This is a genomic window from Streptomyces sp. NPDC019531, from assembly GCF_044903305.1.
GTDB lineage: Bacteria > Actinomycetota > Actinomycetes > Streptomycetales > Streptomycetaceae > Streptomyces.
The window spans coordinates 1-57671 of the sequence record NZ_JBJDQL010000039.1; the positions used below are offsets into that span (position 1 = coordinate 1).

Sequence of the window (57671 nt, forward strand, 5' to 3'; positions counted from 1 at the left end):
GACCGCGTTCCGGCGTCCGCCGTCGTGTCCGGAGCGGACCGCGTTCCGGCGTCCGTCGTCGTGTCCGGAGCGGACCGCGTTCCCGCGTCCGCCGTCGCGCGGTACCGCTCCGCCTCGCGCGCCGCCAGCTTGGCGATGTCCGACTCGGTCAGCTCGCCGACCCGGTGGATCTCGCCGGCCGGCACCCAGACGGTGACCGCCTCGGACACCTGTACCCAGGACGACCGTTCCTGGGCCGGGTCCCGGTGGAGGCGCTTCGCGAGGTCCTGCCAGGCCTGGTCCTTGGTGGTGCGCGCCTGGTAGGTCGCGTCGAAGCTCACCAGGTAGCCGCGCTCGACCCACTCGTCGGCGGACACGTCCTTCGCCGTACGCCCGGCGGACGTGCCCTGCGTCTCGGCATAGCTCAGTGAGCCGCCGACATCGCCGCCGACGCTGGTGTGCGCCTCGGGGATCGACGTCAGGGCGCCGCCGCCGAGCTTGCCCCTGACGGCCCACCCCTGCTGGACGTCCGTATCCCGTTCGACCTGCCCGTGTCGCGTGCCGCCGAAGCGGTGCTCCTCGTCGACCGCCACGATCCGCGGGTCACCCAGCCGGGCCGACAGGCCCACGCGTGCGAACAGTTCACGGTTGCCCGCGAGTCCCGCCCGGTTGTGGCTCTGCAGGGGGACGGTGTCCGCGAGTCCCACCACCCGCTCGAGACCGGCCATCCGGGCCGTCGGACCGGTGAAGCTCTCCAGGGCGTCCAGCGCGGCGTTGCGCTCGTTGATCTCGTCCGGCTTCCGCTCCAGCCAGTTCTTGCCCTGGTGCTGGTCGAACCCGGCCGGGGCACTGCCCGTGAGGGGCCGGCGGTAGAACTCCCGCCAGCTCGTCCCGGAAGGTGCGGCCAGCATCCCGGCCAGCGTGCTCTGCAGCCCCGGCACCGGCTTCAGCGAGTCCAGCCGGTAATCGGCCGGCAGGCGTCCCGCGCGCTGGTCGGACTCCGGCGCGATCCCCTCCTGCCACACCGGGGCGGGCGTGTGCTGCGACGGCTCCGCCAGCGGCACCGCGGCACGCTCGGGCACCGCCACCTCGACCCGGCCCTGAATCCTCGGGGACCCGTCGCCCGCGGTGTCCCGCCACCGTTCGACTTCGCCCGGCGCCGACCAGCGGCCACCCACCCGGACCTCGAAGTCGACCGGGAAGTCGAAGCGGTGGACGCCCGTACCGCCGCCCAGCGAACGCTCGGACCCCACCCGCTGCGTCACCTTGTGGGTGTCCACCTGGTTGGCCTTGTACGCGAGCCCGGTGCCCGCGTACTCGACCTCGTCGCCGTCGACGATGTACCCGGACGCCGCCACGCCGACGGAGCTGTCCCGGCGCCTGGTGAGCGAGGTGCTCTGGGCGTGGCTCGCGGAGGTGGAACCGGTCAGCGTCACGTCCGCCGTGCCGCCGGGCACATACCGGCCGTCCGCGGGGCGCAGCACACCGCGGACGAACACGTCCGGGGCACCGCTGGACCACGCGCTCAACGGGAACCGCACGCCGTCCCCGCCGTTCGCCAGCTCCCGCGCGTGCTCCCGCAGGAAGGCGCGCAGCCTCGTCGCTGTGTCGGACAGCTTGGCGGCCTTCAGCAGACCCTCCGCGTCGAGGCGGTGCAGCACCCGGCCGGCGATGTCCTCCACCGTCTGGTCCGCGAGCCGGTACACGGAGTCCAGCCGGTCCGCCACGGTGAACCGGCTCACGCCCGCCGGCTCCTCGACGGCAGCCCGCGGGGCGGCGGACTCCTCCGTCCCGGCGGTGACATCGGTGGACACCGCGTCCTGGGCGTCGTCCGCCGGGGCCGCCGCGTCGTGCTCCCGCGTCCACAGCGTCGCCACACCGCCGTCGACCCGCTCCGCCCGGCCGTCCGGGCCGCCCACACGGACGACGAGGGTGAACTCCGCGCGGCGCTTGCGGACCGGCCCGCTGTACTTCTCCGCCTCGGTGCGCTCGCGCTTGTCGGTGACATCGGTGGTGTTCTTGGTCAGTCCGTAGCGCAGGACGACCGGGCCGACCGTGCCGGTCGCGTGGGTCGTGTTGCCCACGCCCACCGTGACGCCGGCACCCCAGCGCTGGGTGACACCCTGCCCCGAGGTGTTCTCCTCGCTGATCTCGTGGGTGCGGGTGACGCTGCCCTGCGGGTCCGGGACATCCCGTACGACGACATCGTCGGCGATGGCCACCATGACCTGGGTGCGGCCCCAACGGCCCTTGAACGGGAAGGACTTGCGGACCGGCTGCCCGCCGAACAGTTCCGTCGCGTGCTCGGGCAGCCGGTCCAGCCAGGTGTGCAGGTCCCGCGCCACGGGGTCGTTCGCGCGGAACGAGCCGCCCAGCGCGTCCTCCACGGCCTGGAAGACGCCGGGTCCGACGCCGGTGAACTCGGCGTGCAGCACCTCCTCGGTGCGCAGCGGCTCGGTGCCCTCGCTCCGGGTGGCGGTGTTCTCGGCCGGCCTGGGCCAGGCGAGCTGCACCGGTACATGGACGACGTCCTCCTGGACCCGGGCCTTGCTCCACGGCCAGCGGCCGGGTTTGCGCACCGAGACGCGGTACGTCACGTCGTGCCCGGCCTTCGTGACCGGCACCCCGGTCTCGACGACCTTCGTCTTCCTACTGCGCTTGGTCTTCGCGGACAGCTTCGTGTCCCGTACGTTGATCAACCCCGCGATCTTCGCGGAGATCTGCACCCACGGCATGGGGACGCGGGCCGCCGCCGGTTCGAGGGACGGCGGCTGGCGCGTGGCCGACGAACTGCGGTCCTCCACCGCCAGGGTCCGGGCGAAGGTGAAGTCGTCGGTGCCGTACGTCACGCCGTGCGGTGTGCCGAGGCCCACGGCCTCCACGACCACCTGTGGCCCGTGGTTCGCCCGGCCACTGAAGTCGACGATGTGACCGCCGTCCAGGGCGCGGTGGAAGTTCGCCTTGAGCTGCTCGTCCGAGAAGGCGTTGTCGATCAGGGCGTACGTACCGTGCTCGGCGGCGGCGAGCCCGACCATGCGGACGACGGCGGTGCGCACGGCGGAGCCGTCGATGTCGCCGGTCACCTTCGGCTGCTCCGCCCGCGCCCGGTCTCTCAGCTCGGCGGGGCCAAGCGGGTGGTCGCTCCGGCCGAGCACGTCCTCCAGGTCGTCCTCGGCAAACAGGTCGGTCAGCTTCTTGCCACCCGGAGTCGGCTGCGGCAGTCCGGCACCGTCGGTCTCCGGCTCGGTGGGGCCGTCCGGCAGCGTGTCCCACAGGCCGTCATCCCCTCCCTGTCCGGAGCGCGACCGTGTGTCGTCCGTGGCCGACCACATGTCGTCGTCGGCCGACGAGGTGTCGGTCGGCGAGGCTTCGTCTCCGAGTGACGCGTCGAGGGCGGTCAGCCAGGATTCGGACCCGCTCACCTCCGCTTCGGAGCCGTTCTGCCAGGTCAGGGAGCCGATGCTGGAGAGGGAACTGACGGAGGCGGCCGATCTGCCCGGCTCCTGTTCCACCTGGTCCTGCGCGGCGGGGTCCAAGTCCTGCTCATGCGGCGCCTGTGAGGGCCCTTGCGGCGACGAGTCGTCGACCGAGGCCGGCGGGTCCGACACCTCGCCCGCACCACGCGAGGGCTCCACATCGCGCGGCGTCCGCCACGCCTCCGCGAGCTGCGTGTACGTCACCGGTCGGCCCGGTGTCTTGAGCGCGGCGACCAGGTCCATCAGCCGCAGCCGCGCGGCCGGGTCGACCACGTCGTACGGCGCCACGCGGTCCAGGCGACGCACCAGGGCGTTGAGATCGCCGACGGAGACCGGCCGGTCGGAACCGTGCTTCATGACCCGGCGTGCCAGGTCCACGGTGCGGCGCACGGTCGCGAGCCGCTCGACGGTCAGGTGCTCGGGGCCGCCGTACACGTCGCTCGCCACATCGGCCAACCGCCAGAGGTTGAGCCCGCCGTTCACGCCCACCCGCCTGGCGAGCGGCCGCAGGTCGGCGCGCTTCACCACGGGGCGGGAGCCGGACAGCCGCTGGAGAGCGCCTCGCAGCGCGGTGGCGCGGGTCCGTGCCTCGGCCGGGCTCAGGGTGTCCGCGGTGGGGAACTCCGGCGGTGCCTCCTTGGCGACGATCAGTTCGTAGGAGCCGTTCTCCCTCTTCTCGATCGTCCGGCGGGTGATCTTCATCCGGGCCCCGGGCAGCAGCAGGACCTCCCGCTCCTGCGGCTTCGCGGAGAAGGCCGTGATGTCCCGGCCGTAGGTTCCGCTGAGTTCGGCACCGACCAGTACGTGGTGCGTCATGGGCAGGCGGGCCTGGAAGTCCATGAACACCTCGGCCTGATCGCGACGCCGGGCGAAGCTGGAGAAGGCCGCGAAGGAGAGCTCCGATCCGGCGAAGGTCGGGGAGACGAAGCGTCCGATCCCCGAGGTGAGGTCGCCCACGGAACGGGTGCCGCGCCAGGCCGTGCCGAGTGCCGGCGGCAGCTGCGCGAGAGCGTCCACCAGCATCGCGTTGTGAACCGACAGCTCCTCCTCGATACCGGGCAGCAGCGGCTCGACGGCGGCGTAGAGCTGCTTCTTGAACCGCGCCAGCTCCTTGGTCGTCATGGACGTGTGGTCGGTGGCCAGCAGTCCGCTGACGTCCGGGTCGCCCGCCAGCACGCCCGGCACGACCACGCGGTCGTCCTCGAGGTGCTTGTCGAGCAGACGCCGGATCAGGACGCGCAGAGCCGGCCGGGTGCCCGCGGACTTGAACGTGAGCAGCACGTTCATCAGCCTGAAGGCCGGGCCGGTGTAGGTCATCAGGGCGGCGAAGTGGCCGAGGCTGAGCCTCTCCAGCACCTGTTGCGGCGTGGTGTCGTTGTCCCGCAGCCACATCTGCACGTACGGGTTGTGCCGGTCGTCCGGCAGCGGGTCGGCGAGGCGCCGGAAGTCGTTGCGCCGCCGTACGGCCTCCTGCAGCAGAGTCCGCTGCCTTTCGTCGTCCACGAACGACATGCCGGCCTCGCGGAAACCGCCGAGCTCGTGCGGGGTGTTGAGCTTGGACCAGTAGGCGGCCTCGTGCGGCAGCATGCCGTCCTCGCCGACCCGCTCCCGCACCTCGGCAAGCCGCAGCCCCGGAATCGACCGGTACATCCGGGTCGCGTCGTCCAGCGGATTCGCCGCCAGCGACGGCACCACGTCCGCGGTCCTCAGGCCCGCCAGGATCTCGTACAGCGAGTGGTCCTCGGCCGGCAGCAGCCACCCCATCAGCGACAGCGCGAGCCCGTCCGTGTTCCCGCCGGGCACGTTCAGCAGCTTGAAGGCGCTGCCCGTCTTCGCCGCCCGCGCCGACACACCGGTCACGAGCGGTATGCCACGCGCGCCGCGCAGCTCCCGCTTCGACGACGCCGAGTGCTCCAGGTCGTCGTCCGCAGTGAAGAAGCCCCTCTCGAAGGCCTTCACCTTCCCCGGCGTCACCGCGTCCAGCACGTGGTTGATCCGGGTGCGCAGCCCGCCGCGCAGAAACGCCGTCTGTTCCCGCAGCGCCTCCTCGTTCAGGCCCAGCCGCCTCGCTTCCGCCCAGTCCCGGCGCCCCGCGATGTCCAGCAGCGACGACCTGAGCGTCAACGGGGAGTCGTTGAGCCATGCCGCGTTGTGGAACGCGGTCATCAACTCCTGTACGTCGCCCCGCTCCAGCAGAGCCCGCAGACCGTTCGGCGTCACCTCGTCCTTGAAGAAGACCCGCTCGATCTCCTCCCGGCTCCGGTCCGGGTGCGCCTGGGACAGCACGTCGAACAGACGCGACACACTCTCCCGCGCCGACGCCACCGCCCGCGGATGACCGGCCGCGTACGAACCCAGACGCGCCTCGAACTCCTGCGCGCGCTCGGCATACTCCGGATACGCGTACAGGCCCCGCAGCGACCGGTCCGCGCTCTCGGCGACCGGCTCCACCAGATCCACCGCGTCACCGTCGACCACGGTGAAACCACCGGGTACGGCCTCGGTGGCGGCGTCCTGGACGGGTAGCGCCTCCGACTGCCCGGCCGGCGCTTCGGAGGGCTCGACCAGCTCTTGGGACGGCTCGGCCGTAGCCTCGGCAGGCGACTCGACGGGCGCCTGCGAAGGCCCGTGCGGCGACGAGTCGTCGAGTGAGGTCGGCTGGTCGTCGAGGGAGGTCAGCTGGTCGTCAAGTGAGGTCGGCTGGTCGTCGAGTGAGGTTGGTGCGTCCGACGCCTCGCCCGCGATGTGCGCCGTCTCGGCGGCGGCCGGAGTCGTCGTCTGCCACGCCGCCGCGAGACGGGTGTACGTAACCCGCTGTCCCGGCGTCTTCAGCCCCGCGACCAGGTCAAGGAGCCGCAGTCGTGCGACCTCCCCGACCTCGGTGTCCGCACCGTCCAGGCGGCGCACCAGGGCGTCCAGATCCTCGACGAACACCGGTTCGCCGGAGCGGATCCCGACGGCCCGGCGGGCCAGATCCGCGGCCCGGCGTACGGTCGCGAGACGCTCTACGGTCAGCTGCTCGGGGCCGCCGTACACCACACTCGCGAGGCCGGCGAGATGCCAGACGTCCAGCCCGTTCACGGCGCCGATCCGCGCGGCGAGCGGCTTGAGGTCGGCGCGCCTGAGCACGGGCCCGGTGCCGGACAGCCGCCGCAGGACGTCCCTCAGCGCCGCGCCCTCGGCCTGTGCCGGGAACTCCGGCAGCTCCTCGACGGCCTCGATGAGCTCGTACCCTCCGTCCTCGGCCCCGTCGATCAGCCGGGAGGCGATCTTCAGGCGGGCGCCGGGCAGCAGCAGCACCTCCCGCTCGTCCGGATCCTCCGCGAAGGCGGAGATGTCCCGACCCCAGTTCCCGTTGAGTTCGGTACGCAGCAGCACACGGTGGGTCATGGGGAAGACGGTCTGCATTCCCATGAACCACTGCGCCGTGAACTCATCCCGGCTGAAGCTGGAGAACGCCTTGAAGGACACCTCCGAACCGCCGAAGCCGGGCGAGACGAACCGCCCGATGCCCGAGCCGAGGTCGCCCACCGAACGCGTACCGCGCCACACCTCACCGAACGCGGGCGGCAGCAGCGACAGGGCGTCCAGCAGCATCGCGGTGTGGACCGCCATCTCCCGCTGGAGGTCGGGCAGCAGCCTGTCCACGGCCGCTTGAAGCGGTGCCCTCAGCCGCCGCTTGAGCCGACCTCGCTCGTCGTCGCTCATGGCCTCGTGCTCGGTCGAGGCGGGGAGCAGCGCGCGGAGGGACGGGTCGTCCCGCAGCACCGTGGGCAGGTTGTCGCTGGGGTCCTCGAGGTATCGGTCGAGCAACCGCGTGGTCTGGACGCCCAGTGCCAGGCGGGTGCCACCGGACCTGAACGTGAGCAGCACGTTCATCAGCGGGTGCGCATAACCCGTGTAGGCCATGATGGCGACGAAGTGGCTCGGGCCCAGCCGCTCCAGAACCTGACGCGCCGTCATACGGTTCTCGCGAAGCCAGCGCTCAGCCGGCCCCTCCGACTCGCTGTCGCTGTCCAACGGCTCGTCGACCAGGCGCTCGAAGGCCTCCCGGCGTCGCTCGGCGAGCCGCACGGCTCCTTCGCCGGGCTCGCGGAAGCCTCCGTTCTCGGCCGGGTTGACAGCCTTGGCCCAGTAGACGGCCTCGTGCGGCAGCATGCCGTCCTCGCCGACCCGCTCCCGCAGCTCGGCCGGGGACAGTCCAGGAACGGACCGGTACATGCGGACCGCGTCGTCCAGCGGGTTGGTGGCCAGCGACGGCACCACGTCCGCGGTCTTCAGGCCCGCGAGGATCTCGTACAGCGAGTGGTCCTCGGCCGGCAGCATCCACGCCACCAGCGCCAGCGCGAGTCCGTCCGCGTCCCCACCGGGCACGTCGAGCAGTTTGAAGGCGTTGCCCATCTTGGCCGCGTGCGCCGACACACCCGCCACGAGCGGCATACCGCGCTTGACGTGCATCTCCCGGTACAGCGAGGAGTCCTGCCGCACCGCCCAGTTCACCCGGCCGGAAACCACCGCCAGCGGCAGCTCCGGACCCTCCTCACCGTCACGCAGGTCACCGGCACGCGGATCCTCGACGGTCGCCGGCTCCTCCACGATCCGGGTGATTCCGGTGACCGTCCGGCCCTCGGTGCCCTCGGGAGCGCTGTAGTGCACCTCGACACCCAGCACGCCGGGAGCGGCGCGCAGCTCGTCCAGTACCGGCTCGCCCTGCGCGTCGAAGGTGACGTCCGGCAACGGCACCTGCTCGGTGCGGAAGCCCAGCACCTGCAGCGCGACCCGGCTCTCGGGCGCGGCCAGGAACGCCGCCTCCCGCTCGCTCAGCGGAACTCCCCCACGCACCAGGTCACGCGGGGTCCTGGCGACCCGCGGGGCCAGCCGCTCCCCTTCCGGGCGCCAACGCCGGGCCCTGCCCAGGTACTTGCGGGCTTCCCGCTTCCAGGACGCCGACTGCGCCACCACGTTGCCGACGGCGAAGAAGTCCTTCTCGAAGGCCTTGACCTTCCCCGGTGCCACCGCGTTCAGCACCCCGTTGATCCGGGTGCGCAGCCCGCCGCGCAGGAACGCGGCCTGCTCCCGCAACGCCTCCGCGTTCAGGCCCAGTTGCTCCGCCCGGGCCCAGTCCCGGTGCTCGGCGATGTCCAGCAGCAGCGCCCGGAGTGTCAGCGGAGAGTCGCTGTACCAGGCCGCGTTGTAGAACGCGGTCAGCAACTCGCGTACGTTCCCGTCCGCCAGCAGCGCGCGCAGACCGGCCGACCTGGCCCGCTCGCCGACCTGCCCCGCCGAGGCCACCTCGTCCTTGAAGAAGGCCTGCTCGATCTCCTCGCGCCCGCGGTCCGGATGTGCCTGGGACAGCACGTCGAACAGACGCGACACACTCTCCCGCGCCGCAGCCGCCGCACGCGGATGCTTGAACACGTACGACCCCAGGCGCGCCTCGAACTCCTGCGCCTTCCCCGCGTACTTCGGGTCCGCGTACAGCGCCCGCATCGACCGGTCCCCGACCAGGGCGACCGGCTCCACCAGATCCACCGCGTCACCGTGGACGACGGTCAGGACGTTCGGGGCGGACTCCTCCGGGAGCGGCACGGTCTGCTCGGGGAGCGGTGCGGTCTGCTCCGGCAGCGGTGCGGTCTGCTCCGGCAGCGGCGCGGGCTCCTCCGGCAGCGTCGCCGGTTCGGACGAGTCGACCGGCGCTTCGGAGGACTCGGCCCGGTCGGCGGCGGACGGCTCGATCGGCGCCGGCGAGGACCCGTGCCCGGACGAGTCGTCGAGGGAGGCCGGCGGGTCCGACACCTCGCCCGGAACCTGCGCGGGCTCGTGGGAGGCCGGGGCCGTCGACTGCCACACCTCGGCGAGCTGGGGGTACGTCACCCGCTGTCCCGGCGTCTTCAGCGCCGCGAGCAGGCCCAGCAGCCGTAGGGTCGCGGCCGACTCGACCGGAGTGTCGTCCGTGGCACCGTCCAGGCGGCGCACCAGGGACTCCAACTGCTCGACGGCCACCGGACGGTCCGAACCGGGGCTCAGCACCCGGCGGGCCATGTCCGCGGCCCGGCGTATGGTCGCGAGCCGCTGGACCGTGAGGTGTTCCGGGCCGCCGTGGACCTCGGCCGCCAGCCCGGCGAGGTGCCAGACCTGCAAGGTGTTCCGTGCGCCGATCCGGGTGACGAGCGGCTTGAGATCGGCGCGCTTCAGCACGGGCCCGGTGCCGGACAGCCGTTGGAGGGCGTCCCTCAGGGCCACGGCCTGGTCCTGCGTGGCCGGGTTCCCCAGGGTGAGGACGGGGAACTCCGGCAGCTTCTCGACGGCCTCGATCAGCTCGTACGCCTTGAACCCGCTGCCCTCGACCTGGCGGGAGGCGATCCTCATGCCGGCCCCCGGCAGCAGCAGCACCTCTCCCTCGCGCGCCGACTCCGCGAAGGCCGAGATGTCACGGCCCCAGTTCCCCGTGAGCTCGGCACGGATCAGCACGCGGTGGGTCATCGGCAGGCGAGCCGGCAGGTCCAGGAACGAATCCGCCACGCCCTTGAACCGGCTGAAGCTGGAGAACGCCTTGAAGGAGAGCTCCGAGCCGCCGAAGCCGGGCGAGACGAACCGGCCGATGCCCGAGCCGAGGTCGCCCACCGAACGCGTACCGCGCCAGACCACACCCCGCGCGGGCGGCAGCAGCGACAAGGCGTCCAGCACCATCGCCGAGTGGGCCGTCATCTCCCTCTCGATGGCGGGCAGTTGCTGCTCCACGGCGGCCTTGAGCCGCTCCCTGAACTGGGCCAGCTCCTTGCCCGTCATGTTCCCGTGCCGGGTTTCGAGCAGTTCCCGGATGCCCGGGAAGGAGCCCAGCACGGGTGGCAGGCTCCGCTGGCCCGGCCGGCCGAGGTACTTGGCCACCATGCGCCTGACCAGGATGCGCAACGCCAGGCGGCTGCCCGTGGACTTGAACGTGAGCAGCACGTTCATCAGTGGGTAGGCCATGCCCGTGTAGGCCATGAGGGCGGCGAAGTGGGCCGGGCTCAGCCGCTCCAGCAGCTGCCGCGCCGTCATGCCGTTGTCCATCAGCCACTGGCGGGCCTGCGCTTCGGCGGACGACTCGGCCGGCGATCGGTCGGCCACGGCCTGGAAGGCACTCCGGCGCCGCTCGGCAAGCCTCAGCCGGTCGGTGTCAGGCACGGCGAAGCCGCCGTTCTCGGCCCGGGTGACGACCTTCGACCAGTAGGCGGCCTCATGGGGCAGCATGCCGTCCTCGCCCGCCTGCTCCCGCAGTTCGGAGAGCCGCATCCCGGGGATCGAGCGGTACATCGCCGCCGCGTCGTCCAGCGAGTTCCCGGCCGGCGACGGCAGCACGTCCGCCGTCCGCAGACCGGCCAGCACCTCGTACAGCGAGTTGTCCCGCGTCGTCAGCAGCCAGCCGACCAGAGCCAGCGCCAGACCCTCCGCGTCCGTCCCCTCCACGTTGAGCAGTCTGAACGCGTTCCCGATCCGTGCCGCCGTCACCGAGACACCCGCGGCCAGCGGCATGCCCCGCTCATCGTGCAGCTCCCGGAACCGCGTGGAGCCGGGTTCGATCGCCCGTCCGTCCAGATCCGACAGCGCACTCTGCGGCAACTCCGGCCCCCGGTCGCGCAGCGCCCGCACGTCCAGGCCCAGGCGCTCCGCCCCGGGCCAGTCACCGGAGTCGGCGAGGCCGCGCATCAGCGGCTTCAGGGCCAGCGGCGCATCGTTGAACACCGCCGCGTGGGAGAACGCCGCCATCAACTCCGGCACGCTGCCCTGCTCCAGCAGTTCGCGGAGGTCGGGCACCTGCGTGTCGTCCGTGAAGAAGACCTTGGTGATCTCCTGCTGGCCACGGTCCGCGTGTGCCCGCGTCAGCACGTCGAGCAGGCGGCTCACGCTCTGCCGTGCCGCTGCCAGAGCCCGGGGGTGGCCGGCTGCGAGCGTCCCCAGCCTCGCTTCGAACTCCTGCGCCTTTTGGAAGTACTCCGGATCCGCGTACAGCGCCCGCAGGGAGCCGCCGACGGCCGCCGCACTCAGGACGGGCGCCAGCGTGTCCGTCCCGACCTCGTCGAACCCGGCGTCCACGTCCGGCTCAAAAACGGCGTCCGGCACGAGCTCGTCGTCCGGACCCGGACCGAATTCCTCCGACTCGCCCTGCGACACCACCTCGTCCTCGGTGTGCCAGGACCCGACGTCGGTCAGCCCGGCCTGGGATTCGTGGTCCAAGGACGGAGCCGCGTCCGACTCCACGTCGGACCGGGTGTCGTGGACCTCGGTGCCGTCGGTGAGTCGCCAACTGTCCTCACCCACCGATGCGATGTCGCCGTCGGCCGGTTCGTCCGTGTGCTGGTCGGCCCGGTTCTCCGCCTCGCTGCTCGACTGCCACGCTGCCGCGAGCTGGTCGTAGCTGATCCGCCGGCCCGGCGTCTTCAGAGCGGCCATCAGGTCGAGCAGCCGCAGCCCCGCACCCGGCGCGACCGGAGCATCCTCGGCGGCTCCGTCCAGGCGGCGCGTCAGAGCGTTCAGGTGCTCGACCGTGACCGGCTCGCCGGAGCCGAGCCTCAGCGCCCTGCGGGCGAGATCCGCCGTACGGCGCACGGTCGTCAGGCGCTCGATGGTCAGGTGCTCGACGCCCCCGTGCACCTCGTCCGCGAGACCGGCGAGGTACCAGGCCTGGAGGGCGTCGGCCGCGCCGATCCTCGTGGCCAGCGGCCTGAGATCACCGCGCTTGCGTACCGGTGCGCCGGACATCCTCCGCAGGCCGTTCTTCAGCGCCGCGACCCGCGCCTGCGCCGCGACCGGGTTCTCCACGCCGGGGAGCGGGAATTCCGGCAACTCCTCGACTGCCTCGATCAGTTCGTACGTGAGGACGTCCGAGTTGAGGTCGGAGTTCGCGTTCGGGTTGCGTTCCTCGACGATCCGACGAGAGGTGATCTTCATGCGGGACCCGGGGAGCAGCAGGATCTCCTGCTCGATCGGGTTCGCCGAGAAGACCGAGATGTCCCGGCCCCGGTTGCCGGTGAGCCGTACGTGGATGAGCACCGGGTGGGTCATCGGCAGGCGGAGCGGAATCCCGAGGAACATCCGCCCCACGCCGTCGTCCCGGCTGAAGCTGGCGAACGAGCCGAAGGAGAGTTCCGAGCCGCCGAAGCCGGGCGAGATGTACCGGCCGATCCCCGAGTGCAGGTCGCCCACGGAGCGCGTACCGCGCCACGCCTCACCGATGGCCGGCGGCAACTGGGCCAGGGCGTCCCGCACCATCGCGGTGTGGACCGCCATCTCCTTCTCGATGATGGGCAGCATCGGCTCGGCGGCGGCGTAGAGCCGCTTCTTGAGGTCGGCCTTCTGCTCGGGTGTCGTGGCCTGACCCGCGGTGAGGAGCAACTCACGGATGGCAGGCTCGTGCCGCAGCGAGGGCGGCACGACCGGGAGTTCGGCGCCGTCCAGTGGCTTGTCGAGAAGCCGCCTGACCTGGGTGCGCAGCGCTGTCCGGGTGCCCGCCGACTTGAACGTGAGCAGCACGTTGATCAGTGGGAAGGCCGGACCGGTGTAGGTGATGAGGGCGGCGAAATGGCCCGGGCTCAGCCGATCCAGCACCTGCTGGGCCGTCATGCCGTTGTCCTGCAGCCACTGCTCGATGTCCAGCTCGATCAGGCTCAGGCCGCGCTCCGTGTCGTCCAGACGCTCGAAGATTCTGCGGCGCCCCTCGGCGTCCCGCAGCGCGTGCTCGCCGGGTTCCCGCAGGCGTTCGCCCTGGTCCGGCGTGGTCAGCCTGGACCAGTAGACGGACTCGTGCGGCAGCATGCCGTCCGTGCTCACCCGGGCGCGCAGGTCCGCGAGACCCACGCCGGGGATCGACCGGTACATCGCCGCCGCGTCGTCCAACGGGTGCTCGGTCAGCGACGGCACCACGTCCGCCGTGCGCAGACCGGCGAGCACCTCGTGCAGCGAGTGCTCCTGGAGCGGGAGCAGCCAGCCCAGCAGCGGCAGCGCCAGGCCCTCCGCGTCCGCTTCCGCGACGTTCAGCAGTTTGAGGGCGTTCCCGACCTTCGCCGCCGTCGCCGAGACACCCGCGCCGTGCAGGATGCCCCGTGAGTCCGTCTCGCGTCGCGCCTGGTCGACGACCGCGTCCAGCGGTAGCTCCGGACCTTCCTCACCCGGGGCCAGGTCGCCGGCGCGCGGGTTCTCGATGACCGCGGGCTCCTCGACGATCCGGGTGATGGCGGTGACCGTCCGGCCCTGGGCGCCCTCGGGTGCGCTGTAGTGCACCTCGACGCCCAGCACGCCGGGAGCGGCGCGCAGGTCGTCCAGCGCCGGCGCGCCCTGGTCGTCGAAGGCGACGTCGTCGAGCGGAACCTGCTCGACGCGGAAGCCCAGCACGTGCAGAGCTGCCGGATCCGCCGCCAGGATCGCCTCGCGCACGCTCGGTTTGGCACCGGAGCGGGTGTACCGGGCCGCCTCCTGCCGCCACGACGACTGCGCCACCACGTTGCCGAGAGCGAAGAAGTCGTATCCGAACGCGGCCGCGCGCCCCGGTGCCACCCGGCTCAGCACCGCGTGCATCCGCGACCGCAGACCGCCCCGCAGGAACGCTGCCTGTTCCCGCAGCGCCTCGACGTCCAGGCCCAGCCGCCCTGCCTCCGCCTCGGCCTGCGCCCGGTCCCCGCGGTCCGCGAGCCCGAGCAACAGCGACCTGAACGTCAATGGCGACTCGCTGCCGAACGCCGCGTGGGCGAACGCCGTCATCAGCTCCCGCACATTGCCGCGCTCCAGCAGATCCCGCAGCGTGGACAGCCTCGAACCATCCGTGAGGAAGACCCGCTCGATCTCCTCCCGGCTGCGGGCCGGATGCGCCTGGGACAGCACGTCGTGGAGACGCTCGACGCTCTGCCGCGCCATCGCCGTCGCGCGCGGGTCGTTCAGCGCGAACGAACCCAGTCGTGTCTCGAACTCCCGCGCCCGCGCGGCGTACGACGCGTCCGCGTACAGCACCCGCAGGGCACGGTCCCCGGCGGGCGTCTCCCTGGCCGCGACGGCGTGCAGCAGGCCCGCCGCGCCGAGAGCCGCCCCTCCGGCGAGGGTCTGCAGCACACCGGTACCGGCACCTTCGCCGTCTGCTGCGGCGTGGCCCTCCGGGGCGGGCTCGTGCGCCTCCGGGGCGGGGGCCTGCGCCTCCGTGGTGGGGTCCGCCATCGGCTCGTCGGTCCACGCCGACTCCGTGTCGGTGTCCGAGTCGAGGCTCGGCAAGTCCTCGGGCAGGCTCTCGGGCAGGTCCTCGGGCAGGTTCTCGGCCAAGTCCTCGGGCAGGACCTGGGCCAGGTTCTCGGCCAAGTCCTCGGGCAGGACCTGGGCCAGGCTCTCGGGCAGGTTCTCGGCCAGGCTCCCCGGCAGGTCTTCCGCCAGGTCCTCGGCCATGGGTGCCTCTTCGGCTGCTGTGACGTCCGGGTCCGTGAGGTCCTGTCCGTCGGCCGTCCCCGCGTCGGACCCGAGGTCCCAGGCCTCCGGCCTCGGACCGGCCTCGGATCCCAGGACCGAGGGCACCGGGCTGCCCGGCTCCGAGGCAAGGTCCTCGGAGGGCGCATGGCTGCCGGGCGCCGCCTCCGTGTCGGGCACCGCCACAGGAGCCGGCGCCGCCTCCATGTCGGGCACCGCCACAGGAGCCGGCGCCGCCTCCATGTCAGGCTCCGCCACGGGAGCCTGCGTCAGCGTGCCGGAACCGGGCGCCTCCAGGACCTGCTCGTCCTCGCTGTGCCCCGGGTCCGCCTCGACCAACTGCGGCTGCTCGTCCCCGGATTCGGCGTCGGATACGGAGCCGGATTCGGACCGGGATTCGGAGTCGATGTCGTCCGGCGGGACCAGGGGCTGCTCGACCGTCTGCCGCTCGGCCGCGTTCTCCGTCGCCTCAGGCGTCCGCCACGCGGTCACGAGCCGGGCGTAGCTGACAGGTTGCCCCGGTGTCTTCAGTTGGGCGATCAGGTCGAGCAGCCGCATCCGTGAGGCCTGGCTGACCCGGGTGTGCTCCTCGGAGCCGTCCAGGCGGCGCACCAGGTCGTCCAGGTGCTCCACCGTGACCGGCCGGCCGGAGGCCGGCTTCAGGACCCGGCGGGCCAGGTCCGCCGCGCGGCGCACGGTCGCCAGGCGCTCGACGGTCAGGTGCTCGGCGCCGCCGTGGACCTCACGGGCCAGGAGGGCCGTGCGCCAGGTGTGCAGGCCGCCGTCCGCACCGATGCGCCTGGCGAGCGGTCGGAGATCGGCGCGCCGGGTGATCGGGCCGGATCCGGACAGTCGTCGCAGGGCGTTCCGCAGCTCCGCGGCCCGGGTCTGTGCGGCGTACGGATCTTCGAGGTCGTCGACCGGGAACTCCGGCAGGTGCTCGCGGGCCTCGACCAGCTCGTACTTGGTGATGCCGTCCTCGAGGCCGAACCTCGGGTGCTCCTCGCCCTCCTGCGGCTCCGGAACCTCGACGATCTGACGAGAGGTGATGGTCATCCGGGCCCCGGGGAGCAGCAGCACCTCGGTCTCGTCCGGGTTGTTCACGAAGGCCGAGATGTCCCGGCCGGAGTTCCCGGTGAGTTCGGTACGGATCAGCACGGGGCGGGTCATGGGCAGGCGGCGCTGCCGGCCGAGGAAGAAGTGCCCGATGTAGTCCGCGTGGGCGAAGCTGGTGAAGGCCGGGAAGGTGAGCTCGGAGCCGCCGAGTCCGGCGAGCAACCGGCCCGTCGGCGAGTCGAGGTCGCCCACGAAACGGGTCCCGCGCCAGGCCTCGCCGACCGTGGGCGGAATCTGCGCGAGGGCCTCCCGCAGCATCGCGGTGTGGATCGCGAGTTCCTTCTCGATGCGGGGCAGCAGCGGCTCCAGGGCGGCGTACAGCTGCTTCTTGAGCGCCGCCTTCTCCGCGGACGGCATGTCCTCGCGCACCCTCTCCAGGAGGCTGCTGACGGCCGGGTCGCCGGTCAGCACGCGCGGCAGCGGGTAGTCCTTGCCTTCGGAGTCGACGCGCGCGTCGATGCCACTGCGGGCCTGGACGCGCAGCGCCGTCCGGGTGGCACCGGAAGGGAAGGTGAGCAGCACGTTCATCAGCGGGTGCACGAACCCGCTGTAGATCATGAGGGCGGCGAAGTGGGCGGGGCTCAGCCGGTCCAGCACCTGACGCGCCGTCATGCCGTGCCGCAGCAGCCAGGATTCGGCGTACGACCGCCGCTCCGGGTCCACGTGGAACCCGCGGTCGAGGAGGCGCTCGAAGTCCGCTCGGCGCTGCTCGGCCTTCCTCAGCTTGCCCCGGCCGGGCTCGCGGAAGCCGCCCTGGTCGGCGGGCATGGCGAACTTGGAGACGTAGACGGCCTCGTGGGGCAGCATGCCGTCTTCAGCGGCGTGCTCCCGCAGCTCCGCGACCCGGACGCCCGGGACCGACCGGTACATCCGCGAGGCGTCGTCCAGCGGGTTCCCGGCCAGCGAGGGCACCACGTCCGCCGTCTGCAGGCCGGAGAGGATCTCGTACAGGGAGTGGTCCTGGACCGGCAGCATCCATCCCAGCAGGGACAGCGTGAGGCCGTCCGGGTCCCCTCCCGGCGCGTTCAGCAGCTTGAAGGCGTTGCCGATCTTCGCGGCCGTACCCGAGATGCCCGCGACCAGCGGCATGCCCTGCTTGTCGTGCCTGCCGCGGTACAGCGAGGAACCGGGAAGCATCGACCATTGGGCCCGGCCCGACACGACGGGCAGCGGCAGTTCCGGGCCCTTCTCGCCCGGTGCCAGGTCGCCGGCGCGCGGGTTCTCGATGACCGCGGGCTCCGCGATGATCCGGGTGATGCCGGTGACCGTCCGGCTCTCGGTGCTCTCGGGAGCGCTGTAGTGCACCTCGACGCCGAGCACGCCGGGAGCGGCGCGCAGCTCGTCCAGGACCGGCGCACCCTGCCCGTCGAAGACGACGTTCTCCAGCGGAACCCGCTCGGTGCGGAAACCCATCACCCCGAGCGCGAAGGGGTTCGCCGCCAGGAAGGCCGCCTCGCGCTCGCTCAGCGGAACGCCCAACCGCGCCCACTCGCGCGGCGTCCTGGCGATGTCCGCCGCCAGCCGCTCGTTCCACGGACGCAGTGCTCGTGACGCGCTCAGGTACTTGGGCAGCTCACGCTTCCACGACGCCGACTGCGCGGCCACGTTCCCGATCGCGAAGAAGTCCTTGTTGAACGCCGTCTCCCTGCCCGGCGCGACCCGGCTCAGCAGGCTGTGCATCCGGGAGCGCAGCGCGCCCCGCAGGAACGACGCCTGTTCCCGCACCGCCTGGACGTCCAGCCCGAGACGCTCCGCCTCCGCCCAGTCGCGGCGGTCGGCGATCCGCAGCAGCAGTGACTTCAACGTGTGCGGCGATTCCTTGAAGAACGCGGCGTTGAAGAACGCCGTCATCAGCTCCCGGACATTGCCCCGCTCCAGCAGTTCCTGAAGGGCGGACGACGGCGTACGGTCACCGAGCTGACCTGCCGAGGTCACGTCGTGGCTGAAGAAGACCGAGGCGATCTCGTCCCGCCCGAGGTCCGGCGCCGCCTTCGTCAGCACCTCGAAGAGGCGCCTGGTGCTCTTCCGCGCAGTCTCCAGCGCCTGCGGATGGTTGAACGCGTACGCACCGAGCCGCGTCTCGAACCCCTCCGCCCTCGCGAAGTACGACGGATCCGTGTACAGCGCCCGCAGGGCACGGTTCTGGCCGGGGGCGAGCGGTTCCAGCGGGTCCGGCTCGGCCCGGGACACCGATGCCGTACCGACCTCCCACAGCCCGGGATCGAGCGGATCCCCGTCAGGCGCCTGTTCCTGTACGACGTCCGGGGCCGGCTGGATCTCGATCGCGCCCGCGTTGTCCGCGCTGTCCGCATCGCCCGTTCCGTGCGCGTTGTTTGCGTTGTTTGCGGCCTCCTCCGGAACCTCCGGGGTGTCGACGTGGTCCTGGCCGGCCACCTCCGCGGTGCCCTGCCCGCCGCTCGGCTCGACGTCCTCGGAGACGACGCCGTCGGCCTGCTGCTCCGCCGCGTCGGGCGTCTGCCAGGCCTGTGCGAGCTGGGCGTACGTGACGGGCCGGCCCGGCGTCTTGAGCCCGGCGACCAGGTCGAGCAGCCGCTGCCGCTCCTCCAGTGTGACCGGGCCATCGGCGGCGGCGCCCCGCAGCCGGCGCACCACGGCGTCCACATGCTCGCCGGTCACCGGCTCGTCCGCGCCGAGCCTCAGGGCCCGGCGGGTCACGTCCGCCGCGCGGCGCACGGTCGTCAGTCCCTCGACGGTCAGGTGCGCCAGGCCTCCGAACGCCTGGGCGGCCAGACCGGCCAGGCGCCACACCTGCAGTCCGTTCGGCGCGCCGGTCAGCCTGGCCAGCGACCCCAGGCCGCTGTGGGTCGCGATCGCACCGGCGCCGCTCAGCGAAAGAAGGGCGTGGCGCAGCTCGGCGGCCTGGTCATCGGACACGGCCGGGTTGCCGAGGGTGGCCGGAGAGAGGTCCGGCTGCTTCTCGACGACGCCGATCTCCTCGTACAGCAGGCCGTCGTGGCCCCAGACCCGCCGGGAGGTGACCTTCAGCCGGGCCCCGGGCAGGAAGAGCAGCTCCTGCTCGTGCGGGGTCGCCGAGAAGGCGGAGATGTCCCGGGCCCAGTTGCCGCTGAGCTCGGCCCGGACCAGCACGGGGTGGGTCAGGGGCAGGCGAGCCGGCCTGCTCAGGAAGTCCAGTGCCAGCTTCTCCTGTCGGCTGAAGCTGGCGAACGCGCTGAAGGAGAGCTCCGAGCCGCCGAAACCGGGCGAGACGAACCGGCCGATCCCCGACTTCAGGTCGCCCACGGAACGTGTGCCGCGCCAAGCCTCGCCGGTCGCGGGCGGCAGCTGCGCGAGGGCTTCCAGCATCATCGCCGAGTGGGCCGCCATCTCCTTCTCGATGGCGGGGAGCGCCCGGTCGGCGGCGGCGTGGATCCGTGCCTTGAGGCGTGCCTTCTCCCAGGACGACATGTCCGGGCGATGAGCGCGGAACAGGTCGCCGACGTCCTGGTACGACTCCAGGGCGGGCGGCACGATCCAGGACGAGCCGGTGAACGCCTTGTCGAGGATCGCCCTGACCTGGACGCGCAATGCCACGCGCGTGCCGCCCGAGCCGTGCGTGAGCAGCACGTTCATCAGCGGGAACGCCGCGACGGTGTAGGCGACGAGGGCGGCGAAGTGCGCCGGGCTCAGCCGCTCCAGCACCTCCTGCGCCGACATGCCGTTGTCCCGGACCCAGCGTTCGGCCTCCGACGGCAGCATCGAGGCGCGGCCCTTCGGCCGCTCGGCGAGCTCCTGGAACTCCCTGCGGCGCGTCTGTGCCGCGCGCAGGTCTTCGCCGGGCGAGTTGAAGCCGCCGTTCTCGGGCGAAATGGAGACCCTGGCCATGTAGGCCGCCTCGTGCGGCAGCATGCCGTCCTCGCCCGCCTGCTCGCGCAGCTCCCCGAGCCGCACGCCCGGGACGGAACGGTACATCTGCGCCGCGTCGTCCAGCGGCCGGCCGGCCAGCGACGGCACGACGTCCGCCTTCTGAAGGCCCGCCATGACCTCGTACAGCGAGTGCTCCTGCCCCGGCAACATCCAGCCGACGAGCGCCAGCGCCAGGCCGTCGACGTCCGCACCGGGCGGGTCCAGCAGCCGGAAGGCGTTGCCCAGCCGCGCCGCGGTCCCGGACACGCCCCCGACCAGCGGCATACCCCGCTTGTCGTGCATCTCGCGGTAGAGCGGGGAACGCGGGTCGACCTCGGTCCTGGGCTCGCCGGTGACCAGGCTCGGCAGCAGCTCCGGGCCCTGCTCGCCGAGGAAGAAGTCCCTCGCGGAGGCCGTGGCCCTGGCCGGATCCACCCGGCCCATCAGCTCCCGCACACGGGAGCGCAGTCCGCCCGGCCGCTCCCGCAGGAACGACGTCTGCTCCCGCAGGGTCGCGGCGTCCAGGCGCAGATCCTCCGCCCGCGCCCAGTCGCCGGAGTCGGCGATGTCCCGCAGCAGCGAACGCAGCGTCAGGGGCGAGTCGGTGGCGAGGGCGGCACGGGTGAAGGCCGTCATCAACTCGTCGACGCCGCCCTGCTCCAGCAGGTCGCGCAGTCCGGTCGTGGCGGCGTCGCCCGTGAAGACCCGCGCGATCTCCTCCGCGGTGGCGACGTCCCGGTGCGCGTCGAGCAACACCTCGTACAGACGGCTCACGGCCTGCCGTGCCGCGGTCTGCGCCCGGGGGTGCTCGGCGGCGAACGCGCCCAGCCGCGACTCGAAGGCCTGGGCCTTCGGGAAGTACCGCGCGTCCTTGTAGAGCACCCGCATCCACCGGTGCCCACCGGCCACCGGGGCGGCCACCGGGGCGGCCGTCGTCGGCGCCGGAGACGTCACGGTGTCGCCGACCGGAGAGGCGACGGCTTCCGACGCCGGGGTGTGTGGCTCCGCCACGACCGGGGACGCCTTGAACGACGTCAGCTCCGTTGGAGCGTCCGACTCCTCGTCGGACGCGTCCTCCTCGTCCGTCGGCTCGGGATGTGCCGTCTCCTCGGAGGCCGAGAGGCCCGAGGGCGAGGCGAAGACCTTCGTCGACCCGAAGGGCGATGACTTGGGGAAGGACGCCAACTCCGAGACGGCATCGCCCTCTTCGTCGGACAGCCCCTCATCGTCCGAATCGGCCTCCTCCTCGTTCGCCGACTCGGCATGCGACATCGCCACAGGTGACAGCTTGGGGAAGGACGTCAACTCCGAGACGAGGTCCCCCTCTTCGTCGGACAGCCCCTCATCGTCGGAGAGCAACTCTTGGCCGGCCGGCAACTCCTCGTCGGCCGGTTGCGTCACCTGCGTGTCCGGGGCCGGTGCGTCCAGGGAGCGCGACATGCCGAGCGTGTCGAAGTGGTGGACGCGGTCGCTGCCCGCGTCCGTCACGGTGAACCCGTCGTCCAGCCGCTCCTGCGACGAGGGCGTGGGCTGCTCCAGCCAGATGTCGAAGAGGGCAGCGAGGGGGCCGTGCAGCTTGCGCCGCGCGACGACCCCGTCCGTGCCCGGCAGGAGGTCGGTGCGTACGCGGAGCCGGGACAGTCCGCCGATCCCGTCGCCCCGCAGCGGGACCTCCAGCGCGCGCACCTCGGCGTTGGCGTCGAGGTGCCACTCCAGCACCGCCCCGTCGGGCCCGTCGGCCGCGGGCATCCGCACCGTGAGGCCGCCGTCGGAACCGGAGACGGTCGCCACCCCGGGCACGTCCGCCAGCGGCATGCCGTCGGGATCGGCCAGGCGGGCCCCGCCGTCCACGCCGGCCTGTGAGGACAACCGCAGCAGCCGGTCCGTGCCCGGCAACCGCACCGTACGGAACTGGAACTGCCCGGCCGCCGAGAGGTGCAGCATGCCCGCCGGGAGCCCCGCGACCCTGAAACCGCTGTCCGCACGCGGCGTCACGACCACGCCGGGCAGGGGCACTCCCTCCCGGTCCACCAGGACGGGGCGCAGCGAATCCCTCAACTGGATGCCGGTACCGGCGAGTTCGGCGATCCTGTCGACGCCGGAGAGCCGGATCCCCTCGACGGTCGCGTCCTCGGAGATCTCGGGGACCGCGTCCAGCATCGGGCGGAACGCGGCAGGCCTGCTCGTGGCGGGCGGCGCGGCGACGACCGGTGCGTTCGCGGGCCGCTGCGCCATGAGTTCGACGTCCACCGCCGTCTCCGGCTGTCCGGCCGGCTCCCCGGTCCCCGTGACGAACGGCCACGCGTCACCGCTGCGCCCCGCTACGACCTCCCGGCCCGTCTCCGGATCGGTGTGGACGTCCTTGTAGCCGGAACGGATCCAGTTCCAGCGCCGCGTACCGGAGAGCAGCTCGGTGCCGTCGGCGTCGAAACGGGTCCAGGTCCAGGTGCCGTCGGCGCCCTGCTGGGCACGGACCACGCCGCCGTCGGCCGTCGGACGGTAGGTCCGTACGTCGAGGAGGTTCATCCGCGGCAGGCGGCTGGTGCGCGTGTCGTGGAAGGTCCGCGTCCTGGCGTTCTGGGTGCGCCTGCCGTGCGCGACCTGGTTCCCGGCCGGGTCGAACTCGGTCCAGCGAAGCTTGCCGGCGTCGTCCCGGTCGATGTGCAGGACGTGCCCACCGGGCAGCTGCTCCTGCTCGAAGAGGACGACACCGGGCTGGTCGGGGCCGGTCAGGCGCAGCGCGCCGGTGGGGGACGTACCGACCGTGGCGAAGCCGCGCGGGCCCGCCACCCGGGTACCGAAGGCGCCGAGGCGGGACGCCGTGCCGGTCGTGTGGTCGATCCGCCAGTGCTCGCCGGTCGGGACGCCCGCCCGCCCTCGAATGGCGACGGTCGTCTCCTGAAGCGCGCCGTGCTGCTGGTAGACCCGGTGCTCCAGCGGCCGGCGGTCCGACGCGTCCCGCCGTACGGCGATCCGCCCGGACCCGAGCGGGACGGCCCGCACGGTGTCGTCCCGTCGGCCCGCGGTGTCGAGGAAGCCGGGCTCGGTGGTCCCGGGCAGCCCCACCTCGAAGTGCAGGGATCCGGTCCCGTCGGAGAGCCGGACCGTGCGGCCGTTGTGGACACCCTCCGCGGTGAAGTACCACGTCGTCCCGTTCCCGTCGGCGATGCCGAAGGCGCCGTCCACGCCCTCGGGGATCTCCGTGGCCGGCGTGAAACGGTCCGCGACGCGGGCAGCGTCGGCGAAATCGACGCTCCCCCCGGTGAACGCGACCTTGACTCCCTCCAGTTCGGCGGGAATGTCGCGGGCGACACTGCCGAGGAACACCTCGTGGTACGTCTGCTCCCCGTTGTCGCCGAAGCCCCAACGCAGCCCCGTGGGGAGGTGCGTGACCTGGAGGACGGCCCCGCCGAGCGCCTCGCGCGGAGTGGGGACGACGGCGTACGCACCGATCGTCACCGTACGTACGGACGACCCCGGATCCCCGTCGGTGACCCGCTGGAGCCGCTCCGCCAAGGGCAGCTGACGGTACTTGTTCAGGGCGCGCTGAGCTTCGAGCTTGAGGCGCCTGCGGCCCCGGGCCATCGCGTCCACGACGTTCGGCTGGATCAGGTTCCGCGACCAGCCCGCACGCTCCAGCGCCTGGACGATCTCGGGTGCGACCTCCTCGATCCGCCCCACCGGGCGCACGTCGAAGTCGTCCTTCGGGAAGTGCCTCCCGAAGTCATCCTCGATCCGGTCCATGAGCTCCTGGACACCCGACAGATCGGCACCGTCACCCGGCCGGACCCCGTCGACCGCGGTCAGCGCCTCGGCGAGGACCGCCTCGAACACCTCACGCCGGTCCACCGGGTCGAACGTCGGCAGGGGGTGATCCCGTACGACGGGACCGGAGTCGATGACGCCCTCGATGATCTCCAGGTAGCGCCTGGGCACGTCCGTGCCCGGGACCGTACTGATGTCGGCCATGATGCCGGTGCCGGCGGTCTTCTCGGGGGCGTTGCGGAACACCGACTCCGGGTCGCCGTAGGTGTCCGGCAGGCCGACGAAGTGTGCCAGCTCGTGCAGGCCCATCAGATCGTTGTGGATCTGCCGCGTCCGCAGCTCCGCCGGTTCGAGCGCCGGGTCCTCCGACTGCAGGCGGAAGTTGAGCTGGTCCGACCGCTCGGGGACGTCCGCCATGCTCAGCTCGATGGCCTCCTGGCTGCCGGAGACGGAAGTCAGCTGCAGACCGATGTGCAACTGGTCGCCCGATCGCGGCAGTCGCAGGCCGGTGTTGAAGTAGCGGTCCAGCGCGGCGCGCCAGCGGCCCTCGAACTCCGGCAGCAGCTGCGCAGTGAAGCCCTCGCCGAAGCGCACCGGCAGGTGCAGCGTCACATCGCGCACCCAGCGGCCGTCCTCGGCCTGGATCCGCCGGACGATCGCGCGGATCCTGGTCTTGGTCCCGGGCAGCCAGCCACCCGCGAGCGGCGCTCCGCGCAACGGATCGAACCGCTCGGTCTCCAGCCGCGCGCCCGGCGCATCGGCCCGCCGGTGCTGCCACTGCTCCGGCAACACCGGATCCGCCACCGGCCGCACCATCTCCTGCGGCGCCCGCGAGACCCCACTCGGCACCGCCACCTCGTCGGTGGGCGTCTGCACGGGCAGGTGCGGCTCGTCTCCACCGGTCGTCGGCCGGTCGGGCGTCGGTTGTTCCCCAACGGTCGTCGGCCGGTCGGAGGTCGGTTCTTCCCCAACGGTCGTCGGCCGGTCGGAGGTCGGTTCCTCCCCACCGGTCGTCGGCCGGTCGGACGTCGGTTCTTCCCCACCGGTCGCCAGCCGGTCAGAGGTCGGTTCCTCCCCAACGGTCGTCGGCCGCTCGTACGTCGGCTCCTCCTCGACCGGGGCCAGTGCGGCGGGACCGGCCTGTTCGGCCTGGACAAGCGCGGGTGGCTCGGTTCGCTCCAGCCACTCGGCCAGGTCCGCGTCGGACGGGAGCATGAAGTACAGGCCGTCCGGGACGGTGACCCGGAGCTGTCCGTGGCGGCCGGTCAGGACGAGGCCGAGGGTGGCCTTGTAGTAGAGGTACGCCTGCTTCGGCCGCTCCCGGTTGGTCTCGTCGACGTCGTCGGCCTCGCCCGAGGTCTCCTGGCTGCGGTCCCACCCGTAGGTGTACGGGGCGCGGTTGATGAACCGGGGGCCCCGCTCCGGGTCCTGCCCGCTCTCCAGGCCGGCCCCGACGGCCCATCCGGAGGACTGCTTGACGGGGTCCTTCTCCGACTCGTGGGCCTGGGTGTAGTGGCGGGCCTTGAAGACGGCGGGGTCGGCCGGGCCGATACGCGTGACGCCCAGCACGTCGATGCCGACGGTGACGTCGCGCCCGCCGACCGGCACCACGTACTGGTGCTTCAGCAGCTTCTCGAAGCCGGCCCGCAGCAGGTTCTCGCCCGTGTGGTGGGCGTACGACACGCCTGCCGAGATATGCGGCCCGGGGATGTTCCAGGTCTCCGGGTCCACTGCCGCCAGGTTCTCGCGCTGCACCCGCGAGGGGGCCGCGGCCAGTGCCGCCCACTTGTGCACCGCCGCGTGCGCGGGCAGCGCCCACGGGTGGGCGTCCTGCGCCAGTCGCTCCAGCAAGGGCGCGGGCGTCGCACTGGCGGAGGGCTGCGGCCGGCCGGCGGCGGCCGGCTCCCACACCGGGTCGGTGCCGTACGCGCGAGCCGCAGCGGGCGGCAACTCGCCGGCGGTGACGAGGTGCCGCGGGACCAGGAGACGGACATCGCCGCGTACGGTGCCGGCGTCGGTGCTCTCAGGCCCCGGGAAGCTCTTGACGAACGTCTCGTGAGCCTGCCACCACGCAGAAGCGTCCTGGTGGTGCCCGGTCCAGCCGGCCACCGTCAGCGCGGTGCCGCGTACCGCGCCGAGCGGAGCGCGGAGCACGTCGGGCAGCTCGTGGGCGAGACCCATCCGGACGTGGAACGTCAGCTCATGGCCGAACTCGACGGAGCCCTCCCGGGTCTGCGCCCGGTAGATCTCCATCTCCTTCTCGGACTTCTCGTGGCCTGCCTCGGTCGCCCGGTGGTAGCCGGCCTCGATCTCCGGGCCGACATGGGTCACCTCGCCGAACAGGGCGCGCGCCACGAAGGCGGCCTGCCATCCGAAGGACGTCGCCCGGGACTCGCCGGTCGCCCGCACCGTCTGGTTGCGCAGCGTCAGCCGTACGTCGGGCCGGTCGAGCTGATCCTGCGGCCGTCCCGCCTCCGCGGTGACCCGCACCCACAGGTAGCGGGCGCCGAAGGCGGAGGGCACAGCGAGCCACCGCGACACGCCGCCGCCCGTCAGCACCGCGTACTGGCTGAGCAGCGCCTCGGAGGAGAAGGACCTCTCCAGTTCGCGCAGCAGCAGGTTCGGCCGGTACCCGTCGCCGCGGTCCTTCACCAGGCCCTGCTCGCCGAGCCACCCCTTCATCAGCTCCAGCACACCGTCGGCGTGCAGCACCTCGGCGTGGGCGACCCCCGGCAGCAGTGCGGGGTCGACGTAGCCCGTCGGCTCGTGCGGCGCCGCCACCACGTCCGACGGCACGGGGAGGCCAAGGTCCGGGATCCGCCGCTCGGGTACGAGGAAGTCCAGTCCGTCCACGACCTGGACGATCTGCGTCCTGCTGGTCATGCCGCGGCCGGCGCCGGTCAGCCGGTCGAGCACGCCGGGGCTCTTCCACCGGAAGACGGTGAGTTCGAACACCGGGTTCGCGCGGTAGGTGTGGGTGGTGCCGCCGTACGTGGCACGGGTGATGCCCACCGGGCCCGCGCTCGCGCTCTCCTCGTTGCTGCGGCCCCACTCCCAGCCCGCCTTGCCCTGGGTGGTGACCCTGGCGTGCCCGAACTTCACCTCCTCGTCACCGACTTCGAACCGCAGACCGGCCCCGCCGGTCAGACCGACCGAGCGCTCCTTCCCGCGCCCGCTCTCGTACTGCGCCTGTCCCTGCGAGTACTGCTCGATCTCCACCTCCTCGCCCTTCGCGGCATGGGCGGTGAGGTGCCTGGGCTCGGTGACCACCATCCGGACGCGCAGCATGTGGTGCCGGCCGCCGGTGGTGGGCAGGTCGACCAGCACGCCGCTCGGTCCGACCAGGTCCGCGAAGCGGGCCGCCAGGTCCGTGGACGAGAAGGTCCGGTGCAGCTCGGCGGGCCAGTTCCCCCAGTCCTCCAGCCAGCTCTCGGGCAGCCCGTCGGCCTCCTGGAGCAACCGTGCCGCGGCGAACGGCAGTTCGCGCGGGGTGAGGAAGGCCGGGAAGACGCCGGCGACGCCGCCATGGCGGAAGTCGGTCGTCGTCTCCGGCAACGCGGCCAGCGGGCTCACACGGCCGGCCGCGCGGGCGTCGTCGACGCCGAGCGGCTGCGCGGGGACGTGCTGGTGCGGTACGACGATCCGGGCCACCACGTCGTCGGGCCGGTCGATCCACCACCGCTGCGGCGAGTGGCCCGCGGAGCGCACCGACAGCTCGTAGACCAGGTTGTAGACATGCTCGTCGACCGAGCCGACCGTCTCCGTGCGCCGGTACGACTTGGCGGCGCCCGCGAACGTGCTGGTGCCGCTGCGCCCGCCGCCGACCGAGAAGCCGACGTTGCCCAGTTGCAGGCGCAGGATCTTCTTGAGCTGCACGCTCGCCCGGGCACCGAGCTGGAAGCCGACGCCCCAGGAGGTCGCCCGGTTGCCGGTCGCCGCGGCGCTCTCCAGCGCCCGCGCGTTGACGGTCATCGGGTAGGCGTCCACGTCGGTCCGGCCGCCGACCCGCTCCAGCAGACGCGCGCCCACCGACACGGTGTACGCCCGGCCGTTCAGGGTGATCCCGTGGGTCACACCCGCCAGCAGCCGCGGCAGGTCGCCTTCGAGAGCCGGGCGGTCGAACCACGCGATCAGGTCGTCCTCGGCCGTCGACCAGTCGGGCGTCCGGCCGCCCGTCAACTGTCGGTGCAGCGTGGCCAGTACGGTGCGGATCTGGGGGAGTACGAGCTCGGCGCCGGGCAGGGCGATGCCCATGCCGAAGCCCTGACCGAGCCGGGACGCCAGCGCCAGCGGCTCGCGCGGATGCGGTTGCGGCAGCGGGGCGTCCAGCCTCGCCGGCCGCTGGTAGGCGGACTCCGTGAGCTCCACCCCGTGGTCCGCGGCCAGCGTCAGCAACCGCGCCACGTTCGGCTGCGCGTCGACCGGGCCCTCCAGAGAGGGTGCCGCCTGCCGCAGCGGCGACGCGTCCTCGCCCAGCAGCCGCTTCTCGAAGTCGGCCGCCTCCCGGCCGGGGATGCCGATCTCCGCGTCGACGACGTGCTCCACGGGAGCGATGCGGTGGGTGTCCGACAGCACCTCCACCGTCACCCGCAGCCCCGCCCGGTACCGGGCCTGCTCGCTGGTGGCGTTGAGCACGGTGTGGCTCATCGCCACCTCGGCCAGGCCGTGCCCGGCGTTGCGGCTGCGGTCGTACGACAGCGCGGCGGAGGGCATGAACCGGACCGCGCCACTGGTTCCGCCCCCGCTGGCCACGCCGAGCGACAGCCGCGCCGTGTCCATCCGCGAACGGGCGGCGGTGATGCCCACACCGGAGTCCTCGCGCACGGCGACTCCCGGGGTGTCACCCAGGTACTGCAGGTCGTGGATCTGCGCCTTGATGGCGACGCGGCCGCGGAACTTGCCCCGGCCCGCGCGGACGTCGACCCGGTTCGTCAGCACGCCGTTGCCGAGCAGGTACCTGCTGCGGTTGCGGGCCGCTTTCTCGTTGAGCCGGGACAGCACCGTCTCCGTGACCTGCCGCACCGCCTCGGCGGGCAGTCCCGCGGAACGCAGGCGCTGTTGCAGCTGGGCCGCCACCGGCACCAGGTCGATGGCGTTGATCACCTCACGGGCGTGGTGCGGGCGCGCCACACCGGTGCCCTGCTGATCGGGCCCGTCCACGGCTGCAAGGCGAGGCCCGCCCGGCCGGGTGAAGTCCGAGGGCAGGTCCACCGTCACCTTGGCCGGTACGACCAGCTGCTCGCCCCCGGAGAGGTAGGGGCGCGGCTCGCCGTCCACGAAGACCCGCAGGTGCGCTCCACTCGCCAGGAACCGGAGCATCTGCCACACGAAGACCTTGCGGCCCGCGACCACGCTGCGTTCGAGTTCCGTGGCCTGCTGGCGGCCCCACTGGCCGCCGATCAGCGGGATCACCGGCAGCAGGGAGCCGGCGCCCTGGGCGAGGGACAGGGCTGTGAGCGGGATGACGTCAGCGCCGTGGGGCCGTTCGATCGCGGTCTTGGCGGTGGACGACAGCCCGGCGAAGGACACCTTGTACTCGCGCACCGCCGCGTCCGCCTGGGGATCCGCCGGGGCGGGCGCGAGTTCCTTCAGCACCGGCCGCACCCACACCACGTGGTCGCCGGCCGTCACCATCAGGCCCCGCTGCAGCGCCCGGTCCCAGACGGCGGCGGGCGTGGCGGCGTGTTCGTCCCCGCCGTGGACCTGCGTCGCCGACGACGACTCGGGCGCGCCGACCAGCAGCCCGCGGACCGCGTCGTAGATGCCCTCGATCAGCTCGGTGGCGTCCCCCGGCCGCGTCACCTCGAACGCGACTCGCTCCGCCCACTGCCGCGCCACGTCCTCGTCGAACGCCTTGGCGTCATGGACGGTCACCTCGCCCAGAGCGCCCCGCTCCACGTACCACGGCACCTCGGCGCCGGGCGCCTCCTCCGCTGAGTCCGGCCGGCCGGCCTGCCGTTCCGCCGACGTGGAGGCGACGGCCTGCGTGGGGGTGGGGGCCTGTTCGGGTACGTGGGTGTCGTCGGAGTTGGGTGCCTCTTCGGGTGCGGGGACTTCTTCGGTGGCGGGTGCCTGTTCGGCGGTGTCCGTTTGGCCGGCCTGCGGTTCCACCGGCGGGGTGGCGATCGCTTGCGTGGGGGAGTGGGCCTCGTCGGTGGGGGCCTGCTCGGGTACCTGGGTGTCGTCGGAGGTGGGCGCCTCCTCGGGCGCGGGGACCTCCTCGGCGGCGGGCGCCTGCTCCGGCGTACCGACCGTCTCGGCCTCCCCGGGCGCGCCGACCGGGACTTCTTCCGTCGTGCGGGCCCGCTTCGGCTCGCGGAGTTCGTCCGACGCGGCGGTCTCGTCTGAGCGGGCCCGCTTCGGCGCGAGGGTCCCGACCGGAGCGGAGGCCTCCGCCAACGCCGTCGTGTCGCTTGCGGCGCGCACGTCGTCTTCGGCCGCCCGCGCCTCGTCGAGGGCACGGGCACCCTCCGTGGCGGGCGCCTCTTCGACGGCGGGAGGCTGCTCCGAGTCGCGTACGTCCTCCGGTGTACGCGCCGACTCGGGAGCGCTCACCCCCTCCGCGGCCCGAACCTCCTCAGCGGTGGCGGAAGGCTGCTCCGAGGGACGCACCTCCTCGGCGGTACGCACCTCCTCGGCGGTACGCACCTCCTCGGCGGTACGCACCTCCTCGGTGGTACGCGACTCCTCCGCCGCACGCGACTCCTGAGGGACCGTCATGTCCCCGGCCGCAGGCCCCGGCTCCGGCGCCCCCGTGTCCTCGGGAACCATCACATCTACGGCCGGCCGCGCTGCCTCCCGCTCGGGTGAGGTCGCCAAGAGGTCGGCCAGGGTCCGGCTCGGGTGGCTGATGGTGATGACGGCTCGGCGGAGGGCGGCCGGGCCGTCGGCGGGGCTGGTGCCGGGCGGGTATTCGCGGCCGCGTGACGTGACGCCGCCGAGGAAGTCGGCGGCGTGCAGCTCGGGCGGAGCTCCCGCCGCCCTCAGGTGCTCACGCAGGCGCTCGGTGAAGACCTCGGCCACCGCCTCCGCCCGCTCCTCGCCCCGCCGGATGGCCCGGCCGTAGTGGGGCCGTCCGAGCACGGTGCCGTTGCCGTGACCGCTGATCGACACGACGGGCAGCGCACGTCCCCGCTCGAATGCCGCCACCCCCTCCTGGGCCGTGCTCGCGGCGAGTGCGTCGACGACTCGCCGGGCGTCGGCGGACAGTCGGTGCGAGCCGCCGTCGAAGCGGATGTGCCGGGTGACCGGCTGCGGAGTCCGTATCTGGCGGGCCGCGCGGTCGAAGTGGTACGCGACCCCGGTGTCCGGATCGGTCACCCGGAAGCCGCCGCGCACCACTTCGACGTCGCCGTGCGGTACGAGCCGGGCCGCGCGCAGGGCGCCGTCCGGTGCGAAGTGGAGCCGTACCCGCCGGCCGGCGAGCGGACTGCCCCGGTACACGGACAGCGGCCGTTCCATCGACTCCAGCACCCGGTCGGCGTCGTAGTGCCAGGTCACCGGGCCGTCCGCCAGGCCGTCGGCGTGCACCACCAGCCCGCCGTCCGCAGTCTGCTCGACCCGTACGTCGGACACCTCGGACAGCAGCCGTCCAGACTCCGCGTCGACCCGGATGACGTGATCGGTGCCGGGCAGCGCGATGTCCTCGTACTCGGCGATGGGCTCCAGCCGCGTCGGGCGGAGGCGCGTCCCCGCGGGCTGGGCGGGCGCCGCCTCCGGTACCGCACGGGACGACGAGGCCGACGTGTCCATGGCGCCGCCCCGCAGCCCCGGTCGCCGCGCGGCGTCCACGCCCCGCTCCTCGGCCAGGGCCCGGGCCACGGTGACGGCCCGACCGACCCGGTCCGACGCCCCCTTGGCCTCGTGCAGCTCCTGGGCCACACGCATCGTCGCCCAGTACTGCTCCGGGTCCCGCTCCCGCAGCGAACCGGCGCCCTCGGCCACCGTCAGGTCGAACGGGTTGTGCTCCGTCGTGATCCGCGCCGCCGCACGCCACAACTCCTCGGCGGCACGCTCGTCGAGCTTGCCGAATGTCACCGCGAACCGCTGGAGCTCCGCCGACGGAGGCGCCACCTCCCGGACCTCGATCCGCTCGTAATCGCCTTCCTCGTCGGCGACGAGCGATCGGGACCCGATCTTCAGCCGGGCTCCGGGAAGCAGCAGTACCTCGTCCTCGTGCCGGTTCGCCGAGAACGCCGTGATGTCCCGGCCCCAGTGCCCGGTGAGCTCCATGCGAACCAGCACGGGATTTTCCGCGGGCAGGAGGTTCTCCCGCATGAACTCCTTGGCTTCGTTCTCGGCACGGCTGAAGCTGGCGAACGCCGGGAAGGAGAACTCGGAGCGGCCGGAGTCGGCCGGGTCGCCATGGCCGGTCCCCTCGAAGAGTTCCCTCGCGGAGCGCTTGCCGCGCCAGACCTCACCGGTCGCGGGCGGCAACTGCTCCAGTGCGTCCAGCACCATCGCGGAGTGGGCCGTCATCTCGTGCTCGATGGCGGGCAGCAGCCGCTCGGCGATGGCGTAGAGCTCCTGCGTGTGCCGTGCTTTCTCCTCCTCCGTCAGAACCTCGTCCTCGTCGTCGTTGACGTCGACGGTGAAGAGCTCGTCGGCTTCCGGGTCGGAGGTCAGAGCGGGGGTGATGGCCGTGAACGCCTTGCCCCAACGCTCGTCGATGATCCGCCGGACCCGCTTGCGCAGCGCCGGCCGGACCTCGCCGGGCCCGAACTTGAGCACCGTGTTCATCAGCGCGGAGGCCGTGTTGGTGTACGCCGTCAGGGCGACGAAATGGGCGAGCGTCAGCCGATCCAGTACCTCCTGCGGCTCCATGTCGTTCGTGAGCAACCAGCGCTCGACGGACGGCTGGTCCTCCTCGCCCACGTCGAACATCGCCAGATCGCTCAGGGGCTCGTTGACGAACCAGGAGAAGTCCTTCCTGCGCTCCACGGCCTGCTGCATCATCTCCGTTCCGGGCTCGGCGAAACTGCCGTCCTGGATCTTGGCCCAGTAGACGGCCTCGTGCGGCAGCATGCCGTCGGCGGCGACCTGCTCGCGCACCTCGCCCAGCTTCAGTCCCGGAATGGACCGGTACATCCGCGCGGCGTCCTCCAGCGCGTCCTCGGCCGGCGACGCGACCACGTCCGCCGCCCGCAGGCCCGCCAAGACCTTGGAGAGCGAGTGCTCCTGCTGAGGAAGCAGCCAGGCGATCAGGGCGAGCGCGAACCCTTCGCCGTCCGCGTCGGCGACGTTCAGTACTCGGAGGATGCTCCCCAGCTCGGCCGCGGTCCGCGACGCATGCTCGGGCAGCGCCACACGCGTGGCGCGCTCGCGCAGCGCCTGTGCGTCCAGGCCCAGCTCCTGAGCCTTCGCCCAGTCTCCCGAGCCGATGATCTCGCGCAGCAAGGCCGAAAAGGCCGACGGGGCGTCACTGGCGAGCGCCGCCCGGTGGAAGGCCGCCATCAGCTCCGGTACGTCCCGCTCCAGCAGGTCGTCGACACCTGTCGGCCAGGCGCTCTCCTCTGCCTGGTCCACCGCCATCGGACCGTCCGGGCGGAAGACCTCAAGGATCTCCTCCTCGCTCAGGTCGGGACGCGCCTTGGAGAGCACTCCGAAGAGATGGCGCACGCTGATCCGTGCCGTCTCCCGCGCCCTCGGGTGACCGGCGGCGTGCTTGGCCAGCCTCTCCTCGAAGTCCTGTGCCAGCGGCGCATACGCCGGATCCGTGTACAGCACGCTCAGCAGCCCGGGGGTCTCGGCGAACGCCGCCGAGCCGCCGAGGACCGCCGCGGCCTCCCGCATGGGCGTGTCGGACTCCGGCGTCGCGTCGGCCCCGCTGGGCTCAGCGGCGGTGACGTCCGGGGAGCCGCCCAGGAGCCCGTCCCGTACCGTACGGACATCCCGCTGCCCGGCTAGCTCGCGTGCGACCTCGGGCGCCTGACCGACCCCGTCCGACGCCCCCTTGGACTCGTGCAGTTCCTGGGCCACGCGCATCGTCGCCCAGTACTGCTCCGAGTCACGCTCCAGCAGCGCCCCGTGGCCCTCGGCCACCGTCAGGTCGAACGGGTTGTGCTCCGCCGTGATCCGCGCCGCCTCGGCCCACAGTTCACCGGCCCTACGCTCGTCCAGCTTGCCGAACGTCACGGCGAACCGCCGGAGTTCAGCCGACGGCGGCGCCACGTCCCGGACCTGGATGTGCTCGTAGTCGCCTTCGTCGTCGCGGTGGAGCGATCGGGACTCGATCTTCAGCCGGGCTCCGGGAAGCAGCAGCACCTCCTCCTCGCCCGGGTGCGTCGAGAACGGCGTGATGTCCCGGCCCCAGTGCCCCGTCAGCTCCACGCGGACCAGCACGGGGGATTCCGTGAGCAGCTGGGCCTTGCGCATGAACTTCCTGGCCACGTCCTCGTCGCGGGTGAAGCTGGCGAATGCCGGGAAGGTGAACTCGGAGCGGCCGGAGGTGGCCGGGTCGCCGTGGCCGGTTCCCGCGAAGAGTTCCTCCGCGGAGCGCTTGCCGCGCCAGACCTCGCCGGTCGCGGGCGGCAACTGCTCCAGTGCGTCCAGCAGCATCGCGGAGTGGGCCGCCATCTCCTGCTCGATGGCGGGCAGCTGCCTCTCGGCGATGGCGTAGAGCTGCTCCGTGATCCGCGCGTCCTCCTGCGGCGTCGGATCCTCTGTGGCGGAGGTCCTGAAGAGCTCCATGGCGACCGGGTCGGAGGTCAGGACGGCCGGGATGTCCCAGAGCGACTTGCCGGCACGCTCGTCGATGATGCGCCTGACCCGCTTGCGCAGCGCCGGCCGGAGCTCGGCGGGCCCGTACTTGAGCGCGGTGTTCATCAGCGCGGAAACCGCGCCGGTGTACGCCATCAGGGCGGCGAAATGGGGGAGGGCAAGCTGATCCAGCAGCTTCTGCGGCGCCACGCCGTGCATGACCAGCCAGCGCTTGACCGAGGGCTCGTCGTCCTCCACGTCGGACGGCGACAGATCGTCCATCGGCTCGTCGGCCAGGGCGGCGAACTTCTCCCGCTGCTCGATGGCTTCGCTCAGCAGATCCTCTGCGGGGTCGGCGAAATCGCGGTTCTGGATCTTGGACCAGTAGACGGCCTCGTGCGGCAGCAGGCCGTCGGCGGCGATCTCCCCGCGCACCTCGGCGAGTTCCAGCGCCGGAATGGACCGGTACATCCGAGCGGCGTCGTCCAACGCGTTCCCGGCCGGCGACGGCACCACGTCCGCCGCCCGCAGACCCGCCAGAACCTCGTAGAGGGACTCCTCCCCCTGCGGAAGCAGCCACCCGATCAGGGCCAGCGAGAACCCTTCCGGGTCCGCCTCGGAGATGTCCAGCACCCGAAGGACGTTCCCGAGCTGCGCCGCCGTCCACGAGGCGCGCTCGGTCAACGGCACCGGCGTGACGCCCTCGCGCAGCGTCCGGACGTCCAGGCCCAGCCGCTCCGCCTTCGCCCAGTCACCCGAGCCGGCGATCTCGCGCAGCAACGCCGGCAGCGCCAGCGGGGAATCACTGGAGAGCGCCGCCTGGTGGAGAGCCGCCATCAACTCCGGTACGCCCAGCTCCAGGAGGTCGTCGACGTTGTCCGGCCAGGTGTCCTCCTCGTCCTGATCCATCGCCATCGGATCGTCGGGGCGGAAGACCTGGAGTATCTCCTCCGCGCCCAGGTCGGGGTGCGCCTCCGAGAGCACGTCGAAGAGGAGGTTCACCTCGACCTGCACTGCCTCCAGCGCCCTCGGGTGAGTGGCCGCGTACGTGGCCAGCCGCCCCTCGAAGTCCAGAGCCAGCGGTACGTACGCCGGGTCCGTGTACAGCACGCTCATCAGCTCGGAGGCCCTGGCGAACGGCGCCGAACCGTCCGCCACGGCCGCGGCCTCGCTCATGGGTACGTCGGACTCCGCGGTCGCGCCGGCCCCGCTGGACTCGGCGACCGTGACGTCCGGGGAGCCGCCCAGCAGCCCCTTCCGCAGCGCGGGCACACGCCGCCGCATGGCCAGCTCCTGTGCCACCGCGACCGCCCGGGCGAGCCGGTCCGGCGCGCCCGCGTTCTCGTGCAGCACCTGGGCGACGCGCATGGTCGCCCAGTACTGCTCCGGGTCACGCTCCAGCAGTGAACCGGCGCCCTCGGCGACCGTCAGGACAAAGGAGTTGTACACCTCCGTGATCCGCGACGCCGTACGCCACAGTTTCTCGGCGGCAGTCTCGTCCAGCTTGCCGAACGTCACGGCGAACCGCCGGAGTTCCGCCGACGGCGGCGCCACCTCCCGGGCGTCGATCCGTTCGTAGTCTTCGTGGTCGCCGCCGGACGGGTACCGCACCACCCTGCGGGAGACGATCTTCAAGCGGGCACCGGCCAGCAGCAGTACCTCTTGCTCATCCGGAATTCCGGCGAAGGCCGAGATGTCCCGGCCCGTGTCCCCGGCGAGCTCGGCACGGACCAGAACGGGACGGACCCCCTCCACGCTCTCCCGGGCCATGAAGCGACGCGTTACGCCCGGGTCCCGGGTGAAGCTGGCGAATGCCGGGAACGACAGCTCGGAGCCGCCGGGGTCGGCGGAGTGGGCGGAGTCGATCGGCTCGATCCCCGCGTGGAGGTCCGCGACGGAGCGCTTGCCCCGCCAGACCTCACCCGACGCCGGAGGTATCTGCCCCAGAGCGTCCAGCAGCATCGCGGCGTGGACCGCAATCTCCCGCTCGATCGCGGGCAGCAGCCTCTCGGCCGCGGCGTGGATCTCCTGTTTCAGCCACTCCCTTTCCTCGGATGCCTCGGGGTTGCTGTCCTTGTAGGCGGCGAGCAGCCTTGCGACATCCGGGTCGTGGGTCAGCGCGGGGCTGAGCTTGTAGCCGACGAAGTAGCTGTCGAAGAGCCGCTTGACCCGGTCGCGCAGCGCTGACCGTACCTCGGCGGGCCCGAACTTGAGCACAGTGTTGATGAGCGCGGATGCCGTGAGGCTGTACGTCATCAGGACGGCGAAGTGAGCCGGACTCACCTTCTCCAGCACCTGCGACGCCGTCACACGGTTCTCGCGCAACCAGCGCTGGGCAGGCGGTTCCAACGCCGCGAAGAGGGGCGGCAGGTCGCTCACCGGCACGTTGACGAGGTCCTTGAACGCCTGCCTCCGCGCCTGTGCGATGGCAAGAGTCTCCGCACCGGGCTCGGCGAGACCGCCTTCCCCGACGGGAGTGGTGATCTTGGACCAGTAAAGGGCCTCGTGCGGCAGCATGCCCTTCTCGCCGACCCGCCGACGCACCTCGGCGAGCGACACCCCCGGAATCGACCGGTAGATCAGCGCCGCGTCGTCCAACGGGTTGCCGGCCAGCGACGGCGCCACCTCCGTCGCCTGCAGACCGGCCAGCACCTCGTGGAGCGAGCGGTCTCCCAGCGCGAGCATGCGCCCGATCACCGCCAGCGCGAAGGCTTCCCCGTCCGCCTTGGGCACGTTCAGCAGCCTGAAGGCGTTCCCGAGCCTGGAGGCCGTCCCGGCCAGCACACCCGACGGCAGCTCCGCGCCCTCCAGCACGGCTCGCCGCTCACGCAGTGCCTGCGCGTCGAGGCCCAGCCGCTCGGCCTTCGCCCAGTCGCCGGACGCGGCGATGTCGCGCAGCAGCGCCTTCAGCGTCAGTGGGGAATCGTGGAACAGCACCCCGTTCGTGAAAGCCGTCATCAACTCCCGCGCACTGCCGTGCTTCAGCAGTCTGCTGAGACGGGACCGCGCGGTGCTCCTGCGGAACAGGCCCGCCGACAGCGGGCCACCGACGAGGAGGACGTTCGCGATCTCCTCCCGGTGCTGCGCGGGATGGGCCTCGGTGAGCACCTCGACCAGACGGTTCAGGCTCTGCCGAGCAGCCGTCCGCGCCGTCCGATGACCGGACGCGAAGTCGGCCAACCGCTGCTCGAACTCCCGCGCCTTCCGCAGGTACCCCGGGTCCGCGTACAGCGCTCCGAGGCCGGGTTCCCTGCCCGGCGCCGAGACGGTCTCCGACGGCGCGGACACCTCGGCGGCGGGCACCGTGGGTACCTGGGCCCCGTCGGGCTGCACGACCGCACGAGACGCCGTCACACTTGCGCGCGAACCACTGGACTCCGCGACCGCGACGTCCGGGGAGCCCCCCAGCAGTCCCTCGCGCACCGCACGGCCGCCGCGTTGCCCGGCCAGCTCGCGGGCCACCGAGACCGCCCGGTCCAGCCGGTCCGCCGCGTCCGCGTTCTCGTGCAGGACCTGCGCGACCCGCATGGTCGCCCAGAACTGCCGCGAGTCCCGCTCCAGCAGTGAACCGCTGCCCTCGTCGACCGTCAGCCGGAACGGGTTGTGCTCCGCCGTGATCCGGGCCGCCTCGCGCCACAGCTCGTCGGCCGAGCGCTCGTCGAGCTTGCCCAGGGCCGTCACGAAGCGCTTGAGGTCCGGCAGGTCCCCCAACCGGTCACCGGGCTCCAGGCGCTGGGCCTCCTGGGCCTCCTGGTCCTCCGCGGCCGCTGCCGCCCGCCACGCGGCCGCCAGCCGGGAGTACGTGATCCGCCGTCCCGGCCGGTGAATACGACCGGCGAGATCCACCAACCGCGACCGGGTGTCCTCGTCGACCGGTGTGATCGCCCCGGTGCCCTCCAGACGGCGTACCAGTGTGTCCAGGTGGGTTGCGGCGATCAGCGTGTCCGGGGCGAGGTTGAGAACGTCGCGGGTCACGTCCGCCGCACGGCGTGCGGTCATCAGACGCTCGACCGTCAGGTGCTCCGGCCCCCCGTACACCTCGGCGGCCAGCCCGCCCACCTGCCAGACGTGCAGCCCGTCGGCCGCGCCGATCTGGTGGGCCAGCGGCAACAGGTCGGCGCGTCCGACCACCGAGCCGGTCCCGGCGAGCTGCTGGAGCGCGTCCCGGAGCGGGGTGGGCGGGAACTCCGGCTGTTCCTCGACGGCGCCGACCACCTCGTAGGTGAGGCTGCCCTCCTCGCGGTTCTCCCGGGACGTGACGTTCAGGCGCGCCCCGGGCAGGAGCAGCACCTCCTGCTCGTCCTCCTTCACGGAGAAGGCCGAGATGTCCCGGCCCGCGTTCCCCGAGAGCTCGGCGTGGATGAGCACGCGGTGGGAGCCGGGCAGCGGAGCCTTCCGCAGGAACAGGAACCCTTGATTGGCCTCCTCGTCGCTCCGGCTGAAGCTGGCGAACTTGTCGAAGGTGATCTCCGAGCTGTCGTTGCCCACCAGGCGAGTGCCGCGCCAGACCTCACCCGTCGCGGGCGGCAACTGCCGCAGCGCGTCCGTCAGGATCGTGGCATGGGCCGCCATCTCCCGCTCGATGGCGGGGAGCAGCCGGTCGATCACCTCCCGGTACCGCTCACGATGCAGCCCCAGCTGCTCCGGCGTCAGTTCCAGGGGATACACGGCCGTGAGAGCGGCGAACTCCGGGTGGTCGTTCAGCGCGTGCGGCAGCCTGCTTCCATCACGCAGATGCTCCTCGACGAGCCATTCGATCTGCTTGCGCAGCGCCGAACGGGCGTCGTCGGTATCGGGCCTGAGCAGCGGATTGATCAGCTGGTACGTCGAGTTGGTGTACGTCGCGAGCGCGGCGAAGTGAGCCGGGGTCAGGCGCCGCAGCAGCTGTCGCGCCGTCAAGCCGTTCTGCCGCAGCCAGTTCTGCGCCCACGAGTCCTCCGCCGGGTCCGAGGGCAGCGGCTGGTCGACGAGGCCCTCGAACTCGACCCGGTGTTCCTGAACCTGCTGGATGCCGTACGTGCCGAGCCCGGTGAAACCGCCGTCCTCGGCCGGGGCGAAGAGCCTGGACCAGTAGGCGGCCTCGTGCGGCAGCATGCCGTCCTCGCCGGCCCGCTCCCGGATCTCGGCCGACGACAGCCCCGGCACCGACCGGTACATGCGCGCCGCGTCGTCCAGCGGGTTCGCCGCCAGCGTCGGCACCACGTCCGCCGTCTGCAGACCCGCCAGGATCTCGTACAGCGAATGGTCCTGGAGCGGAAGCATCCAGCCGATCAGGGCCAGCGCCAGGCCGTCCGCGTCCAGACCGGGGACGTTCAGCAGCTTGAAGGCGTTCCCCATGAACGCGGCGCTGCCCGACACGCCCGCCGTCAGCGGCATGCCCCGCCTGCCCTGTATCTCGCGGAACAGCTCGGACGACTCGTCCATGGCGAACCATGCTCTGCCCGAGACGGCGCTCATCGGCAGTTCCGGGCCCTGCTCGTCCGGACCCAGGTCGCCCGCGCGCGGCTTCTCGACGGTTGCGGGCTCCTCGACGATCCGGGTGACACCGGTCACCGTCCGGCCCTCGGCGCCCTCCGGAGCGCTGTGGTGCACCTCGATGCCCAGCACACCGGGAGCCGAACGCAGCTCGTCCAGCAGCGGGGCACCCTGCTCGTCGAAGGTCACCCGCTCCAGCGGCACCTGCTCGGTACGGAAGCCCAGTGTCCGAAGAGCGCCCTGGTTGGCGGCGAGGAACGCCACCTCGCGCTCGCTCAGCCCGACGCCCAGACGCGCCCACTCGCCCGGCGTGGCGGCGAGGTCCCCGCGCAGCCGGTCCGTCTCCGGGCGCTCGACGCGGTACCTGAAGTACTCGTCGCCCCAGTACTTCGCGGCCTCCCGCTTCCACGACGGCGCCTGCGCCGCCATGTTCCCGATACTGAAGAAGTCGTCGTCGAACATGTGCGCCCGGTCCGGCGCGACCCGCTCGACCGCGGCACGCAACCGGGCGCGCAACTCGCTCCGCAGGAAGGCCACCTGGTCGCGCAGCGCCTGCATGTCCAGACCCAGGTGTGCCGCCTTCGCCCAGTCGCCCGAGTCGGCGATCTCGCGCAGCAGCGACTTCAACGTCAGCGGCGAGTCGTTCCCGAGGGCCGCGTTGAAGAAGGCGGTCGCCAACTCCCGTACGCTGCCCCGCTCCAGCAGCTCTTCGAGACGGGCGAGCCCGTTGTCGGCGCCGATCTGCCCCGCCGACGTCAGGTTGTCGGCGAAGAAGACCTGCGCGACCTCCTGCCGGCTCCGCTCCGGGTGCGCCTCGGCGAGTACGTCGAACAGGCGGGCCACGCCCTGCCGGGCCGCCTCCAGCGCCCTCGGCTGACGGTACGCGTGCGCGCCCAGCCGCTTCTCGAACTCCCGGGCCATGGCGGCATACGCCGGATCCGCGTACAGCGCCCGCAGACCGCGCTCCGTGGCGGGGTCGGGCGTGCCGTCCGACACCAGATGGGCGACCGGCGCCACGGCCTGCTGCTCCGCGCCGGCCTGACTCGACGACGCCGCGGAGGACGTACCGGTGCCGTCGAGACGTGCCAGGAAGGCCCGCAGGGAGTCCGTCTGCGGCAGGTCGGCGTCCCGGGATTCCTCCGCCGGGCGCGCCTGAGCGGCATCGGCCATACGGGCGGCGACCCCACCGCGCAGGCCCTCGCGTGCGGAACGGGCATCGCGCTGGGCGGCCAGGGCCCCGGCCGCCGCGACGGCCCGCGCGTCCCGGTCCGGCGCGCTCGCGTTCTGGTGCAGTACCCGCGCCACGCGCATCGTCGCCCAGAACTGCTCGGGATCGCGCTCCAGCAGACCTCGGGCACCCTCGGCGACCGTGACAGGGAAGGGGGAGTGCTCCGCGGTGATCCGCGACGCGTCGGTCCAGAGCTGACGTGCCGTCGGCTCGGCCAGCTTGCCGAACTGCTGCTCGGCGAACCGCTTGAGCTCCGGCGGCACCCGCACCTCACCGCCGGGGCCGCGGCGGCCCTCCACGGGTCGGCTCTGCCGGTTCCGCGCGTCCGCCGCCGACCGCCACGCGGCGGCCAACCGGGGGTACGTCACCTGCTGTCCCGGCGTCTCCAACTGCGAGACGAACTCCACCAGCCGCGACCGGGCGGCCTCATCGACCGAGGTGAGCGCCCCGGCGCCGTCCAGGCGGCCGACCAGCGCGTCCAGGTGTGCCACGACGATCTGCGTGTTCGCGCCGATCGGCAGAACGCCGCGGGCCAGGTCCGCCGTACGCCGTACGTCCGTCAGGCGCTCGACCGTCAGGTGCTCCGGCCCCCCGTACACTTCACTGGCCAGCTCACCCAGACGCCAGACCTGAAGGCCGTCCGCCGCGCCGATCCGCCGGGCCAGCGGCAGCAGATCGGCGCGCTTGACCACCGAGCCGGCGCCGGCGAGGCGCTGCAGTGCGTTCCGCAGCGTGCCGAGCGGGAACTCCGGCAGCTCCTCGACAGCCTCGACCAGTTCATACGTCTTCTTTCGGAAGTCGCGCATCTCACGGGACGTGATGTTCAGACGCCCAGTGGGAAGCAGCAGTACCTCCTGTTCGTCCATGTCCAGGGAGAGGCCCGAGATGTCCCGTCCCGTGTTCCCGGTCAGCTCGGCGCGGATGAGCACCCGGTGGGAATCCGGCAGCGGAGCCTTCGAGGCGAACAGGAACTGGCCTTCTGCCTCCTCCTTGTTCCGGGTGAAGCTGGCGAACTTGTCGAAGGTGATTTCCGAGCTGTCGTGGCCCACCAGGCGCGTGCCGCGCCAGACCTCGCCGGTCGCGGGCGGCAACTGATCCAGCGCGTCCACCAGCATCGCGGCATGGGACGCCATCTGCTGCTCGATGACCGGGAGCAGCCCCTCGACCGCCGCACGGAGCCGCTCGCGATACCGCGCCCGTTCCCCGGGCACCTTTCCCGGAGGGTTCGCGGTCACCCGACGGATCTCAGGGAGATAGTTCAGTACGGCGGGCAGGGGGCTCCCGAAGCGGATGTGCTCGTCGACGAGCCAGTCGATCTGGCGGCTCAGCGCCGCACGAGCCTGGTCGGCATCGGACTTGAGCAGGGGATTGATCAGCTGGTAGTTCGAGGCGGTGTAGGCCGCGACGGCGGCGAAGTGCGCCGGGGTCAGGCGCTCCAGCACCTGCCGCGCGGTCAGCCCGTTCTGCCGCAGCCAACGCTCCGTCCACGACTCGTCCTCGGTTTCCGGGGGCAGCGGCTGGTCGACGAGGCGCTCGAAGTCAGCCCTGCGTTCCTCGATCAGGTCGAGCCCCAGCTCGCCGAGTCCGGTGAAGCCGCCGTCCTCGGGCCGGGTGTTGAACTTGGACCAGTAGACGGCCTCGTGCGGCAGCATGCCCTGCTCGCCGCCCTGCTGACGCACCTCCGCGAGCGACAACCCAGGCACCGACCGGTACATGCGTGCCGCGTCGTCCAGCGGGTTCCCCGCCAGTGACGGCACCACGTCCGCCGTCTGGAGACCCGCCAGGATCTCGTGCAGCGAATGGTCCCGCAGCGGAAGCATCCAGCCGATCAGGGCCAGTGCCAGGCTCTCCCCGTCCAGACCGGGGCCCTGGAGCAGCCTGAAGGCGTTCCCGACCCGCGCGGCGGTGCCCGAGACAGAGCTCTTCGGCAGCTGGGGGCTCTGCTCGCCCAGGCCCAGGCCCAGGCCCAGGCTTGGATCGCCCGCAGCCTGCTCCCGCAGCGCCCGCACGTCCAGGCCCAGGCGTTCCGCCTTCGCCCAGTCGCCGGAGTCGGCGATCTCGCGCAGCAGCGACTGCAACGTCAGCGGAGACTCGTTCTCGATGGCCGCCTTGTGGAAGGCCGCCATCAACTCCCGCACACGGCCCTGCCGCAACAGGTCGTCAAGTCCGGACGGACCGGTGCCCCCACCGATCCGCCCTGCCGACGTCACGTCGTCGGCGAAGAAGACGGCCGCGATCTCCTCCGCGCTCCGGCCGGGATGCGCCTGAGCGAGCACGTCGAACAGACGGGACACGCCCTCCTGAGCCACGGCCCGCGCGCTCGGCTGCTGCGAGGCGTACGTGCCGAGCCGCTTCTCGAACTCCCGGGCCGTCGGGGCGTACGCCGCGTCCGCGTACAGCGTCCGGAACCCGGGGCTCGCGACGAGCGCCGGGGAACCGTCCGCGACCGGACCGGTGATCGGTGCCACCGCGGCGGCATCTGCCTGGTCCGCCTGGTCCGCCGCTGACTGTACGTCGGGAATCCGCTCGGTGGATGACGCACTGGTGCCGTCGAGATCTGCCGGGGAGATCCGAGGGGAGTCCGTCGGCGGCACGGTGACATCCATGGCGTCCGGGGCGGCGGGAGCCTCAACGGCTTCGACCATGCGGGCCATGACCCCGCCCCCACCCAGCAGACCCGCAGGCGCGGACCCGACAGCGCGCTCGTCGGCCAGGTCCCTGGCCGCCGCGACGGCTCGGGCGATGCGGTCCGGCGCGCCCTCGTTGTCGTGCAGTACCTGGGCCACCCGCATCGTCGCCCAGTACTGCTCGGGGTCGCGCTCCAGCATGCCCCCAGCGCCCTCGGCGACCGTCAGCCCGAACGGGTTGCGCTCTGCGGTGATCCGCGACGCGTCCGCCCAGAGCCGGCGTGCCGTCGGCTCGGCCAGTTTGCCGAACTGCTGCTCCGCGAACCGGCGCAGCGAGGGGTCGGGGGCGGTGTCGCGGACGCGCTGACCTGTTGTGCCGACCTGCTTCGCCTCCGTCGTGGGGCGCGCCCCGTCGACCTGCTGCCGGCTCGGCGAACCGTTGGTCTCCCCGTCAGGTTGCGGCACCTGAACCTGCGACCGCACCGCCGTGGAGCCTTCCGCCTCCGGCGCCGACTGCTCCGGCCTCACCACCGGCTCCTTGGCCGGAGTCCCATCGGCCGGCCCCGAAACAGGAGCAGCCACCCCGGGCCGCGTCCGGGAGGAACTCTGCGGCGGCGCGGACGGCGTGTCGGTCCCCTCCGGCTGCGTGACCGACCGCGGCGCAGGCGAGGGCTGCGCTTCCGCTTCGGGGTTCCGCGCGGACCGGGTCACCGTCGGCACCGACGCAGACGTCAGCCCCGGCCTGGACTTCTCCTGCGACTGCGTGGAAGCCGACGAGGTCGCGGACGTCTGCGTCGCCGACTCCTGCGAAGGCGTCTGCGCTTGCTGCGTCGGGACCGACGTCGTCGAGGATGCCTGCGTCGGCACCGGCGGCTGCTGTGCGGTCGCGGACTGCTCCGGAGACTCAGTTGTCGGCTGTTGCGCAGGCGCCGGTGCCTGCTGTGTCGGGGCCGCGTGCTGCGCCTGCTGCGTGTCCGTCGGCACAGGCTGATGCGAAAACGTCGGCTGCTCGGGAGGCGTCGGGACCTGGATCTGCGGCGCTGCCGTCACCGGATCCTGCGGGATCATGGGCTTCGGCACAGCGGCGAAAGGCGCCGAGGTCTCCGCCGTACGGGGCGTCTGCGTGGTGTCCCCCGAGGACGGGCCACCGACCGCGTCGTCGTGCTCCGGAGTGGCCGTGGACGGGGCGACCTGCTCCTCGGGCCGACCGGCGGTGGTCGGATCCGTGGGCGCGGCCGGGCGCTCGGGCGTCGTCGCCGAGGTGTCGTGGGCGGGCGTGGGGGTGGAGTCCTGGTGCTCGATCTCCGCGAGGGTCCGCTCACGGTCCGCGATCTGCGGGACCCGCGACGGCATGGTGGCCCGGTCGACGCGCGGACCGGATGTCGGCGCGGCGGGCAACTCCGTTTCGGCCGCCGGACGGGAACGCTGGGTCTGCGTCACGTCGGACCCGGGGCGAGGCGCGGCGGGCTCGACACGGTGCGGCTGCGCCTGCCGGGACGTGTCCGGCTGCCCCTGGACCGCGGGCGCATCGCCCGGACGCACCAGGGGACTCACCGGTGCGCTGGGCAGACCCTCGATCTCGGAGGCGATCCGGCCGGCCGCCTCGTCGGACAGCGGCACGCGCGGCTCGTCCCCGACGGGGCGCTGCTCTGACGGGACCGTGACATCGGTCCTGGCACCGCTGCCCGTCATGTCCGACAGCGGATCGGGCCGGCCGACGGCGGTCGACGGCTCCGGTCGGGTCGCCGGTGCGGCCGGCTGGACGGTGTCGGCACTCGGCTGGGTGTCGGGCCTGCCGGTGGGGGCGCTGGGGAGGCCGTCGAGCTCGTCCAGGGTGAACGAGGCCTGCTCGTCGGACCCTTGGCGCACGAACGGCTGCTCCTGCTGCGTGGCCGGTGCGGTCGGCAGGGCGTCGGGCCTGACGCCGGGGGCGCTGGGCAGGTCGTCGAGCTCGTCCAGGGTGAACGAGGCCTGCTCGCCCGGCTCCTGGCGCAGGAACTGCTGCTCCTCCTGCGTACGTGCGAGTTCCTGCTCGCTCTGCCTGGAGACGCCCTCCTGCACCAGCCGGTCCAGCCGGCTCCCGGAACCCGAGTCGGAACCCGTACCGCCGGACCCCGTTCCCCCGCCGCGACCGGACCCGGACCCGGCACCGGGACGGTCCGACCCGGGCGCCGGCCGTTCGATCTCCTGCTGGAGTTCGTGGCGCAGCGCGGCGGTGTTCTCGTCGGGGGTCCGCACCGTGGCCAGGCGCTGCTGCGCCTGCTCCAGCCGCTGCTGCGTCTGCTGTACGACCTCCTCCGGCGCGCCGGTCCGGCGCTGCTGGGTGAGCTGGTCACGCAGCTGGGTGACTTCCTGCTCGTGGGTGCGGACCTGCCCCAATCGCTGCTGCTCGCTGACCTGGCGCTGCTGCTCCCGGTCGGCGAGGTGGTCCTTGAGCTGCTGTTCGGCGGTCCGCGCCTCCTGCGGGCTGTCGGCCGCCTCCATCCGCCGCATCAGCTCGGCCTCGCGCGGGTCCTGGTGCGACCCGTCGCCGCGCAACTCCTCGAACCGCCGCATGAGGTCCGCGTTGGCCGCCGCGGCAGCCGACCCCTGGCCGCCACCAGAGGCCTGCTGACGCAGCCGTTCCTCCAAGTGCCGCGTCTGCTCCTCGATCTGACGGTCGGTGTGCTGCTTGAGCTCCTGCTGGGCCTGGCGCGCCTCCTCCGGCGTCCTGGCGTTCTCCACCTGCCGCAGCAGGTCCGCCCGGTGGGCGTCCGCCTCCGGCGCGCCGCCCGGATTCAGCACCGTGCGCAGCTCGGCCATCCGCCGTTCCACCGGCGTCCAGTTGTTGAACTTCGCCTGCGCGTCGAGCGCCTGCCTGCGCTCCTGCGGCGTCGTCGCGGCATCGACGCGCTGCTGCAGCACACCCTGCTGGTGGACCCCCAGCTCGTGGATGACCTGGGACCGCTCCTGCGGGCTCGTCGCGGCACCGAGCAGCTGCCGCAGCTCCGCCTCCCGCGCATCCTGCGGCGTACCGGCGTTCAGACCGTCGAGCCGACGCAGCAGATCCTCGTCCGCTGACTGCGCCCGCGCGTCCTCCTGCGAGTGCAGGCGCTCGGTGAACGACTGCTGCTGCTCCTCGATCTGACGATCCGTGTACTCCTTGAGCTCCTGCTGCGCCTGTCGCCCCTCCTCCGGCGTCCGCGCGTTCTCCACGTTCTGGACGAGCTGCTCGCGCTGCGGATCGGCGGTGGGCAGCAGCCCTTCCCGCAGCTCGTTCAACTGCCGCTCCTGCTGCGTCAGTTGGTTGTGCGCGACCAGGTCGCGCAGCGCCTGCTCGGTCTCCTGAGGTGTGGTCGCGTCCTGCAGCCGCTGCAGCAGCTCCTGCCCGCGCGCATCGGGCAGTGCCCGTTCGCGCAGCGCGTCCAGCCGCCGCTCCAGCTCGGTCTGGGCCGTGCCCTGGCGTACGTCGTCGAGCTGCCGCTGCATGTCGCGCTGGCTCTGGAACTCCTGCAGCGTCTGACGGGCCTGGGCCACCTCCTCCGGCGACCGCGCCGACTCCTCCTGCGCGATCGTCCGGCGCCGCATGACGTCGGACTCGGGGTCGGACTGCGCCAGCCGGTCCATGCGCTGCTGGACCTGCTGGTGCCACGCCAGGTCCTGCTGCAGCGCCTCCCGCGCGGCCGGGTCGCTGACCGTGGCCAGCTCCCGGCGCAGCTGCTCCACTCCCGAGTCGAAGGAGCGCGTGCCGTTCTCGGACGCCACCTCGACCGGAAGATGACGCTCGACGAAGTCGGTGTACTCCTTGAGTTGGCTGTCGACCAGGACCGGGTTGCCCGTCCGCTGCGCCTGCTCCACGGCGTCCACCTGGGACCGCCAGGCGTCCTCGTCGACGCCCAGATCGCGCAGCCGGGAGAGACCGCTCTCGACCTGGGTCTCCACATGGGCGCGGAAGTCCGCGAGCCGCTGGTCGAGAATCCGGTCTTCGACCGTCGTCCGGAAATCCTGCAGACGCCGGCTCGTCTCGGCCCAGTCGCCCGAACCGGCCGACTCGCGCACCGAGTCGGCCCGCGACCGCCACTCCGACTCGGGGAGCCCGGCCGACCGAGCGATCCTGCTGAGCTCGTTGACGCGGCTGCTCACCTCCTGTCGCAGCGGAGCCAGGGTCCCGGTCGGAGCGGAGGGAAGATCCGTGACGAGCGTGCTGGGCGACGGGTCCGGCAGCTCCGACGGGTCGAACGGCTTCGGCGCGTCCGGCAGATCGAGCTCTTCCTCACCGGGACGCTGACCGGTCGAGTTCTCCTCGGGAACCTGTCCCGAGTTCTCTTCGGGCACCTGCCCCGTCTGCTCGTCGGACACCTGGCCCGGACGCGTGGATGTCGTGGGCGTCGTGGAAGTCGCCGAAGCAGTGGAGGCCGTGGAGGCCGTGGGTGCTGCGGAGGCCGTGGGCGGCGCCGAGGTCGTGGGTCTCTCGGGTCCCGTGGAGGTCGTCGGAGTGGTGAGGGCCGTGGGGGCCGTGGGAGTGCCCGCCTGGCCCTCGCCCGGATTCGCGTCCTTCAGCAGGTCGGGCACGGACGGGATGTCGATCTTTGGCACACTGATGTGCTCCGACGACACCCCGTCACCCACGCTGTGCCCGCCACGCCGGCCGCCGCCTTCTGCGGCCCCGCCGATGGCCTCGGACAGCGTGCCGAGGCCGAGGTCCTGTCCGGGGCTGAAGACGTTGGACGCCGCGGTCGTGGTCAGACCGGTCAGAGCGCCGTGTGCGACATTGCCGAGGAAGGTGTCGGCGAAGTTCGGGGCCAGGTGACGCATGATCTGCCCGAGCCCGCCGCCGAGGGCCCCGCCGAGCGCGCCCATCTCCACCGCGCCCGTGGTCTTGTTCAGGTCCCAGTGCGTGCGGTCGCCCTTCAGGAACTGGATGACCTGCACCGCGACATCCATGCCGACCTGCATCACGATGTTCGACAGAACCGCGATGAACAGTTCCCGCAGGATCGCCTGAACCGCGAACCGGCCCGCCGTGACCACGGCCGGAATCGCCGCCGACCCGAACAACGTGGCCGTCAGATACGCGATTTCCGCGGCCATCCACGCCAGATTCAGGATGATCATGTACTTCGCGTACTCGATCTCCAGCGCGATGTTGTCGGCCATCACACCGAGTTGCGCGGCCGACGTCGCCATCACGGGCAGGGTCGAACCCAGCGCGGTGACGAACTGCCCGAACTGCTCCGCCGGAGCCCCGGCCAAGCTCTCGAACGTCGCGGCCGTCGACGAATTGAGCTCACCGAGGAGCTGGTTGATCTCCTCCGCGGCCGTGTTCCAGACCGCACCCAGTTCGGCGAGCTTGTCCTCGTTCCCCCTCGGGAACTCGTCCCCGACGGCGATCTTGGCGACGAATCCCAATTCCGGTGGCAGCTGGATGCTCATGAGCTACGAGGCCTCTCCACCGGAAATGACACGTCAGCCGCGCGTGGTACCGCGGTGCGAACCACCGGACGTGTTGGTGTCCGGGACGGAAGGCGTGTGGGTGTCGGTGGAACCGCGCTCGAAGCCGCGGGCCGTCTTCGTGTTCTGGTCCTCGGTCGCGTTGAAGCCCTTCGCCATGGTCTCCAGTCCGTCAGCCGTGCTGTCCAGCACGTCGACGACCCCCTTCAGCCCGTCGAGCATCTCCTTCTTGGGGGTGACGTACTGCTCCGCGAAAGCCTTGCCCATGGAGTCGTCGCCCCAGCAGTCACCGAGCTCGTTGAGGCGGGACTCGAGCCGGGTGACGACCTGCCTCATCTGGTCGGAGTAGGCGCGCACGTTGGGGGCGTTCTTCGCCAGCGCGTCCGGGTCCACCGCGAAGTAGTTGGAAGACATCGCGACCTCCTTCTCGGGGTTTCGTCAGGCGACCGGAGGCCGCGCGATACGGGGGCCGGACCCTCGGCCAGGGCGGCCGCCGGTGACGTACTCGTGGACCTCGTCCGCCATGGGCGGCGTCTCCGGCAGCAGTCCGCCCAGATCGGCCTTGCCCTGGAGCAGGTCGGAGGCGGACATCCCCGCGGGAAGGTGACCGGACAGGACCTCGGCGACGTCCGCCATGGCCGTCGACCGGGCCTTCTGGATGGTCGTGATGAGCATCTGGGAGAGTTCCACGGGGGCCATGCGCTTGTAGGCGCCGGTGGGGAACTCGAGCTCGGTGACCTCGCCCTGCGAGTTCACGGTGACCTTCAGAGCCTGCCGGGGAGCCGTCGCGCTCGCCTTGACCTCGCGCATCCTGCGCTGCAGTTCGCCGACCTGCGCTCGCTCCCTGCGATACGCGCCCAGCAGCTCTTCTATGTGCTGGTCGTACGGACTCGACATGGTGACTCCTCTCCCACCTGCTGTGACGAGCCACGCGGGGTCGTCGGGGACAGCAAACATGCCCCCGCGCGGGCCGTACGCCTGATTCGGCAGGTCATGACCCGAAGGACACCGACCTCTGCCCCAACGACCCGGTACGGCTGACAGGGCGGACACAGCCCGGTCGGTCAGCCGATCTCGTCGGGTCGCTGGGGAGCCGCCCCCCAGGAGTCGGCGCCCTGCCTCAGCAGGTCGGCGACACCGCGGCCGCCCTTGGCCTCGTCGCCGTCCTCCTCCGGGCCGTCCTCGTCCTGCCCGTCCTCATCCTCCTCATCAGGCACTTCCGCGGTGCTGAGCAGCATTCCGGCGTATCCGGTGACCGGCGGCGGCAACTCCTCGGCGGCCGCGGCCCCGGAGCGGTCGGGCCGCCAGGTGGCCAGGCCCGGCCCGGCGACCGGCTCGACGGAGGTGTCGTCCGCGGAAGCGGAGGACTGCGGGAAGCCGAGTCCGGCGGCGAAGACCGAGCCGTCCTCGTCACCCCACCCCGGCTCCTCCGGGCTCTGTGCGCTCTCCGCCTCGTCGCCGCCGATACCGGCACCGGCACCGGTCTCGGACACCGAGCCGTCCTCGTCGCTCCACCCGTCGTCGTCGCTGAGGACGTACTTGGGCTGGAGCTCTTCCTCCTCCTCGTCCTCGGTACGGCGCCCCCCGAGCGCCCACAGCAGCGTGGGGTCGGCGGCCCCCCACGCGCTGGTGTCCTCAGCGGCCTCCGTGCTGGGGACCACCGCGACACGGCCTTCGTCGAACTCGTCCGCGGCGGCGGAATCCGTGCCGGAGCCGGAGAGAGTCGCGCCGCCGGCCGGGGCCCCCTGCGTCTGGCCCGGCAGGTCCCCGACCTCGGGATCGGCCCAACCGTTCTCCGTCTCCAGCAGCAGCCCCGAAGAGTCCGAGCGTTCGTCACCGCCCCGGGGAGCTGCCCCACCGGGCATCCCGTACGGCGGCGTCATGCCGCCTTCCCGCGCGACCGCACCCTCGTCCGCAGCCGCCTCGCCGAGAGCGGCCTCCTCGGCGGCGGCAGCCGTCGAGCCCTCACCCGGCACCGACACCCCACCGACGCCCACGCGGGACGCGGTCGGCAAGGTCCCCGGACGCACCGGGGTCCCCTCGTCCGGACCGCTTCCCCGGGTCGTCGACTGCGGGGCGGACAGCGGAAACGGAGCGGGAACAGGCACCGCGTCGTGGTCGCGGTCGTCCCGGACCTCGGAGGGCGCGGGGACATCGGCAGGGTTCACACCGCCCCCGACGCCGGTCGGCAGCCCCAGTCCGGGCCCGCCCGCGGAAGTTCCCGCGGCCGAGGCGACCTCGCCGTCCCCCGGCACTTCACCATGAGCATCCGCCCACGGCTCGACACTGCCCGACACGAGCCCGGAGGCATCGGACCGCTGCTCGTCCTTGGCCGCCCCACCGGCTCCGGGCGCCATCGGCATGAACGGCATCCCGCCACCGGCCCCAACACCAGCACCGCTTCCCTCCGGGACCGAGCCGTGGACCGGGGCCTCGCCCAACGACACCCCACCAGCACCGGTGTCGGCGCCAGGAATCCTGACTCCACCGGCGGTGCCGTGGTCGAGCGCCTCGGACGGCATACGAGACACGGCGCCACTCGGCGCGGAACCCGTGGGGAGCGAAACGTGCGGCGCGGATCCCGTGGGCAGCGATCCGTTCGCCAACGACACGTGCGACACGGAGCCGCTCGGGAACGACCCGTTGGCCACGGAGGCGTTGGGCACGGAGCTGTTCGGCAGGGATGCGTTGGGCGCGGACCGCTGTGGCACTGATCCGTTCGGCAGCGATCCGCTGGGCAGCGGTGTGACCAGTCCGGCCCCGCCCGCGGCAGCGCCCGCCGCCGGTGAGATCTCGCCTATTCCGGGCGCTTCAGGCCCCTGCCCCGACCATGGTGCGACATTGCGCGACACCAGCCCGGAGGCGTCGGACTGTTGCTCGTCCTTGGGCGCCCCACCGGCTCCGGGCGCCATCGGCATGAGCGGCATCCCGCCACCAGCACCGCTTCCCTCTGGGACCGAACCGGGGGTCGGAGCCTCACTCAGCGACACCCCGCCAGCACCAGCACCGGCACCGGTGCCAGGCAGCTTCAGACCGCCGGCGCCACCCTGGTTCAGCAGATCAGACGGCATACGGGAGGCAGAGCCGGCGGACACGGACCCGTTCGGCAACGACACGTGCGACACGGACCCGTTGGGCACGGAGCCGTTCGGCAAAGAGCTGTTCGCCACGGGGCTGTTTGGCAGGGATGCGTTGGGCGCGGACCGCTGTGGTACTGATCCGTTCGGCAGCGATCCGCTGGGCAGTGGTGTGACCAGTCCGGTCCCGCCCGCGGCAGCCCCCGAAGTCGGCGAGATCTCACCTGTGGCGGGCGGTTCGGCGCCCTGTCCGGACCATGGTGCGACGTTGCGTGTCACGAGTCCGGAGGCGTCGGACTGCTGCTCGTCCCTCGGCGCTCCACCAGCACCGGGCGCCATGGGCATGAAGGGCGTCCCCGCTCCACCGGCACCAGCACCGGCACGGCTTCCCTCTGGGACCGAACCGGAGGTCGGAGCCTCACTCAGCGACACCCCGCCAGCACCAGCACCGGCACCGGTGCCAGGCAGCTTCAGACCGCCGGCGCCACCCTGGTTCAGCAGATCAGACGGCATACGGGAGGCAGAGCCGTCGGACACGGAGCCGTTCGGCAACGACACGTGCGACACGGAGCCGTTCGGCAAGGACCCGTTCGGCAAGGACCCGTTGGGCACGGAGCCGTTCGGCAGCGATCCGTTGGGCACGGACCGCTGTGGCACCGATCCGTTCGGCAGCGCCCCATTGGGCAGCGGTGTGACCAGTCCGGCCCCGCCCGCGGCAGCGCCCGTCGTCGGTGAGATTTCGCCTGTGGCGGGCGGTTCGGCGCCCTGTCCGGACCATGGTGCGACGTTGCGTGTCACGAGTCCGGAGGCGTCGGACTGCTGCTCGTCTCTCGGTGTTCCGCCTGCTCCGGGTGCCATGGGCATGAACGGCGTTCCCGCGCCACCGACAGGCGTCTTCGTCGACGTCGACGGCACACCCGCGCCTGTACCGGCGCCGGGAGCGCTTGACAGCGACACCCCGCCGGTACCGGAACCGGTACCGGTGCCAGGCAAGTTCACACCGCCGGCGCTGCCCTGACTCAGCAAGTCGGATGGCATTCGAGACACGGAAGCATTCGGAACGGACGCGTTCGGCAGCGCCCCATTGGGCAGCGGTGTGACCAGTCCGGCCCCGCCCGCGGCAGCGCCCGTCGTCGGTGAGATTTCGCCTGTGGCGGGCGGTTCGGCGCCCTGTCCGGACCATGGTGCGACGTTGCGTGTCACGAGTCCGGAGGCGTCGGACTGCTGCTCGTCTCTCGGTGTTCCGCCTGCTCCGGGTGCCATCGGCATGAACGGCGTTCCCGCGCCACCGACAGGCGTCTTCGTCGACGGCACACCCGCGCCCGAACCCGAACCAGGGGTGCCCAGCAACGACACCCCACCGGCGCCACCTTGGTTGAGCAGGTCAGATGGCATGCGAGAAACAGAGCCGCCGGGAGCGGAGCTGTTGGGCAGCGGTGTCACCAGTCCCGTTCCGCCTACGGCAGTCCCCGTCCCCGTCGTCGGTGAGATCTCGCCCGTGGCCGGCGGTTCGACGCCCTGTCCCGACCATGGTTCGACATTGCGTGTCACGAGTCCGGAGGCGTCGGACTGCTGCTCGTCCCTCGGTGTTCCACCGGCTCCGGGTGCCATCGGCATGAACGGCGTTCCCGCGCCACCGACAGGCGTCTTCGTCGACGGCACACCCGCGCCTGTACCCGCGCCGGGAGCGCTTGACAGCGACACCCCGCCGGTACCGGCACCGGTACCGGTGCCAGGCAAGTTCACACCGCCGGCGCCGCCCTGACTCAGCAAATCGGACGGCATACGGGACACAGAAGCACTCGGAACAGATCCCCCCGGCAACGTCGTCTTGCTCGTAGCCGGATTCGACGAGAGGGAGACGGGGGTGATGCCCGTGCGGCCGCCGCCGCCACCGGTGCCGGTCGGCAAGGTCACGCCGCCTGCGCCGACCGTTGACGTGTTGGGCGGCGTGACCCCGTCGGCACCGCTGTTCAACAGGTCCGACGGCACCGGTGTCGCAGAGCCGAGTTCGGGCGCCGTACTCCCACCCGCAGCGCTCTTGCGCTGGTTCGCCGAGTTGGTCCCCAACGGCAGCACAGGGCTCACAGGGCTCACAGGGCTGACCGACCCTGTCGTCAGCGAGGGACCCCCACCGGCAGAAGGGGTGGACGCGAGAGACACGGGGGTGCCGCCGCCGTTCAGCAAATCCGACGGCGTGCGCGACGAAGTACCGGCAGTCGGCAACGTGCTGTTGGGCACAGCACCCGGATTGAGGGCCGCGTGCATCTCGGGGTTCAGTTTCCCGGGGTTCAACGGCGTGACCGATGGCGTGGTCGACGGCGTCGTCGACGGCAGTGGTGAGTCCACCGGTGTCGAAGCCAACTTGGTCGACTTGATCGGCGTGTTGGGCGGCAACGTCATCCGCGTGGGATTCGGCACGGACGCGTTCGTCGAGGAATTCACCCGCGAAGTCGCAGGACCGTTCACCGGCGTCGAGGCCAACTTGGTCGGTGTGAGCGGCGTGTTGGTCGACGAGGCCATCCGCGTAGGAGTCGTCAGCGGCACGTTCACCGGTACGCTCGCGGGCAGGTTTCCCCGTGGACTCGTCGTGTTCACCGGCGAGTTCACCGCATTCCGCACCGGCGTCGTCACGGCCGGCGTATTCGGCAGCGTGACGCGCGTCGGCGTGGGTGATTTCGTCTGCGCCCCGGGCCCCAGGTTGATGGGCGTGGTGGTGCGGGTGGGGAGGGTGGCGCTCCCGACGGTGGGCGGGGGTGTCTGGGTCTTGGTCTGCGGCAGTGTGGAAGTTCCCGGCGGCGACGTGAGATTCGGGGTGGCGCCGCTGAGCGGAGACGTGATGTTCGTCGCGGAGACCTGATTCAGCGTGCGCGTTCCGGCGGAGTACTGCCCGGCCAACGTGTGCAGCACCTTGCGCATGTCGTCCGTCATCATCTTGACGATCTCAGGGCTCTGACTGACCGGTATGAGCCCGTTCTTCATCGGCTTGATACCGATGATCTGCGCCTGCTGCGCATACCACTGGTCAATCGTGACGACGTTCGCCTGGGCCACCGCGAGATTGTTACCGGCGTCGACGAGAGTCTGCGCGACCGATGCGCTCATACTCCCCCCGGAGAGCGCGTTGGAACTGGACGCCACCTGCTTGGAGAAGGTCTCCATCATGGTCATGAAGGAATCCGCCGCAGTGCCCTGCCACGGCGAGTCCGTGTTGCCGGCCAGCGCCTTGGCCTGTGCGACGAGGTTCTCCGACACCATTTGCAGGACTTCCTGCACGAACTGGAACGTGTTGCCGGCGTCGTAGAGGCTCTGCGGTGTGGCCACGCTCTGCGCCCGGTCCTGCTCCTGCCCGGACGCCAGATTGGAAGCGCCGACGATGACGGCCTCGATCTGCTTCCAGTCCCAGGTGTCGTAGTCGTTCGGCGACCCCATGACAGAGTTGTTGCCGAAGATCCCGGACTTTTTGTCCGACTGCGTGGTGTTGCCGGAGTTGTAGTCCTTCTTGTCTGCCATGACGTCGACGCTCTCGTTCGTGCCTGTAGGGGCAAACGCCTAAAGCGGCGTCAGGTCCAGTGACATCTGACGCCGCCACAGGCAGCCGTACAACTTGTTCTCACCCGCCGGTGCCGAGCTTGGTGAAATCGCTCTGAGCCGACTGCATCGCGTTGTTCAGATCCTCGGCCGTCATCTTGGCCTCTTCCTCGGTGGTCGTGTACTTCGAACTCAGCTGCCGCATACCGGTGCTGATGTCCGCCAGACCCTGACCGAGATCGTGGAGAATCTTGAGGTATGTGTTCTGGAGCCCCGAGTCACCGTTGGCTCCGCTCGCGACCTGCCGCAGCATGTAGGCGTCGTAGAAAGCGCCGGGATTGACCCGCTGGAGTTCCATGAGCTTCTGGTACGCCTGCTTCACCGGCTCCGCGAGCCTGTCCATGTTGCCGGCGAAGAGTTCCATGGACGGTGTGTCGACCGAGGTCCTGCGTCCCGTGCCCGAACCACCCGGAACCGGCGGCGGCGTGGGGTCGTGCGTCTCGGGTCCGGACCGCGTGTGCGGCGCGTGGAACGTCGTCGGGTCCCACTCCTTGGGCGGCGGAGGCGGCGGCGCCTTCTTCTCCCTGGGTTCCCAGTTCAGCGAATCCGTGTCCGGCATCAGCGGTTCCAGATGTTGACGCCGGACCTCTCACCGTCGGCGTACTGGCCGATGATCTGGGTCAGCGAGTTCTGCGCGTTGGCGGCCTGCGTGGTCATGTCGGCGGCGGCCGTGGCCCAGACGCTCCGCTGGCTGTCGAACAGGTCGCGCGCGCCGCTCTCCCACTCGGTGATGGCCTGCATCGTGCCGCTCTGCAGCTCCTGCAGGAAGTCGTTGATCTGCTTGGAAATCCGGCTCATTTCCGTGACCGCGGACTCAAGGCCGTCAAACTGAAGACTGTAATCTGCCATGTTCTTCTCCTGTCTGTGAAAGCTGAGTTACTGAAATCCGGAGCTGACTTACTAGAACCCGGGGAGCGTCGGCGTGGTGATCCCGGCGGCGACCTGCTGGGCCTTCTGGGTGGTCTCCTCGTGCGTCTGCGTCAGGATGTTGGTGTTCTGGCTCAGGGCGTTCTCCATGCCGTTGAGCACCGTGATCACCTTGTTGAAGTCGACGAGCCAGTTCTGCAGCGCCCGGTCGAATGCCATGAACGCCTGGCCGGTCCACACGGACTGAATGTTGCCGACCGTCGTGGACATTGCCTTGTACTGGCCGTCGAAGTTGGCGACGCCGTTCGAGAAGACGTTGATGGCCTTCTGGAGTCCAGCAAGGTCGACCTGTGTCATATTGCCCGCCATCGAGCCCTCCAGTTCTTGGTGCGGGTTCCCTCTGGAACCGCCTGGTCATACCTTCTCGAACGCCGAGGGCCAAAGGAACCGAATTCGCCGTCCCTTGCCCCGCGCACCAGCGATAGTTGCCCCGACGACTCCCGTCAGGCCCCCGCGCCCGCCTCCGCCAGGGCCGGACTGCCCTTCTCAGGGGGCACCTGACCCACGCCTCCGCCCGTGTCGTCGGCGTCCGTCCGCGCGGCCGGCCGGATCGCGGGGGAGTCGGCCGCGGCCAGACGCTCCGCGAACCGGTGCGCCCCGTACGCGCCCGCCGGGGGCGGAGACTCGGTGAAATGCTCGGCGAGCGAGGTGCGCACAGGGGCGTCGACGCTGAAGCCACGCACCGTCAGATAACGCCACGCGAGCTCGGCCAGCTCCGCTCCCGAGTAGTCGGGGAACGGCAGGTACTCGGCGAAGCAGGCGGCCAGTTCGGAGCCCGGGCGGGCGTTCAGGGCCTCCGCCAGCAGCGACTGCTCGCCGCACAGCACCAGCGCCACCTCGCCGTTGCCGTCCGCGGCCGCGCGCAGCGCGCTCATCACGGCGCCGCGCTCCGACTCCGGGCGGGCCTGGAAGGCCTGGTCCAGTTCGAGCAGCAGCAGGCCGCCCGCGGCCTCGTCGAAGACGGCGGCGGCGAATGTCTCGGCCTGCTCCCGCC

The 57671-nt window shown here is 71.8% G+C and carries 9 protein-coding genes and 1 pseudogene (1 of these 10 running past the window's edge); 2 read left to right on the top strand and 8 right to left on the bottom strand.

Annotated elements, in window-relative coordinates:
* The 4 genes and pseudogenes from ACI2L1_RS33850 to ACI2L1_RS33865 all read right to left on the bottom strand — a co-directional run.
* A pseudogene (locus ACI2L1_RS33850) lies at positions 1 to 49064 on the bottom strand (hypothetical protein); the annotation flags it as partial.
* Between the two features lie 33 nt (positions 49065 to 49097).
* Complete coding sequence (locus tag ACI2L1_RS33855; protein ID WP_404743244.1) at positions 49098 to 49496, bottom strand: WXG100 family type VII secretion target; 399 nt, start codon at positions 49494 to 49496, stop codon at positions 49098 to 49100.
* Positions 49497 to 49520: 24 nt separating this feature from the next.
* Entirely contained in the window at positions 49521 to 49979 is a 459-nt protein-coding gene (locus ACI2L1_RS33860; protein WP_404743245.1) for a YbaB/EbfC family nucleoid-associated protein, read from the bottom strand.
* A 167-nt stretch (positions 49980 to 50146) separates the two neighbouring features.
* The gene (locus ACI2L1_RS33865) at positions 50147 to 51604 is read right to left on the bottom strand and encodes a hypothetical protein (protein ID WP_404743246.1); all 1458 of its coding nucleotides are present in this window, start codon (positions 51602 to 51604) and stop codon (positions 50147 to 50149) included.
* Between the two features lie 2386 nt (positions 51605 to 53990).
* Between ACI2L1_RS33865 and ACI2L1_RS33870 the strand changes: the two genes are divergently transcribed.
* Complete coding sequence (locus ACI2L1_RS33870; RefSeq protein ID WP_404743247.1) at positions 53991 to 55019, top strand: hypothetical protein; 1029 nt, start codon at positions 53991 to 53993, stop codon at positions 55017 to 55019.
* Between the two features lie 105 nt (positions 55020 to 55124).
* Complete coding sequence (locus ACI2L1_RS33875; RefSeq protein ID WP_404743248.1) at positions 55125 to 55463, top strand: hypothetical protein; 339 nt, start codon at positions 55125 to 55127, stop codon at positions 55461 to 55463.
* A 309-nt stretch (positions 55464 to 55772) separates the two neighbouring features.
* Here ACI2L1_RS33875 and ACI2L1_RS33880 read toward each other — a convergent pair whose 3' ends face one another.
* The 4 genes from ACI2L1_RS33880 to ACI2L1_RS33895 all read right to left on the bottom strand — a co-directional run.
* A complete protein-coding gene (locus tag ACI2L1_RS33880; protein ID WP_404743249.1) occupies positions 55773 to 56309 on the bottom strand; it encodes a hypothetical protein in 537 nt (178 codons plus the stop codon).
* Positions 56309 to 56599, bottom strand: a complete 291-nt coding sequence (locus ACI2L1_RS33885; RefSeq protein ID WP_404743250.1) for a WXG100 family type VII secretion target — start codon at positions 56597 to 56599, stop codon at positions 56309 to 56311. The genes ACI2L1_RS33880 and ACI2L1_RS33885 overlap by 1 nt, the downstream gene beginning before the upstream one ends.
* A gap of 51 nt (positions 56600 to 56650) precedes the next feature.
* A complete protein-coding gene (locus ACI2L1_RS33890) occupies positions 56651 to 56974 on the bottom strand; it encodes a WXG100 family type VII secretion target (RefSeq protein WP_404743251.1) in 324 nt (107 codons plus the stop codon).
* Between the two features lie 146 nt (positions 56975 to 57120).
* On the bottom strand, positions 57121 to 57671 hold the 3' end of the coding sequence (locus tag ACI2L1_RS33895; RefSeq protein ID WP_404743252.1) for a right-handed parallel beta-helix repeat-containing protein. It continues 2782 nt past the right edge of the window; 551 of the gene's 3333 nt are visible here — the last part of the coding sequence; the start codon falls outside the window, past its right edge — the gene reads right to left on this strand; it ends in the stop codon at positions 57121 to 57123.

What these genes read in the sequence shown, in the direction of transcription:
- ACI2L1_RS33855 (WP_404743244.1), bottom strand. Translation starts at nt 49,496, where the DNA reads ATGTCTTCCAACTACTTCGCGGTGGACCCGGACGCGCTGGCGAAGAAC.
- ACI2L1_RS33860 (WP_404743245.1), bottom strand. Translation starts at nt 49,979, where the DNA reads ATGTCGAGTCCGTACGACCAGCACATAGAAGAGCTGCTGGGCGCGTAT.
- ACI2L1_RS33865 (WP_404743246.1), bottom strand. Translation starts at nt 51,604, where the DNA reads ATGCCGTCCGAGGCGCTCGACCACGGCACCGCCGGTGGAGTCAGGATT.
- ACI2L1_RS33875 (WP_404743248.1), top strand. Translation starts at nt 55,125, where the DNA reads ATGAGCCCGTTCTTCATCGGCTTGATACCGATGATCTGCGCCTGCTGC.
- ACI2L1_RS33880 (WP_404743249.1), bottom strand. Translation starts at nt 56,309, where the DNA reads ATGCCGGACACGGATTCGCTGAACTGGGAACCCAGGGAGAAGAAGGCG.
- ACI2L1_RS33885 (WP_404743250.1), bottom strand. Translation starts at nt 56,599, where the DNA reads ATGGCAGATTACAGTCTTCAGTTTGACGGCCTTGAGTCCGCGGTCACG.
- ACI2L1_RS33890 (WP_404743251.1), bottom strand. Translation starts at nt 56,974, where the DNA reads ATGACACAGGTCGACCTTGCTGGACTCCAGAAGGCCATCAACGTCTTC.